Consider the following 48,998-nt stretch of genomic DNA (forward strand, 5'->3'; position numbering starts at 1 on the left):
CTTTCGGGTTGGGGGCTCCTTCGCGTTCCCGTTTCCCCTCGGTCTCAGGGGGCGAGGTTGATGCCGGCGGCCTTGGCGAGGTCCAGGTCGAGGCCCTCGCGGCGGATGCGCAGGTCGACGTAGAGCAGCGCCGTCACACACGCGCTGAACGGGTAGACGAGCAGCGTGCCGACGACGCCGCCGATGCCGGTGACGACGTAGTAGCCGAGGCTGGTCGCGGAGCCGCTGGCGGCGTGAGCGGAGAAGAGCATGTTGCCCAGGGTGTTGAATGGCATCGAGATCACCGTGGTGACGATCAGCGTGATGAGCGCGACCACCAGCTGAATGCCGAGGATGCGCCACCAGCTGCCCTTGGCGAGGCGCATGGCGCGGGAGAGGGCGTGGCCGATGCCCTGCTTCTCCAGCATCAGGGCCGGCCCCGCGAGGGTGAGGCGGATGCCGAGGAAGAGCGCCGCGGCCGCGCCGGCGAAGACCAGCAGGACGAGGATGCCGGAGACGGCGGCCGGGGCGCCGAGCGCGGCGGTGAGCACCGTGGGGAGGAGTCCCACCGCCAGGGCGGCGAGCGGGATGAGCGTCACCAGGAGGGAGAGGCCGGCGAGCCGGGGCAGCCGGGGGCCGGCGTCGCGGAAGGCCTGGCGCGGGGTGAGGGGTGCACCGGTGACGGCCCGTCCGATGACGAGGGTGCAGACGGCGGTCACCAGCAGCATGCCGAGGAACGACAGCAGTTGGGCGAGGCCGAGGTTGAGCAGCAGGGTGGGCAGGGCGTCCTTGAGGGCCGCGACGATGTCGTGCACCGGGGGCGGCGGGGTGGTCTCCGACAGATGCTTGAACCGGTTGTAGACGGTGTTGACGTCGTGCTCGGTCGACCAGCCCACGGCGGCGACGGCGGCCTGCACGATCACCGCGACGGGCAGCGTGAAGCCGAGGACGGAGCGCCAGTAGAGGCGGATGGTGCTGACCGCGGCCTCGAACAACTCGCCCATGCGGAGCGGTCGGAGCGGGATGACGCCGGGCTTGGGCGCGTCGAACCAGCGTCCGCCCTGTCCGCCGCCCGGCGGGGTGAGCCAGGGGGAGGGCGGTGGCTGCTGCGGCGACCAGCTCATATCGGTGGGGCTCCTCGGTGGGGTGGGTCGATTCGCTTCTCGTGGGCGCGTCGGCCCGGGCGGGCCGCGCGATGGGAGGCAATCGTGTCACGCAGCGGCGCCGCCGGGTTCTGCCGTGCCGCGGGCGGCCGTACGGTGCTGGGTGTGGATGCGATGACGGGTCGTGAGCCCGGCGGAGGCGTGGACGGGATCCCGGCGCCGGTGAGATGGGACGCGGAGGCCTTCGGCGGGCCGGTGGTGGTGCTGCTCGACCAGACGCGGCTGCCGCGCGAGGAGGCCGAGGCGGTGTGCGCCAATGTCCCCGATCTGGTGGACGCGGTGCAGCGGTTGGTGGTGCGGGGTGCTCCGCTGCTGGGGATCGTCGGCGGGTACGGGGTGGCGCTGGCGGCGGCCCGCGGCTACGACGTGGAGGGCGCGGCACTGGAGCTGGCGCGGGCGCGTCCGACGGCCGTGAACCTGGCGTGGGGCGTGGAGCGCGTGCTGGGGGTGTACCGGGCCGCCGCGGCGCACGGGAGCACCGGGGCGGCGGCCGGCGCGGCGCTGGCGGAGGCGCGGCTGCTGCACGCGGAGGACGCGGCGGCGAGCGCGGCGATGGCCAGCCACGGCCTGGGGCTGCTGGAGGGGCTGCTTCCGGCGGGCGGCTGGCGGCTGCTGACGCACTGCAACACGGGCGTGCTGGTGTCGGGCGGCGCGGGCACGGCGCTGGGCGTGGTGCGGCAGGCGCACGAGGCGGGCCGGCTGCGCAGGCTGTGGGTGGACGAGACGCGTCCGCTGCTGCAGGGCGCGCGGTTGACGGCGTGGGAGGCGGCGCGCTCCGGGATGCCGTACTCGGTGCTGGTGGACGGCGCGGCGGGGGCGCTCTTCGCGGCTGGGGAGGTGGACGCGGTGCTGGTGGGGGCGGACCGGATCGCGGCGGACGGCTCGACGGCGAACAAGGTCGGCACCTACGGCCTGTCGGTGCTGGCGCGGCATCACGGGGTGCCGTTCGTGGTGGTGGCGCCGGTGAGTACGGTCGACTTCGGGACGGCGGACGGCGCGGGCATCGAGGTGGAGCAGCGGCAGCCGTCGGAGGTGACCGAATTCGGCGGGGTGCGGGTGGCGCCGGCGGGTGCGGGGGCGTTCAATCCTGCGTTCGACGTCACACCGCCCGGGCTGATTGCGGCGATTGTGACCGAAATGGGCGTTTTGTCCCCCGTGAGTCACGAAACAATCGACGGTCTTCGTATCAGGTCACGAACGGGTAATGAGACGATGAAGCCATGAAGGGACGCGTCCTGATCGTCGATGACGACACCGCACTGGCCGAGATGCTCGGCATCGTGCTTCGCGGGGAGGGGTTCGAGCCGTCGTTTGTAGCCGACGGCGACAAGGCCCTCGCCGCCTTCCGGGAGACCAAGCCCGACCTGGTGCTGCTCGACCTGATGCTCCCCGGGCGGGACGGCATCGACGTGTGCCGGCAGATCCGGGCCGAGTCCGGTGTGCCGATCGTCATGCTGACGGCCAAGAGCGACACCGTGGACGTGGTGGTCGGCCTGGAGTCCGGCGCCGACGACTACGTCGTCAAGCCGTTCAAGCCCAAGGAGCTGGTCGCCCGGGTCCGCGCGCGCCTGCGGCGCGCCGAGGAGCCGACGCCCGAGCAGCTGGCCGTCGGCGACCTGGTGATCGACGTGGCCGGCCACTCGGTGAAGCGCGAGGGCAAGGCCATACCGCTCACCCCGCTCGAGTTCGACCTCCTGGTGGCCCTGGCCCGCAAGCCGTGGCAGGTCTTCACCCGCGAGGTGCTCCTGGAGCAGGTGTGGGGCTACCGGCACGCCGCGGACACCCGCCTGGTCAACGTCCATGTGCAGCGCCTGCGGTCGAAGATCGAGCGGGACCCGGAGCGGCCCGAGATCGTGGTGACGGTGCGCGGCGTCGGTTACAAGGCCGGGTCCGGCTGAGATGACCGCCCGCGGGGCCGAGGGCGGCGGGTCCGCCCTCTCCTGGCTCTCCGGATCGGCGCGCGCCACGCTCTCCGTCGTCTCCTTCCTGGGACGGCATGCGCGGCGCCCCTTTCTGAGAGCCAGGTCGCTCTACCGCCGCTCGATCCAGTTCCGGGTCGTGGCGGCGACGCTCGTGCTGACCCTCGGTGTCGTGCTGATGCTCGGCGCCGTGGTGATCGGCCAGGTGCGCAACGGACTTCTGGACGCCAAGCGGGACTCGGCGTTCAGCCAGGCACGCGGCGGGTTCCAGGCTGCCCAGACGCAGACCTCGACCAGCGGCGATCCGCGGGCCGCCGCGCAGCCGGACGGCGCCCAGGACCCGACCGGCACCGGTACCGGCACCGCGGCCGCCTCCAGCACCTGGCTGAACAACCTCGTCGAGCAGCTCGCGGTGAGCGGCCAGGGCCAGTACGCGGTGGTCGCGCTGAGCGACGCCGGCACCACCACCTCGGCGGCCTCCGACCCCGGCAACGCCCGCGCCCCGCGCGCCAGCGGGGGCGTCGACCCGCGCAGCATCAGCCGGGCCATCCAGAGCAAGGTCCGCGAGAACACCCGCATCCAGTGGCAGTACACGAAGGTGTACTACGACGCCGACCAGAACAGGCAGCCCACCTCGGGCCTCGCCGTCGGCAAGCAGCTGTACGACACCGACGGGCACGCCTACCAGCTGTACTACCTGTTCAACTTCGGCCAGGAGGAGAAGACCCTCAGCCTGGTCAAGGGCACCCTCGCCACCGCCGGCGTCTTCGTGGTGGTGCTGATGGGCGCCATCGCCTGGCTGGTGGTGCGGCAGGCCGTCACACCCGTCCGGATGGCCGCGAAGATCGTGGAGCGGCTGGCCAGCGGCAAGCTCGACGAGCGGATGAAGGTCACCGGCGAGGACGACATCGCCCTGCTCGGCGAGTCCTTCAACAAGATGGCCTCCCATCTGCAGAGCCAGATCCGCCAGCTGGAGGGGCTGTCGCGGATGCAGCGCCGCTTCGTCTCGGACGTCTCCCACGAGCTGCGCACCCCGCTGACCACCGTGCGGATGGCTGCCGACCTGCTCTACGAGTCGCGCGACGAGTTCGACCCGATGACGCAGCGCTCCGCCGAGCTGCTGCAGCAGCAGCTGGACCGCTTCGAGTCGCTGCTCGGCGACCTGCTGGAGATCAGCCGCTTCGACGCGGGCGCCGCCGTCCTGGACGCCGAGCCCGTCGACCTGCGCGAGATCGCCCGCCGGGTGATCGAGAGCGCCGCCCCGCTCGCCCAGCACAAGGACACCCGGGTGCTCACCGAGGGCGACCGGCATCCGGTCGTCGCCGAGGTCGACCCGCGCCGCATCGAGCGGATCCTGCGCAACCTGGTCGTCAACGCCATCGAGCACGGCGAGGGCCGGGACGTGGTGATCCGCCTCGCCGCCGGGGACGGCGCCGTCGCCATCGCCGTCCGCGACCACGGCGTCGGCCTCAAGCCCGGCGAGTCGTCCCGGGTCTTCAACCGCTTCTGGCGCGCCGACCCGGCGCGCGCCCGCACCACCGGCGGCACCGGCCTGGGCCTGTCCATCGCCCAGGAGGACGCCCATCTGCACGGCGGCTGGCTGCAGGCCTGGGGCGAGCCGGGCGGCGGCTCGCAGTTCCGGCTGACGCTGCCGCGGCAGGCCGGCGGGGACGTGGTGCACTCGCCGCTCCCGCTGGAGCCGGAGGACTCCACCCGCAACCGCGGGGTGCGCGCCGCCGGCGTGCCGTTCCGCCGCAGCGGCGGCGCCGCCCGGCCGGACGGTGCCGAGCCGCACGGGCAGACCGGGACGCCCCCGGCGCAGCGCCGCTCCTCGGAGTGGGCCACCCCCGCCAACGGGCTGCCGTCGGCGGCCGGCCTCGCCGTCTCCCCGTCCGGGGTGGGCGGCACGGTCAGCCGGCGGGTGGGGCCCGCCCCCGCGCACGCCCAGCGCGCCAACGACCCGGGCACCGCCGAGCACGCCGGGCCCGAGCACGCCGAGACGGAGAGGGAGGGCGCCGAGTGACCCATCGGGGGACGCCGCCCGGCGCGGGGACCGCCGGGGGCCGGAGCGGCCGGACCGCGGCGGCCGTCGTGGCGGTCGCGCTGGCGCTGCTCGCGGCGGGCTGCGCCACCATGCCCTCCAGCGGGCCGGTGCAGGGCGCCGACCAGTCGCAGAACTCCGACCAGAACGCCCAGGTGCGGGTGCTGGGTCAGAAGCCGCTCGCCAACGAGGAGCCGCTGCCGCTGGTCTCCGGTTTCCTGGAGGCGACCACCGCCGACGACGCGGCGTACGCGGCGGCCAAGGACTACCTCACCCCGGCCGAGCGCCACAGCTGGCGGCCCGGCGCCGGGGTGACCGTGCTGGACTCCGCGCCCACCCCGTCCCCGGCCGACAGCGTCGTCCCGGACGCCACCAACCGCTACCGCGTGCAGATCACCGGCCGGCTGGTGGGTCAGGTGGACAGCGACGGCGCCTACCAGGGGCTCGCCGGCAGCGGCCACGACGTGACGCTCAAGTACGACCTGGTGCGCGGCAAGGACAAGCAGTGGCGGATCGCCTCCATGCCGCACGGCCTGGTCCTCGCCTCCGACGACTTCCAGCGCATCTACCGGCCGGCGAACCTCTTCTACTACACCGCCGTCGAGGGCGGCGGGCTGCGCGAGCTCTCCCCGGGGCGCCCGCTGACCGTGGCCGACCGGATATACCTGCGGCGCCGGGACGACCCGGCCACCGCCGCGGTGGCGGCGCTGCTGCGCGGGCCGTCCGACTGGCTCGCCCCGATGTCCCGCTCGGCCTTCCCGGTGGGGACGCGGCTGAACCGGGTGACGCTCGCCGACGACGGCTCCTACAACGTGGTGCTGCGCGGAGCCCCGCTGGAGCAGGACGGCTCCTCGTGCCGGCTGATGGGCGCCCAGATCGCGCTCTCGCTGGCCGACCTGACCAACTCCGCCGACCCGGTGGTGCGGCTGAGCGACGGCCGCTCCAAGGGCACCGCCTGCACGGTCAGCGGCGGCGCCGCCAAGCGCTACGCCTCCGCGCTGGCCGGCGTCCCGTCGGCGAACGGCAGCGACATCTCGCAGTACTACGTGGACACCAGCGGCCGGATCGTCTCGCTGCTGCCGGCGCAGGGCTCCGCGACGCCGGTGCCCGGGCCGCTGGGCGCCGGGCACGCGAAGTTCGCCTCGGTCGGGGTGCGCCGCGACGAGCAGGAGGCGGCCGCCGTCAGCACCGACGGCCGCCGCCTGTACCTGGCCGACCTGGACGCGCACGCCGATCTGCACGAGGTGGCCGTCTCGGGCGCGCGGGGCAAGTCCGGAGCCGGGTTCACGGCGCCCAGCTGGGACGCCTGGAACGAGCTGTGGTTCGCCGATTCGACGGGGCACGGCTCGCAGGTCTACGTCTTCCCCTCGCCGGGCGCGGACGCCAAGCCGATCGCGGTGAGCGTCCCGGAGCTGGGCGGGCGGCGGATCGTGGCGCTGCGGGCGGCCGCGGACGGCTCCCGGCTGGCGCTGCTGGTGCGCTCCTCCTCGGGCTCGGGCGACCCCCAGGTGCTGGTGGGCCGCGTGGTGCGGACCGGCTCCGAGCAGCACACCGGGCTGGCGGTGGATCAGCTGCGTCCGGCGGCGACCCAGTTGGGCAGCATCTCCGCGATCGCCTGGTCGGGGCCGAACCAGCTGATGGTGGTCGGCCAGGAGACCGGCACGCTGCAGCAGGTCTTCGCGGTCGACGCGGACGGCTCGCGCGCGGTGGTGCCGCAGACGCTGGGCGCGATGCCGGGCGGGGTGCGCTCGGTGGCCGCCTCGGAGGTGCCGAAGGTGCTGGCCGCGGTGGACTCCGAGGACGGGACGATGTACCGGCAGGACGTCTCCGGCATCTGGCACCGCACCACGCCGGGCGGCACGGCGCCGGTCTATCCGGGCTGACGGGGCGAGCCCCCGGGCCCCGGGAGTTGTCCACAGCCCGGGGCAACCGATCCGGCGGCGTTCCGCCGCGGCGCCAGGCTGGGCCCGTGCTCCCGATTCCCGGGGAGCGCCCCCTCGGACCTGTCACCAAGCGCCGCGGTCATCGGGCGGGGGTCCACGAACGCTGCGAGGCGAAGCCGAGTGAACCTGCTGCGCGAAGCCACCGCCCTGCTGCTGCCCGACGCCTGCCCCGGCTGCGGCCGGGCCCGTTCGGCGCCGCTCTGCCCGTCCTGCTTCCTCGCGCTCTGCGGTCCCGTGCGGCGGGTCGCACCGGCCGCCGGGGGCGTCCGCGTCCATGCCGCGGCCGACTACGACGGCCCGGTGCGCGAGCTGCTCATCGCCCACAAGGAGCGGCGCGCCCTCGCGCTGGCCCGGCCGCTGGGCGGGGCGCTGGCGCTCGCGGTGCGGGCGGGGCCCGGCGGCGCGGCCGATGCGGGGCCGTGCCTGCTGGTGCCCGTCCCCTCGGCGCGGGCCGCGGTGCGGGCCCGCGGCCACGATCCGGTGCGGCGGATGGCCGTCGCGGCGGCCGCCGCGCTGCGGGCCCGGGGCAGGCCGGTGGCCGTCGCCGCGGCGCTGCACCACGCCCGCAGGGTCGCCGATCAGTCCGAGCTCGGCGCGGCCGAGCGGCGCCGCAATGTGGACGGGGCGTTCGCGGTGCGCGGTGCCCGAGGGGCGCGCGTGCTGCCCCCGGGCGCCCCCGTGGTCCTCGTCGACGACCTGGTGACCACCGGGGCGACGCTGCGGGAGGCGGCCCGGGCGGTGGCGGCCGGCGGCGGAAAGGTGCTGGCCGCGGCCGTGGTGGCGGCCGTTCCGGAGCGCTCGGGGGCCGGAGGTCCCTCCGGTTCCGGGGCCGTCGGCTACCACGCGGACGGCCAACCGCCTTCTCCGGAGCGCGAAATTCACCGGATCGGTGTTTGATGGGGGTTCCGACCTCCATATCGGGGGAGGAAGGACGGTACGAGTTCCGGCGCCGGGGGCGCCAGGCCCGGGGCGCCGACGAGCTCGACCCGGCCGTGCCGGCCCGCAGCGGTTCGCGCGGCAGAGTGCAAGGGAACGGAGTTCTGCGTGGACATCGTCGTCAAGGGTCGCAAGACCGAGGTGCCCGAGCGGTTCCGCAAGCACGTGAGCGAGAAGCTCACCAAGATCCAGAAGCTGGACGGCAAGGTGATCGACGTCGACGTCGAGGTCTCCAAGGAGCGGAATCCCCGCCAGGCGGACCGCGCCGACCGCGTCGAGATCACCCTCCGCACCCGCGGCCCCCTGATCAGGGCCGAGGCCGCTGCGGCCGACCCGTACGCGGCACTGGATCTGGCGGTGGACAAGCTCGAGGAGCAGCTTCGCAGGGCGGCCGACCGCAGGAAGCTGCACCGCACCGGGGGCCGCTCCCCGAAGAGTGTCGCCGAGGCGACCGCGGACCTGCCGGTGGCCACACCCGAGGAGGTGGACGCGGCCGGCGCCGAGCCGGCGGTCCGCAGTGCCGGCCCGCTGCAGGTGCAGGGCGACGGGCCGCTGGTGGTCCGCGAGAAGACCCACGCGGCCACGCCCATGGCCCTCGACCAGGCCCTGTACGAGATGGAGCTGGTCGGGCACGACTTCTACCTGTTCATGGACGCCGACACCGGCCAGCCCAGCGTCGTCTACCGGCGGCACGCCTACGACTACGGCGTGATCCACCTGAAGTGCGACGGCAGCCGGCCGGACGTCGCCGGCGGCGCGGGCGGTGCGATGCGCACCAACGGACACAACGGCCACAACAACCACCACGAGGCCAACGGCGGCTGAACGATCCGGTGTTGGAGTGCGGCGCCGGGCCCGGCATCGGGCCCGGCGCCGCCCTGTGGGCCGGGCGGCTGTGCAACGATGGGGCCCTGCCTGGTGGACCGTCAGATGAGGGACGGCCCCCGAACGACCGAACCCGAGGGGGAGATGCCGTGGGGGACGCCGCCGCCCGTGACGGGGCCGGCGCGGAACCGATCCGCGTCCTGATCGTGGACGACCACGCGCTGTTCCGGCGCGGCCTGGAGATCGTGCTGGAGCAGGAGGAGGACATCCTTGTCGTCGGCGAGGCCGGGGACGGCGCGGAGGCGGTGAGCAGGGCGATCGACCTGCTTCCGGACATCGTGCTGATGGATGTGCGGATGCCGCGGCGCACCGGGATCGAGGCGTGCACCTCGATCAAGGAGGCGGTGCCCAGCGCGCGGATCATCATGCTGACCATCAGCGACGAGGAGGCCGACCTCTACGAGGCGATCAAGGCCGGGGCGACGGGCTACCTGCTGAAGGAGATCTCCACCGACGAGGTGTCCACCGCGATCCGGGCGGTGGCCGACGGGCAGTCGCAGATCAGCCCGTCGATGGCGGCGAAGCTGCTGACGGAGTTCAAGTCGATGATCCAGCGCACCGACGAGCGGCGGCTGGTGCCGGCGCCGCGGCTGACGGACCGCGAGATCGAGGTGCTGAAGCTGGTGGCCCGCGGGATGAACAACCGGGACATCGCCAAGGATCTGTTCATCAGCGAGAACACCGTGAAGAACCATGTCCGCAACATCCTGGAGAAGCTGCAGCTGCACTCCCGGATGGAGGCCGTGGTCTATGCGATGCGCGAGAAGATACTCGAGATCCAATAGCTGACACACCTTGTCAGCCGAGGTCGCTAGCCTGCGGGCATGGCTACCGTCTCACCCGTCTCCCTCGAACTGGACGCCGCCGAGGCGCGGCGGATGATGCTGCGCGCCCAGGGCCTGCTCGGCGCGGCCGACCGCCGGGCCGGCGTCCCCGGGATGCTGCGCCGGCTGGGCGCCGTCCAGCTGGACACCATCTCGGTGCTGGCGCGCTCCCACGAGCTGGTCGCCTACGCCCGGTTGGGCGCGGTGGGCCGCAAGGCGGTGGAGAAGGCGTACTGGGACGGCGCCTCCGCGTTCGAGTACTGGTCGCACGCGGCGTGCGTGCTGCCGATGGAGCTGTGGCCGCACTTCGGGCACCGGCGGCGGGCGTTCGCCGCGAAGGGCTTCCGCTGGCACCGGCTGGACGCGGCGGGCGCGAAGAAGGTGCTCGACGAGGTGCGGGCCAAGCTGCGTGCCGAGGGGCCGCTGACGGTCGGCGAGTTGGGCGGCGCGAAGAACGGCGGCGAGTGGTTCGACTGGTCCGAGACGAAGATCGCCGTGGAGTGGCTGCTGGACCTGGGCGAGGTGGTCTGCACCCGCCGGACGGGGTGGCGCCGGGTGTACGACCTGGCGGAGCGGGCCATCCCCGAGGAGCTGCGGGCGCGGGCGGAGCGGACCGGCTCCGAGGAGGGGGCGCGTGCGCTGGTCGCCCGCGCGGGGCAGGCGCTGGCGGTGGCGACGGCGGGCGACCTGGCCCGTCATCTGATGCTGCCCCGGCAGATGGTGGACGGCGTGGTCGCGGAGTCCGGCCTGGAGCGGGTCCGGGTGGAGGGCTGGGGCGAGGCGTGGGCGGATCCGGCGGCGCTGGCGGCGGGGCCGGCGGAGGGGCGCTGCCGGACGGTGCTGCTCTCGCCGTTCGACTCGCTGCTGTGGGACCGGCGGCGGGCGGCGCGGGTGTTCGGGGTGGAGCACCGGTTGGAGGCGTACGTGCCGAAGGCGAAGCGGGTGTACGGGTACTTCGCGATGCCGGTGCTGAGCGGGGGCCGGTTGGTGGGGTGGGTGGATCCGGGTCGGGAGGGGGAGACGCTGGTGGCGAAGCGGGTGACGCTGCGCAGCCGCGGTGCGGAGAAGGCGGTCGGGGTGGCGCTGCGGGAGGCGGCGCGGTGGGTGGGGTGCGGCGACGTGCGCACCGAGGTGACCGTCGGCCCCTGACCGGGCCGTCCCCTCGCCCCGGCACCCCGTCCGTCCCGGGGGCGCGGACGCGGGCACCCCGCCCGGCGTCGGGTCAGCGCGAGCGGTCGCCCGGCAGCAGGCCGGCGATCCACATGTCGGTGGGGGTGCGGCGGTGCAGGCGGCCGCCGCGCAGGGTGCCCTCGAAGACGAAGCCGGCCTTCTCGGCGACCGCGCGGGAGCCCTGGTTGCCGGCCACCGCCAGCCACTCGACGCGCCAGGCGCGCAGCTCCGTGAAGGCCCAGTCGCAGACGGCCCGCGCCGCCTCGGCGGTGTAGCCGCGGCCGCGCTGCTCGGCGGCCGTCCAGAAGCCGATCTCCAGTCGGCCGGGCTCGTGCGCCATCAACCCCATGGCCCCCACCAGCGACCGCTGTGCATCCTCTGTGAACACGCCGAAGGTGAACGCGGTGTTCTCGGCCCACTGCTTGGGGCAGAGGGTCTCCACGAAGTTCTCGGCGTCCGAGAGCGCATAGGGGCTGGGGACCGTCGTCCAGCGCTGGATCTCGGCGTCCTGGCAGGCCGCGTGGATCGCGGGCACGTCCGCGGAGACGAAGGGACGCAGGCGCAGGCGCGCGGTGCGCAGCTCGGTGGTGTCCATCGCGCGAGTATGCAACGCGCCCCCGAAGAGTGACGAGTGGATTGGTTCGGCTGACGGCACTCCCCCCGCCGGGTTCCGCTCGCTTACGATGGCCCGTACGGCAGACTGGGCCCAGTTCTGCCATGCCCGCGCAAAGCCTGCGCGGGCGTCCGTTCCCGTCAAGGAGTTCGCTGCGTGTCCGTCCTCGACAAAGTCCTGCGCGCCGGCGAGGGAAAGATCCTCCGGAAGCTGAACCGCATCGCGGCCCAGGTGAATCAGATCGAAGAGGACTACGTCGGGATGACCGACGAGGAACTCCGGGGCCTGACCAAGGAGTACCAGCAGCGGTTCGCCGACGGCGAGGACCTCGACAGCCTGCTGCCGGAGGCGTTCGCCACGGTGCGCGAGGCCGCGAAGCGGACGCTCGGCCTGCGCCCCTACGACGTGCAGGTGATGGGCGGCGCGGCCCTGCACCTGGGCAACATCGCCGAGATGAAGACCGGTGAGGGCAAGACGCTGGTCGGCACGATGCCGGCCTACCTCAACGCGCTGTCGGGCAAGGGTGTGCACATCGTCACCACCAACGACTACCTCGCCGAGCGCGACTCGGAGTGGATGGGCCGGGTGCACCGCTTCCTCGGCCTGAAGGTCGGCGTGATCCTCGCCTCGATGAACCCGGCCCAGCGCCGCGAGCAGTACGAGTGCGACATCACCTACGGCACGAACAACGAGTTCGGTTTCGACTATCTGCGCGACAACATGGCGTGGTCGAAGGACGAACTGGTGCAGCGCGGCCACAATTTCGCGATTGTGGACGAGGTGGACTCGATTCTCGTCGACGAGGCCCGCACCCCGCTGATCATCTCCGGCCCGGCCGACCAGGCCACCAAGTGGTACACCGACTTCGCGCGGCTGGTGCAGCGGCTGGAGGGCATCCCGCAGAAGCAGGACACCAAGTCGCTGCTGGAGAAGGACCCCGAGCGGGAACGCAAGTTCGACTACGAGTTCGACGAGAAGAAGCGCACCGTCGGCATCCTGGAGCGCGGCGTCCAGCGCGTCGAGGACTGGCTGGGCATCGACAACCTCTACGAGTCGACGAACACCCCGCTGGTGGGCTTCCTCAACAACGCGATCAAGGCCAAGGAGCTCTACAAGAAGGACAAGGACTACGTCGTCATGAACGGCGAAGTCATGATCGTGGACGAGCACACCGGCCGTATTCTCGACGGCCGCCGCTACAACGAGGGAATGCACCAGGCGATCGAGGCCAAGGAGGGGGTGGACATCAAGGACGAGAACCAGACCCTCGCCACGATCACCCTCCAGAACTTCTTCCGCCTCTACGACAAGCTCAGCGGAATGACCGGTACGGCCCTCACCGAGGCCGCCGAGTTCCAGCAGATCTACAAGCTCGGCGTGGTGCCGATCCCCACCAACAAGCCGGTGGCGCGCCTGGACCGGGCCGACCTGATCTACAAGACCGAAGAGGCGAAGTTCGCCGCGGTCGTCGACGACATCGTCGACAAGCACGGCAAGGGCCAGCCCATCCTGGTGGGCACCACCAGTGTCGAGAAGTCCGAGTACCTCTCGCAGCAGCTGCGCAAGAAGGGCGTTCCGCACGAGGTGCTGAACGCCAAGTACCACGAGCGCGAGGCGCAGGTGGTCGCGCAGGCCGGCCGCAAGGGCGCGGTCACGGTGGCCACCAACATGGCCGGCCGCGGCACCGACATCCAGCTCGGCGGCAACCCCGAGTTCCTCGCCACCGCCGAGTTGGCGCAGGCGGGTCTGAGCCCGACGGAGACGCCGGAGGACTACGAGGCGGCGTGGCCGGCGGCGCTGGAGAAGGCCAAGGCGGCGGTGAAGGCCGAGCACGACGAGGTCACCGACGCCGGCGGGCTGTACGTGCTGGGCACCGAGCGCCACGAGTCGCGGCGCATCGACAACCAGCTGCGCGGCCGCTCCGGCCGCCAGGGCGACCCGGGCGAGTCCCGCTTCTACCTCTCCCTCGGCGACGACCTGATGCGGCTGTTCAAGGCCGGCCTGGTCGAGCGGGTGCTGACGGCGGCGAACGTCCCCGAGGACCAGCCGATCGAGTCGAAGATGGTCACCCGGGCCATCCAGTCCGCGCAGGGCCAGGTCGAGCAGCAGAACTTCGAGATCCGCAAGAACGTCCTGAAGTACGACGACGTGATCAACCGCCAGCGCGAGGTGATCTACGACGAGCGCCGCAAGGTGCTGGACGGCGCCGACCTCGGCGAGCAGATCGGGCACTTCGTCGACGACACCGTGGACGCCTACATCGACGGCGCCAGCTCCGAGGGCTTCGCCGAGGAGTGGGACCTGGAGAAGCTCTGGTCCGCCTTCAAGCAGCTCTACCCGGTCGGCGTGACGATCGAGGAGCTGGAGGAGGAGGTCGGCGACCGCGCCGGGCTCACCGCGGAGTTCCTCGCCGAGCGCATCAAGGAGGACATCCACGCGCGCTACGAGGCGCGCGAGGAGGAGCTGGGCGCGCCGGTGATGCGGGAGCTGGAGCGGCGCGTGGTGCTGAGCGTGCTGGACCGCAAGTGGCGCGAGCACCTCTACGAGATGGACTACCTCCAGGAGGGCATCGGCCTTCGCGCGTACTCGCAGCGGGACCCGCTGGTCGAGTACCAGAAGGAGGGCTACGACATGTTCGTGGCCATGATGGACGGCATCAAGGAGGAGTCCGTCGGCTACCTGTTCAACCTGGACGTCCAGGTGGAGCAGCAGGTCGAGGAGGTGCCGGTCGAGGACGGCGCGCCGCAGGACGCGGTGCCCGCGCAGGGCGGCGCGGCGCCGGAGATCAAGGCCAAGGGCCTGGACGGCTCGCGGCCGCAGCAGCTGCACTACCAGGCGCCGACGGTGGACGGCGAGGGCGGTGTCGTCGAGGGCGACTTCGTCGACGAGGACGCGGTGGCCGACGCGCCGGCGGCGGCGGCGTCGACGCGGGCCGAGCGGCGCAAGGCGCAGCGCGGCGGCAAGCGCCGCAAGAAGTAGCGCGTTCCCGCCGCCCCTCCGCCCCGGCACCCCGCCCGGGGCCGGGGCGGGTCGTCGGCCCGTGCGGACGCAGCCGGCCCCGGCACCAAGCGGATTTGGCGAAGCAGGGTGCTCCCCCGGCCTTCGGCCGGGAGGGGCCCCTCCCCGCGTCGTTCGGTGCGTGCGGCTGCCGGGCGCCCGAGCGCGTTCGTCGTGGTTCTTGCGTGCGTGCTTGGGCAGCGCCGCGGATGTGCGTGCCGGGCGGCGCGGGAAGCGTGCCCTCCTTCGCCAAGCCCGGTCAGGCGGTGGCCAGGCCGGCGGTGGTGAGTTGGGCCTTCATGGTGGCCGCGGCCCGGGCGAGGACGGAGAGCCGGGGCGCGGGGTCCATCATGTTGGCGCCCATCTCCGCCAGGTCCTCCGGGCCGGGGCCGAAGAGCTGGACGCGGGTGCCGGTGCTGCGCAGCGCCCGCGCCTCGCGCAGCAGATGGCGCGTCACCGCCCGCCGGTAGCGGCGCTCCAGGCGGCCCATCACGGTGCGCGGGCGGTCCGTCTCCCGGGACGCCATCGGGGCCAGCACGATCACCTCGTCGAGGCCCGCCCCGACCAGCAGGTCCACGCTGGTGGCCGACCAGGTGCCGCCGTCCACGTAGGGGCGGTCGCCGATCACCACCGGGGCGAACCAGCCGGGGATCGCGCAGGACGCCTTCACCGCGTCCGCCACCCCGGCCGGCGGCGCCTCGGGATCGCCGAAGGCCACCCGCTCGCCGGTGGTGTAGTCGACCGCGACCAGCCGCAGCCCGGGGTGCGGCGAGCCCGCCCCGGTGCCGCCGATGGCCTCGATCAGCCGGCCCACCGGGTGGATGTCGCCCTGCCCCTGCGGCAGGAACGCCGAGACCGTGGTCTGCAGCGGGTAGCTGCGCGGATGGCGCACGGTGCGGCGCAGCATCGCCGGGGAGCCGATCCCGGGGCGCGGCGCGCGCGGCACCGCGCCGCCGGTCATCGTGTCGTAGTCGACCTGGACGCCCGCCAGCGGGCCCGTGGCGGGCCGTACGCCGCGCTGGTGGTCCCTCAGCTCCTCCGCGCCGATCCCGGCCGCCAGCAGGGCGCCCACCACCGAGCCGGCCGAGGTGCCGACGATCGCCTCGGCGTCGCGCGGATCCCACTCCAGCGCCTCCTGCACCGCGCAGAGCGCGCCGATCGTCCAGGCGGCCCCGAGCAGGCCGCCGCCGCCCAGCACCAGGCCCCTGCGCCTGCGGCGGCGGCTCCCGCGGCCGCCGGGGTTCTCGAGGTCGCCGGGGGCGCGGTGCGCGTCCCCGCCGCAGCCCTGCCGGGTCGGTGCCGCCGCGGCCTGCTCCCTGGAATCCGCCGTCATCTCCGAACCTCCCGCCCGTGCGCCGCGCTCCCGGTCCGGGGGCGACGCCCGTCACTCGAACCCCTCCCAGGGGTGAACCGGCGCGGCCGCCGCACGCATCCCGGAGGCCCGTTCCGGAGGGGGCGCGCACGCACGCCCCACCCCCGACGGTCGGCCACAGCAGCCCCTCGGTCGTCAGCAGGAGCCCTCGGATCACCCGGATAGGTGAATTCCGCGACCCGGACGGCGGCGTTCCGCACGCCCTTGCCGTGCGGCGGCGGCGCCCGCTACCACTCGGAGCACCGACGACGGCCATCACTCAACGGGGGAACGCTCATGACGCACCGTCCGACCGCCGCCCGCGCCCGTACCACGACCACGAGCACGGCCGCGAGCACGACCACCGCTGCCGCCGGCGCCGCCGCGCTCTCCGACGCGGAGCGGCTGCGCCGGGCCCGGCAGCGGGCCGCCACCGGCTTCGCCCGGCATCTGCTGGAGGTGCTCTGCCGGCGCCGTCCGGCCACCCACCTCGCCCGCTTCACCACGCCCCAGGTGCAGGCGCTGATCGCCCGGCTGGCGCAGCGCGGCGACCTGGCCGGCAGCGTCGGCGGCGATCCGCGGCTGCTGCCGCCGCACCCCAGCTCGCCGGCCGAGGGCGTGCTGGAGGTCTGCGGGCGGGTGGCGGGCCGCACCCGCTCCCGCGCGCTCGCCTTCCGGCTGGAGCGCGACGCCCGGGACGGCAGCTGGCGCTGCACCCGCCTGGAGCTGGGCTGAGGGACGACGGAGGGACGGCGGAGGGCCGTGGGGCGCCGTTACAGTGAGCGCGTGATGCGTGTATACATCCCGATGACGATGGGCGGCCTCGCCGAGGCGAAGGCGGCCGGGGGCTTCGGGGACGGCATCGCGGCGCACGCGGTCACCCCGGCGCTCCGCGAGTGGTACGTCTCCGACGACCTGGAGGAGCTGGAGTACGCGGCGCTCACCCGGGCCGCGCAGGCGGCGCTGGGGCTGATCGCCGAGGGCGGTCCGGCGGCCCCGCCGCGGCGCGTGGTGGTCGCGGTGGACGTCCCCGAGCAGGCCGTCTCCGCCGATCCGGAGGCCGGGCTCGGCGCGGTCAGCGTCCGCGGCCCGGTGCCGTGGGCGAAGGCCGCCTCGGTGCACGTCGACGAGACGTCGGCCGCCGCGGACGTCACCGCCGCGGCCGGGGCCTGGGCCGCGGCCCGGGACGGCGACGAGGACGCCCGGTTCACCGTCGACGGCGCCGAGGGCCACGAGCTGCTCTGGTACGGGCTGCAGGAGGTCGACGCGCTGCTCGCGCCCTGACGGCGAAAAGCCGTCGGCGAACGGCCGATCCGCACGCCCTGACCTGGGCAGGTGTGAGTTATCCACAGGCCTCTCGGGCGGGTGTCGGCGATCATGCCCTGGCGAGTAGCCTGGCTGGCGTCATGGCCCCTGCACGCGGGTGGAGGGGCTGCTGGTTCCTACACATGTCACGCAGCTACAACGTCACGCAGCTACAACGTCACGCAAAGGCGCGCGACAAGGAGCATTGATCACCATGCAGAGCAAGCTGGACGAGGCGAAGGCGGACGTGCTCGAGAGGGCCGCGCAGGTCGCCGCGAACGGCCAGCCGGGGGGCACCCAGGCCGCGGAGGGCCTGGAGGGCGACGCGCTCTCCGCGTTCCTCCGCCGGTTCTACCGTCACACCGCCCCGGAGGACCTCGTCGACCGCGATCCCGTCGACGTGTACGGGGCGGCCGTCTCCCACTACCGCCTGGCCGACCACCGGCCGCAGGGCACCGCGAACGTCCGGGTCTTCACCCCGACGGTCGACGAGTGCGGCTGGACGTGCAACCACACCGTCGTGGAGATCGTCACGGACGACATGCCGTTCCTGGTCGACTCCGTCACCAACGAGCTCTCCCGCCAGGACCGCGCCATCCACGTGGTGGTCCACCCGCAGGTGACCGTCCGCCGCGATGTCACCGGAAGACTGCTGGAGTTCGTCGGAGACCCGGCCGCCGGCGAGGCCCGCATGGCCTACCGTCCCGGCAGCCCGCCGTCCGATCAGGGCCTGCCCGCCGACGCCGTCGTGGAGTCCTGGATCCACGTCGAGATCGACCGCGAGACCGGCCGCGAGGACCTGGAGCAGATCGAGCGGGATCTGCGCCGGGTGCTCTCCGACGTCCGCGAGTCCGTCGAGGACTGGACGAAGATGCGCGACGCCGCGCAGCGCATCGCCGGCGACCTCTTCCTGGAGCACCCCGCCGGGCTCCCCGAGGAGGAGGTGTCGGAGGCCATAGAGCTCCTGCAGTGGCTCGCCGACGACCACTTCACCTTCCTCGGGTTCCGCGAGTACGCGCTCGCCGACGAGGACGGCGGCAAGGTCCTCAAGGCGGTGCCCGGCACCGGCCTCGGCGTGCTGCGCGCCGACCGGCCGATGAACCACCCGGTCTCGGAGTCCTTCGGCCGGATGTCCAAGGAGGCCCGCGCCAAGGCCGACGAGAAGAAGCTGCTCGTCCTCACCAAGGCCAACTCCCGCGCCACCGTGCACCGCCCGTCCTACCTCGACTACGTGGGCGTCAAGAAGTTCGACGCCGACGGCAACGTGGTCGGCGAGCGCCGCTTCCTCGGGCTCTTCTCCTCCACCGCCTACACCGAGTCCGTCACCCGGGTGCCGGTGGTGCGCCGCCGCGTCCAGGAGGTGCTGGACGCCGCCGGCTACCCGCCGCACAGCCACGACGGCCGCGACCTGCTGCAGATCCTCGAGACCTACCCGCGCGACGAGATCTTCCAGACGCCGGCCGAGGAACTGCTCTCCATCGCCAACGCCGTGCTGTTCCTCCAGGAGCGGCGCCGGCTGCGGCTCTTCCTCCGCAAGGAGACCTACGGCCGCTACTACTCGGCGCTGGTCTACCTGCCGCGCGACCGCTACACCACCCGGGTGCGGCTGCGGCTGATGGACATCCTCATGGAGGAGCTCGGCGGCGTCACCATCGACTACACCGTCCGCTCCACCGAATCGGTGCTCACCCGGCTGCACTTCGTGGTGCGGGTGCCCACCGGGCAGGAACTCGGCGAGCCGGACGCGGACCGCATCGAGGCGCGCCTCGCCGAGGCCGCCCGCTCCTGGACGGACGGCTTCAACGAGGCGCTGCGCGCCGAGGTCGGCGAGGAGCGGGCCGCGGAGCTGTCCCGGATCTACGCCCCGGCCTTCCCCGAGGGCTACAAGGCCGACTTCAGCCCGCGCGCCGCCGTCGCCGACCTGCTGCGGCTGGAGACGCTCAAGCCCAACGGGCACCTGGACGGATCGTTCACCCTCAGCCTCTACCAGCCGGTGGGCGCCTCCCCGCAGGAACGCCGCTTCAAGATCTACCGCACCGGCGGGGCGGTCTCCCTCACCGATGTGCTGCCGATCCTGCAGCAGCTGGGCGTCGAGGTCCTCGACGAGCACCCCTACGAACTGCGCCTGACCGGGCGGCAGTCGGCGTGGGTGTACGACTTCGGGCTGCGCTCCCGGGCCGAGAAGGACATCACCGACGAGGCGCGGGACCGCTTCCAGGAGGCCTTCGCCGCGGTCTGGACGGGCCGCGCCGAGAACGACGGCTTCAACAAGCTGGTGCTGCGCGCCGGGCTGACCTGGCGTCAGGCGATGGTGCTGCGCGCCTACGCCAAGTACCTGCGGCAGGCCGGCTCCACCTTCAGCCAGGACTACATGGAGGACGCCCTCCTGGACAACGTCCGCACCACCCGGCTGCTGGTCAACCTCTTCGAGGCGCGGCTGTCGCCGGCCCACGCCTCGGCCGGCTCGGAGGTGACGGACGGTCTGCTGGAGGAGCTGGACGCCGCCCTCGACCAGGTCGCCAGCCTCGACGAGGACCGCATCCTGCGCTCCTACCTGTCGCTGATCCGGGCCACGCTGCGGACGAATTTCTTCCAGACGGGCGCCGACGGGCGGCCGCACGAGTACGTGTCGATGAAGTTCGACCCGCAGGCCATCCCCGACCTGCCGGCGCCGCGACCCGCCTACGAGATCTGGGTGTACTCGCCGCGCGTCGAGGGCGTCCACCTGCGGTTCGGCAAGGTGGCGCGCGGCGGGCTGCGCTGGTCCGACCGCCGGGAGGACTTCCGCACCGAGATCCTCGGCCTGGTCAAGGCCCAGATGGTGAAGAACACGGTGATCGTGCCGGTGGGCGCCAAGGGCGGCTTCGTCGGCAAGCGGCTGCCCGACCCGGCCGCCGACCGCGAGGCCTGGCTCGCCGAGGGCATCGCCGGCTACAAGACGTTCATCTCCGGGCTGCTGGACATCACCGACAACCTGGTGGGCGGCGAGGTGGTGCCGCCCGAGGGCGTCGTCCGCCACGACGAGGACGACACCTACCTGGTGGTCGCCGCCGACAAGGGCACCGCCACCTTCTCCGACATCGCCAACGAGGTCGCCGAGTCGTACGGGTTCTGGCTGGGCGACGCCTTCGCCTCCGGCGGCTCCGCCGGCTACGACCACAAGGGCATGGGCATCACCGCCCGCGGCGCGTGGGAGTCGGTCAAGCGGCACTTCCGCGAACTGGGCCACGACACCCAGGCGGAGGACTTCACTGTCGTCGGCGTCGGCGACATGTCGGGCGACGTCTTCGGCAACGGCATGCTGCTGAGCGAGCACATCCGGCTGGTGGCCGCCTTCGACCACCGGCACATCTTCCTCGACCCCGACCCGGACGCGGCAGCCTCCTACGCCGAGCGGCGCCGGATGTTCGACCTGCCGCGCTCCTCCTGGGCCGACTACACCACCGACCTGATCTCCAAGGGCGGCGGGATCTTCCCGCGGAGCGCCAAGTCGATCCAGGTCAGCCCGCAGGCCCGGAAGGCCCTCGGGCTGCCCGACAAGGCCTCCCGGATGACGCCCGCCGAGCTGATGAACGCCATCCTCAAGGCCCCGGTGGACCTGCTGTGGAACGGCGGCATCGGCACCTACGTCAAGGCGTCCACGGAGGCGAACACCGACGTCGGCGACAAGGCCAACGACGCGATCCGGGTGGACGGCCGCGAGGTGCGCGCCAAGGTCGTCGGCGAGGGCGGCAACCTGGGGCTCACCCAGCTGGGCCGCATCGAGTACGCCCGGCACGGCGCGGGCGGCACCGGCGGCCGCGGCGGCTCGGTGAACACCGACGCCATCGACAACTCCGCCGGCGTGGACACCTCCGACCACGAGGTGAACATCAAGATCCTGCTCAACCGGGTCGTCGGCGACGGCGACATGACGGTCAAGCAGCGCAACCAGCTGCTCGCCCGGATGACCGACGAGGTCGGCACCCTGGTCCTGGCCAACAACTACGCGCAGAACACCGCGCTGGCCAACGCCCTCGCCCAGGCCCCGTCGATGCTCCCGGTGCACGCCCGCTACCTGCGCAAGCTGGTCGCGGACGGCAACCTCGACCGCGAGATCGAGTTCCTCCCGGCCGACGACGAGCTGAAGCGGCGCCGGCAGGCCGGGCAGGGCCTCTCCCAGCCCGAGCTGGCCGTCGTCCTGGCCTACACCAAGATCGTGCTGGAGCGGGAGCTGCTCGGCACCGCCTTGCCCGACGAGGAGTACCTGCGCTCCTCGCTGCACGCCTACTTCCCGGAGCAGCTGCGGGACGCCTTCGGCGGGCAGATCGACCAGCACCCGCTGCGCCGCGAGATCATCACCACCGCGCTGGTGAACCGGATGGTCAACGTGGGCGGCACCACCTTCACCTTCCGGCTCCGGGAGGAGACCGGCGCCTCGATCGAGGAGATCGCCCGGGCGCACACCGCGGCCCGCGAGATCTTCGGCATCGACGAGCTGTGGGACGAGGCCCGGGCGCTGGACAACCAGGTGGACGCGGCCGTCCAGACCCGCATCCGGCTGCACTCGCGGCGCCTGGTGGAGCGGGCCACCCGCTGGCTGCTGCTGGCCCGCCGCCAGCCCCTGGACATCGCCGAGACCATCGGCGTCTTCAAGGAGCGGGTGGGCACCCTGGCCGCGGCGCTGCCGAAGCTGCTGCGCGGCGTCGACATGGAGTGGTACCAGACGGTCTACGACGAGATGGCCGCCGCGGGCGTGCCGGACGCGATGGCGGCCCGGGTCGCCGGGCTGTCGGCGTCCTTCGCCGGGCTGCACCTGGTCGAGGTGGCCGACCGCACCGGCCGGGACATCGTGGACGTCGCCGACGTCTACTTCGACCTGGGCGACCGGATGCACTTCGCGGAGCTGCTGGAGGGTATCGGCAAGCTGCCGCGGACGGACCGCTGGGAGTCGATGGCGCGGGCGTCCATCCGCGAGGACCTCTACGCGGCGCATGCGGCGCTGACGCAGGACGTGCTGGGCTCCGGGCAGGAGGGGGACACCCCGGAGCGGCGGTTCAAGGCGTGGGCGGAGCGGAATGCCGCGCTCGTCGAGAGGGCTCGGGCCACGCTGACGGATATTCAAGGCGCCGAGTCGTACGACCTCGCGACGTTGTCCGTGGCGATGCGGGTGATTCGGTCGCTGTTGCGCACGGCCAGCCTCGGCTGATGGTGGTACGGCGGCTCACCGTGCCCGTGGGTCGCCGTTGCCGCCCACGCCCCGGCACCCCGCCCGGGGCGGGCCCGGTGCATGCGCCCTCGGCATCTCACCCGGTCGTGCCTTGTTCGGCGCAGCCGAGTACGCTGCGGGGATCCTTGCCGAACGGGGAGTTGGGGTCATGACGTCGGAATGGGGCGGGCAGGGGCTGCCGCCGGCGGCCGCCGCGCGGATGGCCGAGGTGCAGAAGTCCGGCACCTGGGGATCGGCGCTGTCCACCGGTGAGTTCGCGGCCATCCGGTCCGTGGGATTCGAGCCGGTCGGCCAGGTGATGGGCTCGGCCGTCTTCAACATCGGCCGCTCGGGCCGCTATTGGGGCTATCACGACTGCACCTACCGCGGCGGCGTCTTCAGCGGGGGCGATGCCCCCGTCGCGCTGTCCGGGCGGGGCGGGCCGTCCGCGCCGCTGGTGCAGGTGCTGCTGGAGGCCCGGCACCGCGCCCTGGAGCGGATGCGCGCCGAGGTGCTGGCGCTCGGCGGGGCCGGGGTGGTGGCCGCCCAGCTGACGGTGGCGCCGTTCGCGGCGAGCCCGCAGGCGCTGGAGTTCCAGGTGATCGGGACGGCGGTGCGCGCCTCGGTCGGCGCCGCGCCGGTGCGGCGCCCGTTCACCTCGCACGTCGGCGGGCAGGCCTTCGCCAAGCTGGTCGGCGCCGGCTGGATCCCCGTCGACCTGCTGTTCGGCCTCTCCATCGGGGTGCGGCACGACAACTGGGCCACCCGCAGCCAGAACCGGGCCTTCGCCTCCAACCAGGAGGTCGAGGGGTGGACGCGGCTGGTCAACGAGGTCCGGCACGACGCCCGCCAGCAGCTGTACCAGCAGGCGTCCGCCACCGGCGGGGACGGGGTCGTCCTCGACGACTTCGACCTGCGGGTGTGGGAGGAGGCGTGCTTCCGCAACCGCATGACCAACAACGAGTCCGACAAGCACGACCGGATCGCCGAGGCGTCGATGGTGGGCACGGCGATCGCCGCGTTCCGCACCTCGGCCGCGCCGCGCAGCACCTTGTCGATCATGCCGCTCAAGCTCAAGTCCCAGACCCGCTAAGGGGGATGTCGCAAAGATGACGAATCTGGATCCGGCGGTGCAGGGGCTGCCCGCCGATGCCATGCGCCGGCTGGCCGAGCTGCAGCCCGGCCGCCCCGGCTCGATCTTCACCAGCGATCTGTCGGTCAATGAGTTCCTGCTGGTGAGGGAGGCCGGTTTCCGCCCCATCGGGCTGGTGCTGGGCAGCTCCATCTACCACGTGGGCATCCAGATCGGGCGCTGGGGCAAGAACCAGGAGCTGGACACCCTCAGCCAGGCGATGTACCACGCCCGCGAGCTGGCGATGACCCGCATGGAGGCCGAGGCGGCGCAGCTGGGCGCGGACGGCATCGTGGGCGTGCGGCTGACGGTCGAGGCGCGCGAGTTCGGCTCGGACGTCGCCGAGTTCATCGCCGTCGGCACCGCGGTGAAGGCCGACGAGGCCCCGCCCGGCGGCGGCAGCTGGCGCAACAACAAGGGCCAGCCGTTCACCTCCGACCTGTCGGGCCAGGACTTCTGGACGCTGATCCGGGCCGGCTACGCCCCGCTGGGCATGACGATGGGCACCTGCGTCTACCACATCGCCCACCAGAAGCTGGGCTCGGTCTTCAACAACATCGGCAAGAACGTGGAGATCGAGCAGTTCACCCAGGCGCTGTACGACGCCCGGGAGCTGGCGATGGCGCGGATGCAGGCCGAGGCGGAGGCGCTGCACGCCGAGGGCATCGTCGGGGTGCAGCTCAACTCGCACAACCACCGCTGGGGCGGCCACACCACCGAGTTCTTCGCGATCGGCACGGCCGTGCGCCCGCTCCGTCCCGACCATGTCATCGACCGGCCGCAGATGGTGCTGAGCCTGGATGATTGACGGTATGTCTGACGGAATGCCTTCCGAGAGCCCGGATTTCGAGATGGTGGCGGCGGCGCTGCGGCGGGACGCGGCCGACCTGGAGGCCTATGCGCGGGTCCTGGGCGTCACGCTCGCCGATGCGCTGCCGCCCGGCGCGGTGGTGGTGGAGCGCAAGCGCGGTCTGAGCGACCGGATGGCCGGCCGCGAGGGCAAGGTGGAGCGCCTCGAGGTGATGCTCGGGGAGCAGCGGCTGGTGCTGCGCCTGGGGCGGTCGCGCCCGGAGGGGGAGATCTGCAAGGAGGTGCGCGGGGTGGTCCTCTCGCGCACCCCGGTGGCGCTGGACGCCTGGGTGGACGCCCTCACCGGGGCCGTCCTGGCGTGGGCCGACTCGGACGCCAAGGCGCGCGAGGCGGTGGAGCGGCTGCTCGGCGGGGGCGGCGTCGGCTAGCGCATCGATCTAGGCTGGTTTTGTCCTATTAGGGCGAAATGTCGGACGACCGGTCTGGATGCGGTGATGCGGTGATGGTGGATTTCGACAAGCGGCCCACCGAGGGCGGCACGGGCGAGCCGGGCAGCGGTGCCGAGTGGCGGCAGGAGCGGCCCGCCGCTCCCGATGCGTCCGCCGGGGCGTCCGAGGGGACGCCCGGCGCGGCAGCCGGCGGAACGCCCGTCGGGGCGGCAGCCGGGGCGCCCCCGGAGGCGTCGTCCCCGGACGCCTGGGGCCCGTCGGCGCCCGCGCCCCCTCCGTATCCGCCGTTCGGGGCACCGCCCGCGCCGTACGGCGGAACGGGCGCGGAGATGGAGCGGCCCGGCCCCGACCAGACCACGCCGGCGGCCCTCGCCCATGTGCTCACCTGGGTGGTGACGCTCTGCTCGGTGGTGCTGGGCTTCGTTCCGGCGCTCGTCGTCTACCTCGTCTACCGGGACCGCTCGCCGCTGGCCCGGCAGCACGCGGCGACCGAGCTCAACGCCTGGATCACCTGGATGATCTACAACGTCGTCCTCGGCGTGCTGGGCTTCGTCACCATCGGCATCGCCTGGATCGTGCTGCTGGCGCTCTGGGTGGTCTACCTGGTGTACGCGATCATGGCGCTGGTGGCGGCGATGCGCGGCCAGGGCTTCAGCTACCCGAAGTGGCTGGCGTTCCCGATGGTCGGCTGACCCGCGGGTCGCCTTCCGGCTCCGGCGCCGACTCCGGCTCGGGGAAGGCGGCGCGGGCGGCGGCGACCAGGTGCTCGCGCATCCCGTCGACGTCGTCCGCGCGGTCGCCCAGCAGCAGCCGGCCCATCTGCGGGACGGCCACCGGCCACAGGCCCAGCCCGCACAGCGTGATGAGCATCCGCCCGACCTCCGGGTCGTCGGCCGAGCGCCCGATCTGCGGCGCCAGGTGCTCCAGCTTCGCCCGGTAGTGGGCGCGGCGCTTCTCCGGGATGGCGTCGTCCGCGCGGGCGCCGCCGTAGTGCAGCGACTCCCACAGCATCAGCCGCAGCAGCTCGGGGTTCTGCCGGTGGTGGTCGTAGACGCGGGCGACATAGGCGCCGACGTCGGCGTCCGGCTTGCTGAGGATCTGGGCCAGCTCCTCCAGGACGCGTCCCATCACGGCGTCGAAGAGCTTCTCCTTGCTGCCGAAGTGGCCGTAGATCCGCTCCTTGTTGACGCCCGCCTCCTTGGCGATGCGGTCGACGCGGGCGCCGGCGATGCCGTAGGCGGCGAACTCGGTGCGGGCCGCGGCGAGCAGGGCCTCCCGGGTGGCCTCGGTGGAGTCGCGGCGGGCGGTGGACGGCGGCGTCTTCGGCATGGGTCGAGTGTAGCCGCATTCGCCCTCCAACTGGTTGGTTGACGAACAATCGGTTGGTTGGCTAAATTCTCCTGCCATGACGACGACTGCGCCCGCACGGGCGAAGGAGACGACAACGGGGACAGGTCACGCGGTGCGTGAAGCGTGGGCGCCGACGGTGCCGACGATCGCGGTGTTCGCGTTCACGGCGATGCTGGCGACCGGCCAGCTGTACGCGGCGATACCGCTGCTGGGGGTGATGGGACGGGAGTGGCACACCGGCGCCTCGACCATGGCGTGGATCGCCAGCGCCTTCGGGTTCGGCTACGCGGTGGGCTTCCTGCTGTGGGGGCCGCTCTCCGGGCGGCTCGGCCGGCGCCGGGTGATCGTCTGGGGGACGGCGGCGACGGTGGCGACCACCGCGCTGGTGGCGGTGGCGGCCGGCTCGCCCGGCACCGGGATCCCGCTGCGCGCGCTGCAGGGCATCACCACCGGGGCGTTCGCGCCGGCCGCGTTCGCCTACATCGCGGAGCGGATCGAGCCGCGGCGCCGCGGGGTGGTGCTGGCGACCGTGATCGCCGGGTTCCTGGCCGCCGCGGTGGCGGGGCAGCTGGTGGCCCAGCTGGTCGGCGGATCGCTGGGCTGGCGGGCGGTGTTCTGGGTCTTCGCGGCGCTCTTCGCGCTGGCGGCGGTGCTGCTGCGGACGGTGATGCTGCCGGACGCGCCGTCCGCCGGGCCGGCGGCGCGGCTGAGGGACGCCTACCGGCCGATCCCGCGGCTGCTGACGGACCGCCGGCTGGCGCCGCTGTACGCGGCGACGCCGCTGGTGATGCTCGCCTTCGTGGCCCTCTACACCGGGCTGCAGCTGGCGGGGGTGGCGTCCGACCCGGCGACGATGCTGGCACTGCGGGCGGCGGCGCTGCCGGGCGTGGTCGCGGTGCCGTTCGTGACGGGCATGCTGCGCGGGGTGCCGGCGGTGGTGCGCTCCGCGGGGGCGGCGGCGCTGCTGGGGGTGTCGGTGCTGGTGATCGGGGTGGCCGGGGGCGCGGTGGGGGTCGCGGGGATCGCCGTCCTGCTGAACCTGGTGGTGCTGGGTGCGGGGCTGGCGGCGGCCGGGCTCAACGAGGCGGTCGGCGGGCGCGCGGGGGAGGCGCGGCGCGGGACGGCGGTGTCGCTCTTCACCTTCGTGCTGTTCCTGGGGTCGAGCGTGGGGCCGCAGGTGGCGGCGGCGCTGGCAGGCGGGGGCCTGGCTGAACTGGGTGTGGTGCTCGCTGCGTTGCTGGGGGTGGCGGTGGTGCTGAGCGTTGCGGCATCGCGTCGGTAGCGGTTCGCCGCCCCTCCTCCCCCCGTCACCCCACCCGGGGCTCGGTCGGCGGAGGGGCGGTCGGTGGCCGTCAGGCCGTCAGGCCGGCCGGACGACGGCCGCGGCGCCGCCGCCGCGGCGGACGGGCTCGGCGACGGCCTTGACCAGGCCGCCGCCCAGGAACTCCAGGGCGGTGGCCGCGCCGATCTCGCCGGCGCTGGAGTCGAAGGTGTCGCCGAGCGCCTGCAGCGCCTTGGCGTCCGCGGAGCCGTCGAAGGCCGGCTCGCTCTGCGTCGGGTTGGAGTTGCGCTGCGAGACGCGCACCGCCGCCACCGCGGAGAGCAGGTCCTCGCCCAGGTCGAGGCGGCGCAGCAGGATCTCCAGCACGGTGGTGATGATGGTGGCGCCGCCCGGGGAGCCCACCGCGTACCGCGGCCTCCCGCTGTCCAGGAGGATGGTCGGCGACATCGCCGAGCGCGGGCGCTTGCCGGGCGCCGGCAGGTTGGGGTCCGGCACCCCGGTGAAGAGCGGCGCGAAGTCGAAGTCGGTCATCTCGTTGTTGAGGATGAAGCCGCGCCCCGGCAGCACGCTGCCCGAGCCGCCGGTCTGCTCGATGGTGAAGGTGTAGGAGACGGTGTTGCCCCAGCGGTCCGTCACCACCATGTGGGTCGTCGAGCGCCCCTCGTAGGGCTCGCCCGCCTGGCCCTTCGCCACCTCGCCGCAGGCGTAGGGGTGGTAGGGGTCGCCCGGGGCGATCGGCGAGGGGTTGGCCCTGTCCGGGTTGATCAGGCAGGCGCGGGAGCGGGCGTAGGCGTCGGAGAGCAGCTGCGCGGTGGGCACCGTGACGTAGGCCGGGTCGCCCACCCAGCGGTTGCGGTCCGCGAAGGCGAGCCGGGTCGCCTCCAGGTAGTGGTGCAGCCACTGCGCCTCGGACATCGCGGCGAGGTCGAAGTTCTTCAGGATGTTGAGGGCCAGCCCGGAGGTGATGCCGCCGGACGAGGAGTTGCCCATCGAGTAGACGTCCAGGCCGGCGTGGCGGACATGGGTGGGCGCCGGCGTCAGGACGCGGTAGCGGGCCAGGTCGCCGGGGCGCAGCAGACCGGGCAGGACGCTGACGCCGGCGGCGGTCGGCGGCTTGGCTGAGGCCGCGGCGATCTCGTGGGCGAGCGCGCCGTGGTAGAGCCAGCCTATGCCGCGGCGGGCCAACTGGCGGTAGGTGGCGGCGAGATCGGGGTTGCGCTGCCGGGAGCCGACCGGGGTGGGGGCGCCGCCGGGCAGGTAGAGGGCGGCGGTGGCCGGGAACGTGGCGAACCGGGCGGCGTTCTGGCTGGTCTGGTCGTGGAAGGTCTGGTCGACGACGAAGCCGTGCTCGGCGAGGTCGATGGCCGGGCCGAGGAGGCGGGCGAGGGGGCGGGTGCCCCAGCGGCGGAGGGCCTCCGCCCAGGTGGCGGGGGAGCCGGGGGTGCCGACGGAGAGGCCGGAGGTGACGGCGGTGGCGAAGGGGTAGGGCCGGCCGGTGGACGGGTCGATGAAGGCGGTGGGGCCCATCAGGGCGGGAGCGGTCTCGCGTCCGTCGAGGGTGGTGACGCGGCGGGTGGCGGCGTCGTAGTGGACGAAGTAGCCGCCGCCGCCGAGGCCGCAGGAGTACGGCTCGGCGACGCCGAGTGCGGCGGCGGTCGCGACGGCCGCGTCGACGGCGTTGCCGCCGCCGCGGAGGACGGCGACGCCGATGTCGGTGGCGTCGGCGTCCACGCAGGCGACGGCGCCGAACTCGCCGACGGCGAGCGGGGATTTGGGGGTGGGGGTGTCCGCGTGCGCCGCGGGGGCGGCGGCGAGGAGGCCGGTTAAGCCGGTCGCGGCGGTGGCCGCGGTGGCGGTGAGGAAGGTGCGGCGGGTCTGAGACATGCGGGCGATTGTCCGACGGAACGTCAGGTTCCGCGACGCCCCGTCACCGGCCCGTCGCCGCCCCTTCGCCCCGGCACCCCAGCCGGACCGCTTCGCGGTCCGCGGGTGGCGGGACGCGGGAGGATCAGCCGTTGCTGGGCGTGCCGCTGCCGGTGTGGGAGAACCAGCCGGAGACGGTGTGGAACCAGCCGGAGACCATCTGCCACCAGGACTCGCCCTTGGCGACCCAGTCCGGCAGCGGCGTGAAGTTCCAGACCAGTATCGCCACCACCACCAGCACCACTACCACGAAGAGGCAGCCCTTGAGGCAGCCCAGCCCCGGGATCCGCATCTTCTGGCGCGGCCGGCGCTCCCGCGGCGGCTGCTCGCGGCGGCGCGTCGGCTCCGGCTCGCGGCGCTGCGGCTGCTCGTAGCGGGGGCGGTCGCGCTCCGGCGGCGGACCGGGCCGCTGCGCCTCGCGCGGCAGCGGCGCCCGCTGCGGACGCTGCGAGCGCTGGCGGGCCGGGGGGGCCGGCTGCTGAGGCGCCCAACCGGCCACCTCGGTCTGCTCGTTGCGGTAGCGGGCCTGCTCCAGCTGGTTGCCCCAGGCCGGCGGCATCTGCGGCGGCTGCTGAGGGGGCTGCTGGGGCTGCTGGACCGGCTGCGTCTGCCCGGGGCCGCCGGGGCCCGCGCTCGGCATCACGCGGGTGGCCGGCGGGGCGTCCGGGCGCGGCGGGAGGGCGGCCGCCGGCCGCGTCGGCGCCTCGGACCCGGGGGGCGCGGCCGAGCCGGTCGGCATCACGTTGGTGCGCAGCGCGTCCGGCGTCGACCCGTCGTCCTGCGCGGCCGGGTGCTCGCCGGGGGCGTACGCGGGGGCCGGGGCGCGGTCCGGCAGCAGCAGGGCGGCGACGTTCTCGGCGGCGGCGATCGCCGCGGGCGCGGCGTGCACCCCGATGCCGTCCGCCACCACGCGCAGCGCGCGGCCCAGGCTCACCGCGCTGGGGCGGCGCGTCGGCTCCTTGTCGAGGCAGCGCTCGATGACCGTCCACAGCGGGGCGGGCAGGCCGGACGGGCGGGGCGGGTCGGCCTCCAGGTGCTGGCGGAGCACGGCCAGTGCGCCCTCGCCCTGGAACGGCGGACGGCCCGTCACCAGCTCGTACAGGACGATGCCGGCGCCGTAGATGTCGACCGCGGAGGTCTGCGGGCGGCCCTCGGCGGACTCCGGCGCCACGTACGCCGGGGTGCCGACGAACTCGCTGGTGCGGGTGACGCCGGGGGAGTCCGCGAGCCGGGCGATGCCGAAGTCGGTCAGCATCGGTCGCATCAGGACCTGGCCCGAACCGAAGTCGGCACCGGGCTGCGGCCGCTCCTCCAGCAGGACGTTGGCCGGCTTGAGGTCGCGGTGCACCACTCCGTCGGCGTGGCTGGCCGCCAGCGCGTCGGCGATCTGCGCCATCACCAGGGCGCCGGCCACCGGGCTGAAGCGGCCCTTGAGCCTGAGGTACTTGTGCAGGTCGGGGGCGTCGACCAGGTCCATGACCAGGGCCAGCAGGGTGCCCTCCACGACCAGGTCGCGGGTCCGCACGATGTTGGGGTGGGAGAGGCGCAGCAGCACCGAGCGCTCCCGCAGGAAGCGCATGACGACATCGGGGTCCGAGGCCAGCTCCTCCTTGAGGACCTTGATGGCCACGCGGTCGCCGGAGTCGCGGACCTGGCCGCGCCACACGGTGCCGGTGGCGCCGTGCCCCAGCACCTCCTCCAGCAGGTACTTGCTACCGACCGGCCGCACCTGATGCGCTCCTCGCCTCAACCGTCACTGGCTGCTCGCCCTGGATTCCTGTCGGCTCGCCCACCAACCTCACTCTAAGGGACGGTACGCGCGCCCCGGCGGCGCGAACGCGCTTCCGCACCCTGCTTCTGCCCCTAGGGGCTCGACGGGGTTCTTCGGCGTCGAGCACCCTCTTGGGGGACGACCCGGCGCGAGCGCCGGTTGCGTGCGACGGATCACACCTCGGTCACGCCCCGGCGCATGACCGCCGCTCGTGCGCCGGGCAATCGCGACGATCGCCCCGGAGTGGGATACGCGCGCATCCGAGATGAAGGGGAGGGCGCGCGGTGGGCCCCTCTGGTGGGAGGATGCCGGTGTGGCGGTCCGTCACACCGCGCCCCGGGTATGGGCGGGGGACGGACGGGCACACCGTCTGTGCAGCGTCAACAAGGGCCGTACGCACACCGGGTGAACCCCCGGGGGGCGCCCCGGGGACCCCTCCCCAGGGCGGATTCGGGTGCGGGCGGCTTTCGGAGGCGCCGCGGTCGGGCAGGATCAGCATCCGAATATTGTCGATAAGCCGTCACCTTTGGCAGTGTCGTGGCCCATTGGGCGCCCCGGCCTCCTGTCGGACGGGCGACGGCGCAACCGAAACTCCGGCTCCGGCCGGCGGAAGGGGCCTCGGGCGATCATGCAGATCCGGCTGACCGTCATCGGGTCGCGCGGCGGCCGCCCCAGGGATGTCCTCGTCACCGCGCCCGACGGCACCACGCTCGGCGCCGTCACCGGCGCCCTGGCCGCCACCGGCCCCGGCCCCCGCGGGGGCCGCACCCCCTCCCACACCACGGTCCACGTCGAGTCCCGGCTGCTCGGCCAGGACGCGCCGTTGGGGCGGCCCCCGCTGGTCGACGGCGCCGTCCTGCACCTCCATCTGCCGGCCGCGCCGGAGGCCGCCCCCGACCCGGCGACCACCCCGCCCGGCACCCCCACGCTGCACATCACCGGCGGCCCGGACGCCGGCGGCGTCCATCTGCTGCGCCCCGGGACGCTGCGCATCGGCCGCTCCGCCGAGGCGGACGTGCCGCTCGACGACCCCGACGTCTCGCGCACCCACGCGCTGCTCACCGTCGCCGAACGGCCCGGCGGGCCGGCCGAGGTGACGGTCGCCGACCCCGGCTCCACCAACGGCACCCTGCTCGACGGCCGGCTCGTCGGCCCCGATCCGGTGCCGCTGCCGCCCGGCGCGCTCCTCCAACTCGGCGAGTCCTCGGTGGTGCTGACGGACTCTCCGCCGCGTCCCGCGCGCGAGGCCGTCCCGGACGGCGAGGGCCGGCTGCGCCTCACCCCGCCGGCCCCGCACCCCGCGCCGCCGCTGCGCGCCCCCGGCGGCGGGCCCGAACCGGCGCCCTCCGACGCCGACCCCAGCCGGCTGCCCGCCACCCGCCGCCCGCCGGGCCGGCTCGGCGGCCGCCCCTTCTCCCTGCACCGCTTCGCCGCAGCCGCCCTCGGGCTGCTCGGCGGCGGCCCGCGCGGCGCCGCCGGTTCGAGGCGGGGCGGCGCCTCCCCGGACGCCGAGCTGCTGGAGCGCGCCCGCCGGCTGCGGGAGCGCTGGCCCGACCCGTCCGAACTGCTGCTCGCCGCGCTGGGCCGCGGCACCCGGCTGTGGGAGCGGCGGCCCGGGCACCCCGACGAGCTCTGCGTCCGGCTCGGCACCTCCGACCTGCCCGCGGACGGCGATCCGTCCGGCGCCGACCCGGCGGTCCTGGAGGACAGCGCCGAGCCCGGCACCGACCCGCGGGCCGTGCTGCCGGCCGTCCCCATCACCGTCGACCTGCGCGAGACCGGGGTGCTGGGTCTCGCCGGCCCGCGCCGCCGGCTCGCCGGGCTGGCCCGCGCGGTCGTCGCCCAGCTGGCCGGGCTGCACTCGCCGCTCCATCTGGAACTGGTGGTGCTCACCGGCCCGGTCGACGACGCGGCGGACGGCTCCCCGGAGGACCGCGCGGCCCGCGAGGCCGCCGACGACTGGGCGTGGACGCGCTGGCTGCCCCATCTGCGCCCGTCCCGCGGCCAGCGCTGCCGGCTGCTCATCGGCACCACCCGCGACCAGCTGCGCGCCCGGCTGGCCGAGCTGGCGGCGCGGATGGACGAGCCCGCCATCTCCGCGTCCGGCGGCGGCCGGGCCACGGTGGTGGTGCTGGACGTGCCCGGCGGCCTCGACGCGGCGCTGGACGCCCAGATCGACCGGCTGACGACCGACGGCCCGGCCGCCGGCATCCAGGTGATCGCGCTCGCCGACCACCCCTCCGGCCTCCCGCCGGCCTGCGGGATGTGGGCCGAACTGGCCGGCGAGGTCGCCACCCATCTGCGGCTGCGCGGCCCGGACGGCGCGGCCCCCGAGCGGATAAGCGTCGACGGGGTCTCGCGCCCCTGGGCGGAGCGGTTCGCGCGGGCGCTGGCCCCGCTGCGGGAGGGCGCGGCGACCGCGCGCCCGGAGCGGCGGCTGCCGGACACCGTGCGGCTGCTGGACGTCCTCGGCCTGGACCAGATCTCCCCGGCCCGGATCGCGGACCGGTGGGCGGCGCTGCCGCCGGTCTCCCGCTCGCTGCCCGCGGTGCTGGGCGCGACGGCGGCCGGGCCGTGCACGGTCGACCTGGTCGCCGAGGGTCCGCACCTGCTCGCCGGGGGCGCGTCCGGATCGGGGCGGACGGAGCTGCTGCGCGCCGTCGTCACCTCGCTGGCGGTGGCCGACCGCCCGGACCGGCTGGCGGTCGCGCTGATCGCCGGCCGGACGGCGGAGGAGGCGGGCGGCCCCGGGCTGCTCTCCTGCACGGACCTGCCGCATGTCTCGGCGTTCCTGGACACCCGCGACCCGGTGCGGGTGCAGGCGGCGGCGCGGGCGCTGCGCGAGGAGCTGGAGGCGCGCGAGCGGGCCGCCCGCGCGGCGGTGGGCGCCCCAGTGGCTCGGGCCGAGGTGGGGGCGCGGGTCGGCGCGGGGGCGCCGATGGCGCCCGGCGGCCTCGGTGGCGGTGGCGTCGGCGGTTCCGGGGGCGGGGACGGCGCGCGGCGGCCGGCCCGGCTGCTGGTGGTCGTCGACGACCTGGACGCGCTGCTGGCGCCCACGCCCCCGGAGGGCCGCGGGAGCGATGCGCAGCGGGCCGTCTCGGCGCTGGTGCGGACGCTCGGCGCGGTGGCGCGGCGCGGCGCCGAGCTGGGCGTGCACCTGGTGGCGGCGACCGGCCGCCCCGAGCTGGTGGCGGGGACGGAGATCGGGGACGCGTCGGCGCTGCGGGTCGCGCTGCGGGCGGACGATCCGCTGGACTCGCGGCTGCTGGTGCATGTCGAGGACGCGGCGAGCGGGGCCAGTGCCGGGGCCGGCCCCGGGCGGGCGTGGCTGCGGCGGCCGGACGGCGCGGTGACGGAGTTTCAGGCGGGCCGGGTCAGCGGGCGGATCCCGCGGACGGCGACGCTGCGGCCGACGGCGGTGGCCGTGGACTGGCGGCAGATGGGGGCGGCGGCGGAGCGGCGGCCGGTGCGCGAGATCGGGAACGGGCCGACGGATCTGGCGCTGCTCGCGTCGGCGCTGCAGCGGGCGTCGGAGCAGGCCGAGGCGGATCCGTCAGCTCCGCTGTGGTAGCGGTTCGCCGCCCCGGCACCCCGGCACCCCACCCGGGGTGGGCTCGGTGTCGGGGCACCCGGTGACGTACGGGTCGTCAGACGAGCCAGGTGCGCGCGTCCGCCGGGAAGTTGGTCGTCACCGCGTCAGCGCCGAGTTCGGCCGCGTGCCGGACGCCCGCCTCGTCGTTGCCCGGCCACGCGTCCACCAGCAGACCCGCCTCATGGCACTCGGCCACCAGCTCCGGCGTCAGCCCCGGGAACCCGGGGCACACCCACGCCGCCCCCAGCTCCCGCGCCCGGTCGAGCATCTCCGGCGACGCCTTGGAGACGATGAACCCCCGCGGCACCTCCGGCAGCTCGCGCTGCGCCGCCTCCAGCACCTCCGCGTGGAAGGAGGTGATGGTGATGCGGTGCACCAGGTCCCGCTCCACCACCATCCCGGCCAGCAGCGGGAACGCCCTCACCGCCTTCACCTCGGCCTGGATCGGCAGCGTCGTGGCGTCCAGCACCTCCTCGAAGGTGGGGATCCGCTCGCCCTGGCCCGCGTCCAGCTCGCGCAGCTCCGCGAAGGTGCGCTCGGCCAGCGGGCCGGTGCCGTCCGTGGTCCGGTCCAGCTTGGCGTCGTGCATGATCATCAGTCGTCCGTCGGCGCTCAGATGGAGGTCCAGCTCCAGCGCGTCCGCCCCGTCCTTCTCGGCGCGGCGGAACGACCGCAGGGTGTTCTCCGGCTCGACGCCCATCGCGCCGCGGTGGCCGACGATCATCATCTCGCTGCTCATGTCCTGCATCTCTCCTCGCCGCGCGCCGTCACACCCGAACATGCTGCTCGATGCTGTCACGGACCCGGTCCATGCCCTTCCTCAACTGGTCGGCGACCTGCCGGAAGACCTTCGCGGGATCGGCGTCGTCCGACCAGATCTTCTGCAGGCCGGTGTACACCTTGACGTTCGCGTTGGGGACCAGCAGCCGGGCCAGGTCCTGGTTGCGGGTGCGCGCCAACTGCTGGATGGAGGTGGTGAAGTTGGGGTCGGCCTTCATCAGCGACGCGAGCTTCGGGGTGCGCACGGCCGCGTCCACCACCGGAAGGTAGCCCGTCTTCACCGTCCACTCGGCCGAGTTCTCCGGCCGCGCCAGGAACTTGATGAACTCCATGGCGGCCTGCTGCCGCTCCCGGGGCACCCCCTTGAAGGAGCAGAACCCGCTGCCGCCGGTGGGCACCCCGAAGTGGTGGCCGCGCGGCACGAAGCCCGTCCCCAGCCGGAAGCCCGACCCCTTGGCCAGGGTGGCGAACTTGCCCAGCGCGCCGGTGGAGTTGACCACCGAGGCGGTGAGCTGGTTGCCGAAGTCCAGGCCGGCGTCGGTGGCCATGTAGGAGAGCCGGTCGCGGTAGATCAGCCGGCGCTGCCACGCGCCGGCGGCCGCCACCTCGGGGCTGTCCAGGGTGATGTCCAGGCCGCGGCTCCACGACCCGCCCCACTGCCAGCAGGAGCCGAGGAACTGCCAGTCGCCGTCCTGCTTGTAGTAGGCCTCCATCTTGGGGCGGTTGCCGCCGAGCCGGACCTTGCCGAACTCCTTGGCCCAGTCGCGCATCTCGAACCAGGTGGCGGGCGCCCGGTCGGGCAGCCCGGCCTTCTTGAACAGGGTGCGGTTGTAGTAGAAGAGCGGCGTGGAGCGGGCCATCGGGATCCAGTAGTTGCGGCCGTCCTTGGCGAGGCCCTCCTTGAGCAGGTGCTGGTTGTAGACGCCGAGGTCGAGGCCGCTGGCCCGGGCCAGCTCGTCCCAGGGCTGCAGGGCGCCGCCGATCAGGAACTTGCCCCAGGTGACGTCGGAGAGCGTGACGAGGTCGGGCACCTGGCCGCCGAGCCGGCCGACGACCGTCTTGCGGAAGGTGTCGTCGTAGCTGCCCTGGAACTGCACCTCCACATAGATGTCGCGCTGGCCCTGGTTGAAGGCGTCGGCAAGCGCCAGGAGGGTCTCGCCGGGGATGTCGGCGAAGGACGACCAGAGCACCACCCGGGTGCGCCGGCCGTACCGGTCCGGGACGGTGCCGCCTGGCTGGGCGTAGCTGTCGCGGACGGTGCCGGCGCAGCCGGCCAGCAGGGCGGCGGTGCTCAGCGCGCCGGCGGCGGAGAGCAGGCGGCGCCGGGAGAGCGCGGGTGGCGTCGTCACTTGGTGGCCCCCTGGGTGAGTCCGGCGATGATGTGCCGCTGGGCGAGCAGGAAGACCACGAGGATGGGCAGCACCACGATGACCGTGCCGGCCAGGATGGCGCCCCAGTTCTGCGAGGTCTCCACGTTGTTGAGGTAGAGCAGCCCGATGGGCAGGGTCCGCATCGAGTCGGAGTTGGTGACGATCAGCGGCCAGATGAAGTCGTTCCACTTGGTGACGATCGTGACCAGCGCGACGGTCACCAGGATCGGCCGGGAGAGCGGCAGCACCACGGTGAACAGGGTGCGCAGGTGCCCGGCGCCGTCCACCCGGGCCGCCTCCAGGATCTCCTTGGGCAGCGTCAGGAAGTGCTGGCGCAGCAGGAAGGTGGCGAAGACCGAGCCCAGCCCGGGCGCGATCAGCCCGGCCCAGGTGTTCACCCAGCCGAGGGAGGCGATGGTGAGGAAGTTGGGCAGCAGGGTGACGTTGCCCGGCACCATCATCGCGCCCAGCAGCACCAGGAAGAGCAGCCGCTTGCGGGGGAAGGCGAGGAAGGCGAACCCGTAGGCGCAGAGCACCGCGAAGAGCAGCTCCAGCGCGGTGCCGGCGACGGCCACCACCGAGGAGTTGACGAAGAAGTGGCCGAACGGGACGGCGTTCCAGGCGTCCGCGAAGTTCTGCCAGCGCAGACGGGTGGGGATCCACTCGGGCGGATAGCGGTAGATGTCCTGGCCGGGCTTGAGCGCCGAGGAGATCAGCCAGTAGACGGGGCCGAAGGCGAGTACCGCGACCAGGACCAGCAGCACGTACTGGACGGGGCGGGCGGCGCGGTTGCGGCGCACCGCGGGCGGGGCGGTCGTGGTGCCGGTCACCGGTAGTGCACCCTTCGCTCGAGGAATCGGGCCTGCAGCCCGGTGATGGTCAGCAGCACGGCGAACATGATGATCGCCCCGCCGGCGGCGCGGCCGGCGTCGAAGGTCTGGAAGCCCTGCTGGTAGATGAACCAGGAGAGGATCGAGGTGGCGTTGGCGGGCCCGCCGCCGGTCATCACCGCGATGATGTCGAAGGCCTGGAAGGTCTGGATGACCATGGTGACCAGGACGAAGAAGGTGACGGGGGAGAGCAGCGGGAGGGTCAGCCGGCGGAACCGCGTCCACGGTCCGGCGCCGTCCAGCTCGGCGGCCTCGTACAGCTCGCGCGGCAGGCCCTGCAGCCCGGCGAGGTAGATGACGGCGACGAAGCCGGTGTTCTTCCACAGGTAGACGACGATCAGGCCGATCAGTGCCCAGTGCGAATCGGTCATCATCGCGGGGGCGTTCAGCCCCACCGCGCCCATCAGCGGCTTCAGCAGGCCGTAGTTGGGGTCGAAGATGAACAGCCAGAGCGTGCCGACGGCCGCGCCGGTGACCACATAGGGCGCGAAGACGGCGGTGCGGACGGCGTTGCGGGCGCGCAGCCGCTGGTTGAGCAGCAGGCTGGTGGCGATGCCGATGATCAGCGAGCCGGCGACGACGCCGACCACGAAGAGCAGCGTCGTCCACAGCACGCCCAGGAAGTCCGGGTCGGTGAGCAGGTCGGCGTAGTTGTCGAGCCCGACGAAGCGCTTGACCGGGGAGACCATGTCCCAGCGGGTGAGGCTGAGGTAGGCGCTGTAGACGACGGGCCAGTAGGCGAAGAGCAGCAGGAAGACGAAGTTCGGGGCGATGAACGCGAGGAAGAGCTGGTACTCGCGGCGCCTTCGGCGGCGGAGGCCGGACGGCCCCCGGGACGCGGCGGCCGGCTCGGCGGGGACGGGGACGGCAGGGGGTGGTGCGGTGGACATGCGCGGTCCTTTCGCGACTCTGCGGGATCGCGCCCTCTCACGGGCTGCGTGAAATTAACACGCACGGTGTGAACTTTGGGGAGTTGTTGACCTAACCGCAGCCGTTCGTTGTTGTTGCTGTTGCCTTCCGTTCAACTTGATGTGCCGTCAGGGCGGACCCTCCGGGCGGTGCTGACGGTGCGAGAGTCGACATAGCGTCAACACGGGTGACTGACGGGGCGGGAGAACCGGTACATTCCCGGTACGGAGTTCCCGCGGACCCTCGCGCCCGCCCCGTCGGCGCGTAGCGTGGAGGCCCAACACCCACCCCCGGAGCGGCGACTTGGCACGGAAGATCGGCAGCCGGTACACGATCGAGCGGATCCTCGGACGGGGCTCCGCCGGCACCGTCTGGTCCGGATCCGGCCCCGACGGGCCCGTCGCCGTCAAGCTGCTGCGCGAGGACCTCGCCTCCGACCCCGAGCTCGTCGGCCGCTTCGTCCAGGAGCGCACCGCCCTCACCAGCCTCGACCACCCGCGCATCGTCGCCGTCCGCGACCTGGTGGTGGACGGCACCGACCTCGCGCTGGTGATGGAGCTGGTGCCCGGCCGCGACCTGCGCGCCCTGCTCGACGCCGAGGGCGTGCTCGTCCCCGCCCGCGCCGCCGCCGTGGTCGCCGACGTCGCCGAGGGCCTCGCCGCCGCGCACGCCGCCGGCGTCGTGCACCGCGACGTCAAGCCCGAGAACGTGCTGCTGGAGGAGGACGCCCTGGGCGTCCCCAGCAACTCCCGCGCCAAGCTCACCGACTTCGGCATCGCCCGCCTCGTCGACACCCCGCGCCGCACCCGCGCCACCCGCATCATCGGCACCCCCGACTACCTCGCCCCCGAGGTGATCGAGGGCCTCCAGCCGCGCGCCGCCGTCGACGTCTACGCACTCGCCACCGTGCTGTACGAACTGCTCTGCGGGGCCACCCCGTTCGGCGGCGGCCACCCCGGAGCGGTGCTGCGCCGGCACGTCACCGAGACGGTCCCCCCGCTGCCCGGCCTGCCCGACGGGCTCGCCGCCGTCCTCAACGCCTGCCTCTCCAAGGCCCCGGCCGGCCGGCTCACCGCCGCCGAGCTCGCCGACCGGCTCCACGAGCAGCTGCCCGACCTCGCCGGCGCCCCCGCGCTCGAACTGCGCCGCGCCCCCGACGAGGAGGGCGCCGACGGCGCGCACGAGGACGAGGTCGAGGCCGCCTACCAGGCCTACGAGCACCAGCGCGCGCAGAACGCCGCCGAGCCCGGCTACCCCGCCGCGCCGCGCGGCGCCGTCCCCCTGGTGCCCGGCGCCGAACTCGACGAGCACGACACCCATCTGCGGATCCGCCGCCCCACCGCCGAGGAGCTGGCGGCCGGCCCGCCGCCCGGCGCCGAGCGCCGCAAGGGCACCGGCAGCCACGCGAGACCTGCCCCGCCCAAGGGCCATGCCGGGCGCGGCGGCACCCCCGCGGTCGTCCGCCGGCGCCGCCGCCTGTACATCGCCGTCGCCGGGCTGCTCGCCGCGGCCGGCATCGGCGCCTGGGCGGCCGGCGAGTCCGGCGGGAACGCCCCCGCGCACTCCCGCTCGGTCGACGACCGGACCGGCAGCCCCACCCCGACCGCGCCCAAGGCCACCCGTACCCGCGGCGCCGCCGACGAGCGCTCCGCCTCCCCGCGCGCGCTGCCGCTGCCCTCCTGGCAGTCGTGGACGAACCTTCCTGCGGCGCCGGTGCCCTCCGACGGCTCCCCGGCGGCCGTCCGCAGCGGCTCCACCACCTTCGTCTTCACCCGCGACAGCACCGACGCGCTCTGGTACACCTTCGCCACCGGCGGCGGGACCTACGCCCCGTGGAGCCGGCTGACCGGCATCCACGTCGCCGACGACCCGGCCGCCGCGGCGCTGCCCGGCGGCGGCGTCCGGCTGATCGCCCGCGGCACCGACGACCTCCTCTACGAGCGCACCCTCGGCAGCGGCCGGTGGACGCCGTGGACGCAGGTCGACGGGCGCACGACGGTCGACTCCTCGCCGGCCGCGGTCGGCACCGGCGCCCGGGTGGACGCGGTCGCCCGCACCGGCGGCGACCTGGTCACCGCGTCCTGGATGAACGGGCGATGGTCGGCGTGGGCCGTGGTGCCGGCGTCCGGCAAGGTGAAGGGGACGCCGGCGGTCGCCGCGGCGCCCGGCGCCGGGCCCGGAACGTTCTCGGTGTTCGTGCAGCGGGCGTCGGACGGGCAGGTGCTGTGGCTGCGGGCGCAGCAGGGGGCGTGGCTGCCGCCGAAGCCCGTCACCGGGCTGCGCGGCGGCACGGGCCTGGCGGCGTCGGTGCAGGCGGACGGGACGGTACGGGTGTTCGCGCGGCAGGCGGACGGGACGCTGAAGGAGGCGGTGACGGGGGCGGGCGGCGACGGCGGCTGGCGGACGGCGGAGTTGGCCGCCGACGCGACGGGCGCGGGGTCCGCGCCGGGTGCCGCGGCGTCGTCGGTGTTCGTGGCCGCGGACGGGGGGCGGGTGCGGGTCGCCACGGCGCACTGAGCCGCCCCTCCGCCCCGGAACCCCACCCGCCCTCGGGCCACCGTCGTCGTCCGACCGGGGGGAGCCGTTAGGCTTGTCGCGTGGCAGACGTCGATCCCTCCGAAGCACTCAAGAACCTCCAGTCGACCATGGCGTCGATCGAGGCCGTCCTCGACCTCGAGAAGCTGCGCCGCGACATCTCCGTCCTGGAGGAGCAGGCCGCCGCGCCCGATCTGTGGAACGACCCCGACGAGGCGCAGAAGGTCACCTCGCGCCTCTCCCACCTCCAGGGCGAGGTCCGCAAGACCGAGGAGCTGCACGGCCGCATCGACGACCTGGGCGTGCTCTTCGAGCTCGCCGAGGCGGAGGACGACGCCGACACCCGCGCCGAGGCCGAGGAGGAGCTCGCCTCCGTCCGCAAGTCGGTCGACGAGCTGGAGGTGCGCACCCTGCTCTCCGGCGAGTACGACAGCCGCGAGGCGCTCGTCAACATCCGCGCCGAGGCGGGCGGCATCGACGCCGCCGACTTCGCCGAGCAGCTGCTGCGGATGTACACGCGCTGGGCCGAGCACCACAAGTACCCGGTGGAGGTGTACGAGACCTCGTACGCCGAAGAGGCCGGCATCAAGTCGGCCACCTTCTCCGTCAAGGCCCCCTACGCCTACGGCACCCTCTCGGTCGAGCAGGGCACCCACCGCCTGGTGCGCATCTCGCCCTTCGACAACCAGGGCCGCCGCCAGACGTCGTTCGCCGGCGTCGAGGTGCTGCCCGTCGTCGAGAAGTCCGACCACGTCGACATCGACGAGACCGAGCTGCGCATCGACGTCTACCGCTCCTCCGGCCCCGGCGGCCAGGGCGTCAACACCACCGACTCCGCGGTGCGGATCACCCACATCCCCACCGGGATCGTCGTCTCCTGCCAGAACGAGCGCTCCCAGATCCAGAACAAGGCCAGCGCCATGGGCGTCCTCCAGGCCAAGCTGCTGGAGCGGCGCCGCCAGGAGGAGCAGGCCATGATGGACGCCCTCAAGGGCGACGGCGGCAACTCCTGGGGCAACCAGATGCGCTCCTATGTGCTGCACCCGTACCAGATGGTCAAGGATCTGCGCACCGAGCACGAGGTCGGCAACCCGCAGGCGGTGCTGGACGGCGACATCGACGGCTTCATCGAGGCGGGCATCCGCTGGCGCAAGCAGCAGGAGCAGCAGGCCACCGAGGCGCGGTAACGCACCCGCGGACACGTCGAGGGGCCCGGAAGCCATGGCTTCCGGGCCCCTCGACGTGTTTTCGAAGAGAAGTGCGCCTCAGGCGAGCGCGTGCTGGACGATCGCGGCGAAGGCGATCAGCAGGACGGCCAGCACGGCCAGGGCCACCGGACTGATCCCGCCGAGCAGGCCCTCGCGCTGCAGCCGCGCCCGGTTGGCCCGGCACACCGGGCACCGGCCCTCGTTCACCGGACCCGCGCAGTTGGCGCACACCAGTCGGTCCGCCGTCATGGGGATCTCCTCCTTCGGCAGTGGGGACGCCAGGCAACCCGCTCCGGGTTCCCTGGCCCCCTCCTCCTCTACTGTGCCAGCTTTCCTCCGGGTGTGACGCATCACGAACCGCATCGGGTGAGGAAGCTCATTCATTCGACGTCGATGCAGGTCAACGCCGTTTGGGTGAACTAGTGCCAAGGGTCCTCAGGTTCATTGGCTGGGTCCCCGTCGCCGGTTCGCGTATGTTCACACCGTCCTGCCCCCTAGACTCCTCGACCGTGATGCAGCCGTGATCCGATTCGACAACGTCTCCAAGACCTATCCCAAGCAGCCGCGACCGGCGCTCAACGACCTCTCTCTGGAGATCGAGCGCGGCGAGTTCGTGTTCCTGGTGGGCGCCTCCGGGTCCGGGAAGTCAACCTTCCTCCGGCTGGTGCTCCGCGAGGAGCGCTCCTCCAACGGTGCCGTGCACGTCCTCGGGAAGGACCTTGGTCGCCTCTCCAACTGGAAGGTGCCGCCGCTGCGCCGCCAGATCGGCACCGTGTTCCAGGACTTCCGCCTGCTGCCGAACAAGACGGTGGGCCAGAACGTCGCCTTCGCCCTCGAGGTGATCGGCAAGCCGACCGGCGTCATCCGCAAGACCGTCCCCGAGGTCCTCGACCTGGTCGGACTGAGCGGCAAGCAGAACCGCATGCCCAACGAGCTCTCCGGCGGTGAGCAGCAGCGCGTCGCCATCGCGCGCGCGTTCGTCAACCGCCCGAAGGTGCTCATCGCCGACGAGCCGACCGGAAACCTGGACCCCCAGACGTCCGTCGGCATCATGAAGCTCCTGGACCGCATCAACCGGACCGGCACCACGGTCCTGATGTCGACGCACGATCAGGCGATCGTCGACCAGATGCGCCGGCGTGTGCTCGAACTCAGCGAGGGCAACCTCGTCCGGGACCAGCAGCGCGGCGTCTACGGCTACGGGCAGTAGCGCCCTCGCCCCTCCACCCGACCCGGCGCCCGGCCGCTCCCCCCGGCAGGCGCCCCCGACCAGCTAGGACATCATGCGAGCCCGTTTCGTCTTCTCGGAGATCGGTGTCGGCCTGCGCCGAAACCTGACCATGACCTTCGCGGTGGTGGTCTCCGTGGCACTCGCACTGGCCCTGGCGGGCGCCTCGCTGCTCGTCCGCGAGCAGGTCAGCTCGATGAAGGGCTACTGGTACGACAAGGTCCAGGTCTCCATCTACCTGTGCAACAAGGGCGACCAGGGCTGCGACAGTGAAGTGACGGCCCAGCAGAAGGCCCAGATCAAGTCGGACCTGGACAAGCTCGCCGTGGTGGAGAAGGTCTACTACGAGAGCAGCGCGCAGGCCTACGACCACTACCGGCAGCAGTTCAAGGACTCCCCGCTGCTGGACCAGATCACCCCCAGCCAGATGCAGCAGTCCTTCCGGGTCAAGCTGAAGGACCCCAAGCAGTTCGCGGTGATCAAGGACGCCTTCCAGGGCCGGCCCGGCGTGCAGTCGGTGCAGGACCAGCGCGACACCCTCGACGCGCTGTTCCGACTGCTCAACGCGATGACCGTGGCGGCCATGGCGGTGATGGCCGTGATGGTGGTCGTCGCCGTCCTCCTGATCGTCAACACCGTGCGGGTGTCGGCGTTCAGCAGGCGGCGCGAGACCGGGATCATGAGACTCGTCGGCGCCTCGTCGTTCTACATCCAGATGCCCTTCGTGCTGGAGGCCGCGATCGCCGGGTTCATCGGCTCGGTCCTCGCCTGCGGCATGATCGGGGCCGGGCAGTGGCTGCTGATCGACAAGACACTCCGACCGTCCGTCCCGCTCATCAACTTCCTGGGCTGGGGCGACATTATGAAGATCTTCCCGCTGGTGATCGTCTTTGGTGTGCTCATGTCGGCCGTCTCCGCCTTCATCACGCTGCGGAAATACCTGCGCGTCTGAGGATCTGACGCGGGCTCACGGCCCGTGCGGATCACGACCCATAAGGGTGACATCCCGTCACGCTTCGTGTGGCACGTCACACGATGGTGTGGCGGGATGTTCGGATTGTCCCGCTGTGGTGGCCTAAACTCCTCCGCATGTCCGGGAGTTCGACGCTCCGTCAGGGGCTGACCCTCACCCTGGTGTTCATGGCCGTCCTGGCTGCCGGGGCGGTCAGCAACGCCTGGGGCGGCGCGGCGGCCACCACCGCTGAGTCGACCGGCGAGCACCGCGCCGCCGGCGGCCGGGGCACGGCGCCCTCCCAGGACGAGGCCCCCTCCCGCGACCCCTGGACGGCCTACTACACCCCCGCCGAGTTCGCCGACTACACCGACGCCCTGGACGGCCGCTACATCGGCATCGGCGTCTGGCTCCGGATCGCCGACGACGGCGGGTTCGCGGTCTCCGGGCTGCAGCACGACGGGCCCGCCGAGCGGGCCGGCGTCCGCGTCGGCGACCTGCTGGTGCGGGTGGACGGACGCTCCGTCGCCGACCGCCCCGTCACCGACGTCGTCGCCCTGCTGCGCGGCACCCGCCCCGGCTCCCGGGTCGTCCTGGGCCTGGAGCGGCCCGGCGCCGGCGCCCGCACGCTGTCGGTGCGGCGCGCCCGGCTCAGCACCGAGGACGTCACCGTCCGCGACCTCGCCGGCGCCACCGGCACCGTCTGCCTGATCAAGGTCGACTCCTTCAGCACGGGCAGCGGCGCGGCGGTGGCCCGCGCGGTGCGGGACGCCGAGCGCGCGCGGCCCGCCGACGCGGGCGTCGTCCTCGACCTGCGGGGCAACAGCGGAGGCCTGCTCACCGAGGCGCGCAGGGCCTCCTCCGTCTTCCTGGACGGCGGGCCGATCGCCCGCCTCTCCGGCGCCATCGGCGACCGCACGCTGGACGCCGAGCCGGGCGGCGACACCGCGGTCCCGCTGGTGGTGCTGGTGGACGGCGGCACCATGAGCGCCGCCGAGCTGCTGGCGGGGGCGCTGCAGGACCGCGGGCGGGCGGTGCTGGTCGGCTCGCGCACCTTCGGCAAGGGCTCCATCCAGGCGCCGGCGTCGCACGGCGACGACGACGGGGAGCCCGCCTGGGTGGAGCGCACCGTCGGCCACTACACGACGCCCTCCGGACGCCGGGTCAACGGTGTCGGCATCACCCCCGACGTCTCCGTCCCGGTGGGCGCGGAGGCCTCCGACGCCGAGCGCCAGGCGCTCGAGGTGCTCTCCGGGCTGACGCCGCGGCGCTGAGCTCCGGGGCCCGGAGCCGGCACGGAAAACCTCTCCCGGTCCCGGCGCGGGGGGTGCGACAATGGGCCGCATCATGGTCAAGGAGCAGGGGCGCAAGGTCATCGCCCAGAACAAGAAGGCGCGGCACGACTACCACATCCTCGACACGTTCGAGGCGGGCCTGGTGCTGACGGGTACCGAGGTCAAGTCGCTGCGCGAGGGGCGCGCCTCCCTCGTCGACGGGTTCGGGGACATCGACGGCGGCGAGATCTGGCTGCACAACGTCTACATCCCCGAGTACAGCCAGGGCACCTGGACCAACCACACGGCGCGCCGCAAGCGGAAGATGCTGCTGCACCGCTCCGAGATCGACAAGCTGATCGGCAAGACCCGCGAGACGGGGCACACGCTGGTGCCGCTCGTCCTGTACTTCAAGGACGGCCGGGCGAAGGTCGAGCTGGCGCTCGCCAAGGGCAAGAAGGACTACGACAAGCGCCAGACGCTCCGCGAGCAGCAGGACCGCCGCGAGGCCGACCGCGCGATCTCCGCGGCGCGGCGCAAGCAGCGCGCCTGAAGCGGTCCGCGGGAATGTATTGGCACGGCCGGGCGTTGGTCCCGTAGGATGGTTGCCGCAGGCCGGGGGTTCGTCCCGCGGCCGGCGGTTTGACAACTGCACAGGGGGTGATCGGTTTCGACTGCGGAAGTTGAGGCAGGGGAAGCGAGCCGAGGAACGCGACAATGATCTCGTTAACCATGTGTCGCAAACCAATAATCGCCAATTCTAAGCGCGATTCCTTCGCGCTCGCCGCCTGAGGCGAGTAATCGAAGGTGTCAGACCGGGTGTGTTCCCGACCCGGACCCTGGCATAATCTAGGGAACTCAACCGCCGGACCCGGCTACGGGGTCGGGCGGGAAACCAAACAGTAGCTGAGCCCGTCGGCGACTTGTTCGCGTGATCGCCGGGGCTGAGAAAATCACAGCGAACTGCGCTCGGAGAAGCCCTGGTTTGGTTCCGTAGGACGCGGGTTCGATTCCCGCCACCTCCACCCTTGCCGCGTTCGCGCGGCCCCTTGAGCCCTGGCTGCCCGGCAGTCGGGGCTTTTGGCGTGGAAAGTCGGCCCGCCGAGCGGCCCGTCACGAGGAGATGGCCTTGCAGGACACGGTTCGCGACCGTGAAATCGCCGCCGAGCAGCGGCACATGGACCGGGTCTACCGACGTCTGGACGAAAAGCTCCAGGAGGCCGAGTTCCTCCTGGCGGACGCCGGGAAGATCGCCTCCGTCGCCACCCCCGGCGCTCTCGCCGAACGCGACGCCATGGTCTACCGCGCCGGTCGCCATCTCCAGCGCCTCAACTCCGAGTTCGAGGACTTCGTCTTCGGCCGCATCGACCTGCTCGGCAACGGCGGCGGTCGCGGCATCGACCTCGACGAGGACACCGCGCCCGACGACGCCGACCCCGAGCCGGGCCCCGAGGAGCTGGAGGCGGCCGGCATCGGCGAGGTGCTGCACATCGGCCGGCTCGGCGTCCTCGACGCCGACTACGCCCCGCTGGTCGTCGACTGGCGCGCGCCCGCCGCCGCCCCCTTCTACCGCGCCACCCCCGTCCGCCCCGGACGGGTGGTGCGCCGGCGCGTCATCCGCAGCCTGGGCCGCAAGGTGCTCGGCGTCGAGGACGACCTGCTCCGCCCCGACCTCGCCGAGACCGTCGCCGCGGACCTGCCGGTGGTCGGGGACGGCGCGCTGATGGCCGCCCTCGGCCGGGCCCGCGGGCACGCCATGCGCGACATCGTCTCCTCCATCCAGGCCGAGCAGGACGAGGTGGTCCGCGCCCCCGCCGGCGGCGTCACCGAGGTCCGCGGCGGCCCCGGCACCGGCAAGACCGCCGTCGCCCTGCACCGCGCCGCCTATCTGCTCTACACCGACCGGCGCCGCTACTCCGGCGCCATCCTGGTGGTCTCGCCGACGCCGCTGCTCGTCGCCTACACCGAGGGCGTGCTGCCCTCGCTCGGCGAGGAGGGCCAGGTCTCGGTGCGCGCCCTCGGCGACCTGGTGGACGGCGTCGAGGCGCAGCGCTTCGACACGCCCGAGCTCGCCCGGATCAAGGGCTCGGCGCGGATGGCCCGGGTGCTGCGCGGGGCGGCCCGCGCCGCGATGGAGGCGGTCTCCCGCGCCGACCACGGCGACCCGGCCGCGCGCGGGCTGCGGGTGACGGCCGGCGGCCGGACGCTGCGGCTGTCGCCGGGCGAGCTGGCCGGGATCCGGCGCACCGTGCTGGGCGGCACCGCGCCGGTCAACTCGCTGCGGCCGCGGGCCCGTCGGCTGCTGCTCGACGCGCTCTACGCGAAGCTCGTCGCGGAGCTGCCGGCGCCCTCGGACGCGGCGGCGGCGGCCGAGCACCGCGCGGACTTCAACGCGGACGCCGGCACCGAGGCGCCGTTCATGGAGTTCCTGGAGGGCTGGTGGCCGGCGCTGACGCCGCGTCGGGTGCTCGCCGCGCTCGGCGACCGGCGGCTCTTGGCGCGGGCCGCCGGACGGGTGCTGACGCGCGCCGAGACGGACGCGCTGGCCGCGGACCTCCGGCGCGGCACCTCTGCCGCGGCCTCGGCGGGCCGCGGCGACGGGTTGACGGTGCACGATGTCGCGCTGCTGGACGAGCTGCGGGTGCAGTTGGGCGTGCCGCCGGAGCCGGCGCGGCCGCGGGAGCCGGACGCGCTGGAGGAGTTGGGCGGCGTCGAGGAGGTCCGCGTCTGGGCGGACCGGATGGACGGCCGCGGCGGCGCCGCGGACGACCGGGAGCGGGACCGGACCGAGTACACCCACCTGATCGTGGACGAGGCGCAGGACCTCACGCCGATGCAGTGGCGGATGGTCGGGCGGCGCGGCGCGCATGCCACCTGGACGGTGGTGGGCGATCCGGCGCAGTCGTCGTGGATCGACACCGAGGAGGCGCGGGCCGCGCGCGAGGAGGCGCTGGGGTCGCGCCGGCGGCGGGCGTTCACGCTCACCGTCAACTACCGCAACTCGGCGGAGATGGCGGCGGTGGCGGACCGGGTGCTGCGGCTGGCGGCGCCGGGGACGGAGCCGCCGCGGGCGGTGCGGTCGACGGGGGTCTCGCCGCGGTTCGGCGCCGTCCGCTCCGCGGACGATGTGCGGGCCGAGGTGGCGCGGCTGCTGGGGGAGGTCGACGGCACCGTGGGCGTGGTGGTGCCGATGGCGCGGCGGGCGGAGGCGCGGGGGTGGGTCTCGGGG

36 protein-coding genes and 1 other RNA gene are annotated in these 48,998 nt (G+C 73.6%); 26 read left to right on the forward strand and 11 right to left on the reverse strand.

The window, feature by feature from the left end:
* Nucleotides 1–44: 44 nt before the first annotated feature.
* Nucleotides 45–1,103: a hypothetical protein gene (locus BIV57_RS26390; RefSeq protein WP_071656438.1), complete on the reverse strand. Its 1,059-nt coding sequence runs from the start codon at nt 1,101–1,103 to the stop codon at nt 45–47.
* 153 nt (nt 1,104–1,256) lie between these two features.
* Between BIV57_RS26390 and mtnA the strand changes: the two genes are divergently transcribed.
* The 8 genes from mtnA (at nt 1,257) to BIV57_RS10485 (ending at nt 10,839) form a co-directional block, all read left to right on the forward strand.
* Nucleotides 1,257–2,366, forward strand: coding sequence for an S-methyl-5-thioribose-1-phosphate isomerase (gene mtnA, locus BIV57_RS10450; RefSeq protein WP_071656464.1), 1,110 nt, complete (start codon nt 1,257–1,259; stop codon nt 2,364–2,366).
* Nucleotides 2,363–3,040, forward strand: a complete 678-nt coding sequence (mtrA, locus tag BIV57_RS10455; RefSeq protein ID WP_071656439.1) for an MtrAB system response regulator MtrA — start codon at nt 2,363–2,365, stop codon at nt 3,038–3,040. The genes mtnA and mtrA overlap by 4 nt, the downstream gene beginning before the upstream one ends.
* A 1-nt stretch (nt 3,041) precedes the next feature.
* A complete protein-coding gene (gene mtrB, locus BIV57_RS10460) occupies nt 3,042–5,084 on the forward strand; it encodes an MtrAB system histidine kinase MtrB (RefSeq protein WP_079170208.1) in 2,043 nt (680 codons plus the stop codon).
* Nucleotides 5,081–6,985 (forward strand): LpqB family beta-propeller domain-containing protein, encoded by a 1,905-nt coding sequence (locus BIV57_RS10465; protein WP_071656440.1) that lies wholly within the window; start codon nt 5,081–5,083, stop codon nt 6,983–6,985. The genes mtrB and BIV57_RS10465 overlap by 4 nt, the downstream gene beginning before the upstream one ends.
* A gap of 180 nt (nt 6,986–7,165) precedes the next feature.
* The gene (locus BIV57_RS10470; RefSeq protein WP_071656441.1) at nt 7,166–7,942 is read left to right on the forward strand and encodes a ComF family protein; all 777 of its coding nucleotides are present in this window, start codon (nt 7,166–7,168) and stop codon (nt 7,940–7,942) included.
* Between the two features lie 147 nt (nt 7,943–8,089).
* Nucleotides 8,090–8,806, forward strand: coding sequence for a ribosome hibernation-promoting factor, HPF/YfiA family (gene hpf, locus BIV57_RS10475; RefSeq protein WP_071656442.1), 717 nt, complete (start codon nt 8,090–8,092; stop codon nt 8,804–8,806).
* A 149-nt stretch (nt 8,807–8,955) separates the two neighbouring features.
* A complete protein-coding gene (locus tag BIV57_RS10480; protein WP_071656443.1) occupies nt 8,956–9,651 on the forward strand; it encodes a response regulator in 696 nt (231 codons plus the stop codon).
* 39 nt (nt 9,652–9,690) lie between these two features.
* A complete protein-coding gene (locus tag BIV57_RS10485; protein WP_071656444.1) occupies nt 9,691–10,839 on the forward strand; it encodes a winged helix-turn-helix domain-containing protein in 1,149 nt (382 codons plus the stop codon).
* Between the two features lie 73 nt (nt 10,840–10,912).
* Here the strand turns inward: BIV57_RS10485 and BIV57_RS10490 are convergent, their stop codons facing one another.
* Nucleotides 10,913–11,455, reverse strand: a complete 543-nt coding sequence (locus BIV57_RS10490) for a GNAT family N-acetyltransferase (protein ID WP_071656445.1) — start codon at nt 11,453–11,455, stop codon at nt 10,913–10,915.
* Nucleotides 11,456–11,629: 174 nt separating this feature from the next.
* Here BIV57_RS10490 and secA point away from each other — a divergent pair, with 174 nt between their 5' ends.
* Nucleotides 11,630–14,452, forward strand: coding sequence for a preprotein translocase subunit SecA (secA, locus tag BIV57_RS10495; protein ID WP_071656446.1), 2,823 nt, complete (start codon nt 11,630–11,632; stop codon nt 14,450–14,452).
* Between the two features lie 277 nt (nt 14,453–14,729).
* Here secA and BIV57_RS10500 read toward each other — a convergent pair whose 3' ends face one another.
* Nucleotides 14,730–15,803 carry a patatin-like phospholipase family protein gene (locus BIV57_RS10500; RefSeq protein ID WP_071656447.1) on the reverse strand — a complete coding sequence of 358 codons (1,074 nt, stop codon included), beginning with the start codon at nt 15,801–15,803 and terminating at the stop codon, nt 14,730–14,732.
* Between the two features lie 315 nt (nt 15,804–16,118).
* On the opposite strand from BIV57_RS10500, the gene BIV57_RS10505 reads away from it, so the two are divergent.
* From BIV57_RS10505 to BIV57_RS23495, 7 genes are all read left to right on the forward strand, one after another.
* Nucleotides 16,119–16,556: an Rv3235 family protein gene (locus tag BIV57_RS10505; protein WP_071656448.1), complete on the forward strand. Its 438-nt coding sequence runs from the start codon at nt 16,119–16,121 to the stop codon at nt 16,554–16,556.
* 54 nt (nt 16,557–16,610) lie between these two features.
* Entirely contained in the window at nt 16,611–17,105 is a 495-nt protein-coding gene (locus BIV57_RS10510) for a DUF6912 family protein (protein ID WP_071656449.1), read from the forward strand.
* Nucleotides 17,106–17,340: 235 nt separating this feature from the next.
* A complete protein-coding gene (locus tag BIV57_RS10515) occupies nt 17,341–22,314 on the forward strand; it encodes an NAD-glutamate dehydrogenase (protein ID WP_071656466.1) in 4,974 nt (1,657 codons plus the stop codon).
* 169 nt (nt 22,315–22,483) lie between these two features.
* Nucleotides 22,484–23,407, forward strand: a complete 924-nt coding sequence (locus tag BIV57_RS10520) for a heavy metal-binding domain-containing protein (RefSeq protein ID WP_071656450.1) — start codon at nt 22,484–22,486, stop codon at nt 23,405–23,407.
* A 16-nt stretch (nt 23,408–23,423) separates the two neighbouring features.
* Nucleotides 23,424–24,254 (forward strand): heavy metal-binding domain-containing protein, encoded by an 831-nt coding sequence (locus BIV57_RS10525; protein WP_217651718.1) that lies wholly within the window; start codon nt 23,424–23,426, stop codon nt 24,252–24,254.
* Between the two features lie 4 nt (nt 24,255–24,258).
* On the forward strand, nt 24,259–24,684 hold the full coding sequence (locus BIV57_RS10530; protein WP_071656451.1) for a hypothetical protein: 426 nt from the start codon (nt 24,259–24,261) through the stop codon (nt 24,682–24,684).
* A gap of 74 nt (nt 24,685–24,758) precedes the next feature.
* Nucleotides 24,759–25,397 carry a DUF4870 domain-containing protein gene (locus BIV57_RS23495; protein ID WP_139275584.1) on the forward strand — a complete coding sequence of 213 codons (639 nt, stop codon included), beginning with the start codon at nt 24,759–24,761 and terminating at the stop codon, nt 25,395–25,397.
* On the opposite strand, the gene BIV57_RS10540 is transcribed toward BIV57_RS23495, so the two are convergent.
* Nucleotides 25,357–26,034 carry a TetR/AcrR family transcriptional regulator gene (locus BIV57_RS10540; protein ID WP_071656452.1) on the reverse strand — a complete coding sequence of 226 codons (678 nt, stop codon included), beginning with the start codon at nt 26,032–26,034 and terminating at the stop codon, nt 25,357–25,359. The two genes, BIV57_RS23495 and BIV57_RS10540, sit on opposite strands and share 41 nt — an antisense overlap.
* 133 nt (nt 26,035–26,167) lie before the next feature.
* Here BIV57_RS10540 and BIV57_RS10545 point away from each other — a divergent pair, with 133 nt between their 5' ends.
* On the forward strand, nt 26,168–27,337 hold the full coding sequence (locus BIV57_RS10545; RefSeq protein WP_175548724.1) for an MFS transporter: 1,170 nt from the start codon (nt 26,168–26,170) through the stop codon (nt 27,335–27,337).
* 78 nt (nt 27,338–27,415) lie between these two features.
* Here BIV57_RS10545 and ggt read toward each other — a convergent pair whose 3' ends face one another.
* Nucleotides 27,416–29,221, reverse strand: coding sequence for a gamma-glutamyltransferase (gene ggt, locus BIV57_RS10550; protein WP_071656453.1), 1,806 nt, complete (start codon nt 29,219–29,221; stop codon nt 27,416–27,418).
* Nucleotides 29,222–29,345: 124 nt separating this feature from the next.
* The gene (locus tag BIV57_RS10555) at nt 29,346–30,989 is read right to left on the reverse strand and encodes a serine/threonine-protein kinase (RefSeq protein ID WP_071656454.1); all 1,644 of its coding nucleotides are present in this window, start codon (nt 30,987–30,989) and stop codon (nt 29,346–29,348) included.
* Nucleotides 30,990–31,659: 670 nt separating this feature from the next.
* On the opposite strand from BIV57_RS10555, the gene BIV57_RS10560 reads away from it, so the two are divergent.
* Nucleotides 31,660–34,602 carry an FHA domain-containing protein gene (locus BIV57_RS10560; RefSeq protein ID WP_071656455.1) on the forward strand — a complete coding sequence of 981 codons (2,943 nt, stop codon included), beginning with the start codon at nt 31,660–31,662 and terminating at the stop codon, nt 34,600–34,602.
* 76 nt (nt 34,603–34,678) lie between these two features.
* On the opposite strand, the gene BIV57_RS10565 is transcribed toward BIV57_RS10560, so the two are convergent.
* Genes BIV57_RS10565 through BIV57_RS10580 form a run of 4 tightly spaced genes read right to left on the reverse strand, consistent with a single transcriptional unit; the run spans nt 34,679 to nt 38,553 of the window.
* Nucleotides 34,679–35,362 (reverse strand): glycerophosphodiester phosphodiesterase, encoded by a 684-nt coding sequence (locus BIV57_RS10565; protein WP_245797543.1) that lies wholly within the window; start codon nt 35,360–35,362, stop codon nt 34,679–34,681.
* Nucleotides 35,363–35,390: 28 nt separating this feature from the next.
* Entirely contained in the window at nt 35,391–36,752 is a 1,362-nt protein-coding gene (locus BIV57_RS10570) for an ABC transporter substrate-binding protein (RefSeq protein WP_175548725.1), read from the reverse strand.
* The gene (locus BIV57_RS10575) at nt 36,749–37,603 is read right to left on the reverse strand and encodes a carbohydrate ABC transporter permease (protein ID WP_079170213.1); all 855 of its coding nucleotides are present in this window, start codon (nt 37,601–37,603) and stop codon (nt 36,749–36,751) included. The genes BIV57_RS10570 and BIV57_RS10575 overlap by 4 nt, the downstream gene beginning before the upstream one ends.
* Nucleotides 37,600–38,553 carry a carbohydrate ABC transporter permease gene (locus tag BIV57_RS10580; RefSeq protein ID WP_071656456.1) on the reverse strand — a complete coding sequence of 318 codons (954 nt, stop codon included), beginning with the start codon at nt 38,551–38,553 and terminating at the stop codon, nt 37,600–37,602. The genes BIV57_RS10575 and BIV57_RS10580 overlap by 4 nt, the downstream gene beginning before the upstream one ends.
* Nucleotides 38,554–38,875: 322 nt before the next feature.
* On the opposite strand from BIV57_RS10580, the gene BIV57_RS26625 reads away from it, so the two are divergent.
* Nucleotides 38,876–41,089 (forward strand): protein kinase domain-containing protein, encoded by a 2,214-nt coding sequence (locus BIV57_RS26625; RefSeq protein ID WP_071656457.1) that lies wholly within the window; start codon nt 38,876–38,878, stop codon nt 41,087–41,089.
* Nucleotides 41,090–41,169: 80 nt separating this feature from the next.
* Nucleotides 41,170–42,294 (forward strand): peptide chain release factor 2, encoded by a 1,125-nt coding sequence (gene prfB / locus BIV57_RS10590; protein WP_071656458.1) that lies wholly within the window; start codon nt 41,170–41,172, stop codon nt 42,292–42,294.
* 78 nt (nt 42,295–42,372) lie between these two features.
* Here prfB and BIV57_RS10595 read toward each other — a convergent pair whose 3' ends face one another.
* Complete coding sequence (locus BIV57_RS10595) at nt 42,373–42,564, reverse strand: hypothetical protein (protein ID WP_071656459.1); 192 nt, start codon at nt 42,562–42,564, stop codon at nt 42,373–42,375.
* 271 nt (nt 42,565–42,835) lie between these two features.
* On the opposite strand from BIV57_RS10595, the gene ftsE reads away from it, so the two are divergent.
* The 6 genes from ftsE to BIV57_RS10625 all read left to right on the forward strand — a co-directional run.
* The gene (gene ftsE / locus BIV57_RS10600) at nt 42,836–43,525 is read left to right on the forward strand and encodes a cell division ATP-binding protein FtsE (protein WP_071656460.1); all 690 of its coding nucleotides are present in this window, start codon (nt 42,836–42,838) and stop codon (nt 43,523–43,525) included.
* A gap of 73 nt (nt 43,526–43,598) precedes the next feature.
* On the forward strand, nt 43,599–44,495 hold the full coding sequence (gene ftsX / locus BIV57_RS10605) for a permease-like cell division protein FtsX (RefSeq protein WP_071656461.1): 897 nt from the start codon (nt 43,599–43,601) through the stop codon (nt 44,493–44,495).
* A 137-nt stretch (nt 44,496–44,632) separates the two neighbouring features.
* A complete protein-coding gene (locus BIV57_RS10610; protein ID WP_071656462.1) occupies nt 44,633–45,769 on the forward strand; it encodes a S41 family peptidase in 1,137 nt (378 codons plus the stop codon).
* Nucleotides 45,770–45,842: 73 nt separating this feature from the next.
* Nucleotides 45,843–46,322, forward strand: a complete 480-nt coding sequence (gene smpB, locus BIV57_RS10615; RefSeq protein WP_071656473.1) for an SsrA-binding protein SmpB — start codon at nt 45,843–45,845, stop codon at nt 46,320–46,322.
* A gap of 103 nt (nt 46,323–46,425) precedes the next feature.
* Nucleotides 46,426–46,797, forward strand: a transfer-messenger RNA (tmRNA) gene (gene ssrA / locus BIV57_RS10620).
* A 95-nt stretch (nt 46,798–46,892) separates the two neighbouring features.
* Nucleotides 46,893–48,998: HelD family protein (locus BIV57_RS10625; RefSeq protein ID WP_071656463.1), on the forward strand; the 2,106-nt coding region annotated here is incomplete at its 3' end.

It is taken from the genome of Mangrovactinospora gilvigrisea (assembly GCF_001879105.1).
GTDB classification, from domain to species: Bacteria; Actinomycetota; Actinomycetes; order Streptomycetales; family Streptomycetaceae; genus Mangrovactinospora; species Mangrovactinospora gilvigrisea.

What these genes read in the sequence shown, in the direction of transcription:
- BIV57_RS10490 (WP_071656445.1), bottom strand. Translation starts at nt 11,455, where the DNA reads ATGGACACCACCGAGCTGCGCACCGCGCGCCTGCGCCTGCGTCCCTTC.
- BIV57_RS10540 (WP_071656452.1), bottom strand. Translation starts at nt 26,034, where the DNA reads ATGCCGAAGACGCCGCCGTCCACCGCCCGCCGCGACTCCACCGAGGCC.
- BIV57_RS10610 (WP_071656462.1), top strand. Translation starts at nt 44,633, where the DNA reads ATGTCCGGGAGTTCGACGCTCCGTCAGGGGCTGACCCTCACCCTGGTG.
- mtrA (WP_071656439.1), top strand. Translation starts at nt 2,363, where the DNA reads ATGAAGGGACGCGTCCTGATCGTCGATGACGACACCGCACTGGCCGAG.
- BIV57_RS10500 (WP_071656447.1), bottom strand. Translation starts at nt 15,803, where the DNA reads ATGACGGCGGATTCCAGGGAGCAGGCCGCGGCGGCACCGACCCGGCAG.
- smpB (WP_071656473.1), top strand. Translation starts at nt 45,843, where the DNA reads ATGGTCAAGGAGCAGGGGCGCAAGGTCATCGCCCAGAACAAGAAGGCG.
- BIV57_RS10510 (WP_071656449.1), top strand. Translation starts at nt 16,611, where the DNA reads ATGCGTGTATACATCCCGATGACGATGGGCGGCCTCGCCGAGGCGAAG.
- mtrB (WP_079170208.1), top strand. Translation starts at nt 3,042, where the DNA reads ATGACCGCCCGCGGGGCCGAGGGCGGCGGGTCCGCCCTCTCCTGGCTC.
- BIV57_RS10525 (WP_217651718.1), top strand. Translation starts at nt 23,424, where the DNA reads ATGACGAATCTGGATCCGGCGGTGCAGGGGCTGCCCGCCGATGCCATG.
- mtnA (WP_071656464.1), top strand. Translation starts at nt 1,257, where the DNA reads ATGACGGGTCGTGAGCCCGGCGGAGGCGTGGACGGGATCCCGGCGCCG.
- BIV57_RS26390 (WP_071656438.1), bottom strand. Translation starts at nt 1,103, where the DNA reads ATGAGCTGGTCGCCGCAGCAGCCACCGCCCTCCCCCTGGCTCACCCCG.
- BIV57_RS10505 (WP_071656448.1), top strand. Translation starts at nt 16,119, where the DNA reads ATGACGCACCGTCCGACCGCCGCCCGCGCCCGTACCACGACCACGAGC.
- BIV57_RS10520 (WP_071656450.1), top strand. Translation starts at nt 22,484, where the DNA reads ATGACGTCGGAATGGGGCGGGCAGGGGCTGCCGCCGGCGGCCGCCGCG.
- BIV57_RS10485 (WP_071656444.1), top strand. Translation starts at nt 9,691, where the DNA reads ATGGCTACCGTCTCACCCGTCTCCCTCGAACTGGACGCCGCCGAGGCG.
- BIV57_RS10530 (WP_071656451.1), top strand. Translation starts at nt 24,259, where the DNA reads ATGTCTGACGGAATGCCTTCCGAGAGCCCGGATTTCGAGATGGTGGCG.
- ftsX (WP_071656461.1), top strand. Translation starts at nt 43,599, where the DNA reads ATGCGAGCCCGTTTCGTCTTCTCGGAGATCGGTGTCGGCCTGCGCCGA.
- BIV57_RS10580 (WP_071656456.1), bottom strand. Translation starts at nt 38,553, where the DNA reads ATGTCCACCGCACCACCCCCTGCCGTCCCCGTCCCCGCCGAGCCGGCC.
- BIV57_RS10560 (WP_071656455.1), top strand. Translation starts at nt 31,660, where the DNA reads ATGCAGATCCGGCTGACCGTCATCGGGTCGCGCGGCGGCCGCCCCAGG.
- BIV57_RS10565 (WP_245797543.1), bottom strand. Translation starts at nt 35,362, where the DNA reads ATGAGCAGCGAGATGATGATCGTCGGCCACCGCGGCGCGATGGGCGTC.
- BIV57_RS10595 (WP_071656459.1), bottom strand. Translation starts at nt 42,564, where the DNA reads ATGACGGCGGACCGACTGGTGTGCGCCAACTGCGCGGGTCCGGTGAAC.
- ggt (WP_071656453.1), bottom strand. Translation starts at nt 29,221, where the DNA reads ATGTCTCAGACCCGCCGCACCTTCCTCACCGCCACCGCGGCCACCGCC.
- BIV57_RS10515 (WP_071656466.1), top strand. Translation starts at nt 17,341, where the DNA reads ATGCAGAGCAAGCTGGACGAGGCGAAGGCGGACGTGCTCGAGAGGGCC.
- BIV57_RS23495 (WP_139275584.1), top strand. Translation starts at nt 24,759, where the DNA reads ATGGTGGATTTCGACAAGCGGCCCACCGAGGGCGGCACGGGCGAGCCG.